Here is a 57,671-nt window from a genome sequence, read left to right as displayed (position 1 = left end):
ATCTGCTGGCCGCCGGCGAATGGCTCCTTGCCCCGTATCCCATCGGCGGCGACCCGGGGCAAGGCAACCCCGACATGCGCCCCCACGTGATCAACAGCGGTTGGGGCGGTCCCGGCGGCAACACCTGGTATCAAGGCATGGTGCAGGCATGGCGTGCGGCCAACATCTTCCCCACCTTCGCGGTTGGCGGCGGCGGTCCCGGCGCGGGCACAATCGGCTCCCCCGCCGACTACGCGGAGAGCTTCGGCACGGGCGCAACGGACATGAACGACATGCTGGCTCCCTTCAGCGCCCGCGGCCCCTCCTCGCTCACAGACGACATCAAGCCGGACGCCGTCGCGCCGGGCGTCAACATCCGCTCCACCGTCCTCAACAATGGCTACGCCACCTACTCCGGCACATCCATGGCGACCTCTTTCAGCGCCGGCTGCGCCGCCCTGGTTTACGCCGCCGGGCCGGCCCTGGACAGCTACGACGTGGAAAACCTGATCCAGAATACAGCCGTAGACCTGGGCGATCCGGGACCGGATTACGATTATGGATACGGGCGCATTGACTGCTACGCGGCGGTGTCACAGTTGAATCTGCCCGACTGCTGGCTCGACGTCACGCCCGGCTACCAGAACAATATCCTCAGCCTGACCTATGACCTGCACACCAACGTGAATGCGACCTGGCGCAACTTCTTGATCGTGCAGGGCAATCCATATCCCTTGTGGAACCGGACCGTCCCGGCCGGATTTACCTACCAAAACACCGTTTCCTGGGGCTTCCCGCATGTGGGATGGGTCGTCATCGTTTCCGCCCTGACCACCCCAACCGACGGCATCATTTGCCTGGATTACGGGGCCGTGAATACGGCGCAGCCATAATCAGCAAGGCAGCGCCAGCGGAGCTTGCGTGCATTTGGCGGATAGGGGGCGCTGCAATACAATGCGGCCTCACCCATTCGACCACCCCTTCCTGGAAGCTGTTGTTGAGCTTCCAGGAAGGTTTATGTTGCCACAAGGAACCTGCATGGATCGTCGTCGCCTCATCGCCATCTTCATGATCGTCTTCACCAACGTCCTCGGCGGGGGCGTTATCTTGCCCATTCTGCCCCTCCTGGCCGAGGGGCAAATGGGAGCCACGGCTTTTCAAGCCACGGCCTTGAACACCGCTTACTGGGCGGCCTCATTCCTGGCCGCGCCCGTTCTGGGTCGTCTCTCCGACATATTCGGACGCCGCCCCGTTCTCATCATCAGCCAGATCGGCACGGTACTCTCCTTTGTCATGTTCATTTTTGCCGGCCAGATGGGGGCGGGATTGGAGAACGCGGGGCTGCGCCTGGGCATCAGCGGCGCGCTCTTCGTCGCCTACCTGGCGCGCACCCTCGATGGTCTCACCGGGGGCAATATCACAACCGCGCAGGCGTATATCACGGACATCAGCACGCCAGAGACGCGGGCGCAGGCGCTGGGCACACTCAGCGCCGGTTTTGGCCTCGGCTTCATCTTTGGCCCGGTGTTTGGCGGCTTTCTGGCAACGATCAACGTGACGGCTCCCTTTGTGGGCGCGGCCCTGATCACGTTGGGCAGCGTCACCCTGACAACCCTCATTCTGCCCGAATCATTACCGCCGGAAATGCGGGCGTCCGCCCGTCAAAAAGACAGAACGACAACCATCTCCACGGGACAGCTTTTGCGAGAGCGAGGCGTGACGATCGTGTTGGTGACGAATTTCATGATCGTGCTGGCTTTCGCGGCGCTGCAAAGCACGTTTGCCCTGTTTGCGGACCGCGTCTTGTTTCCAGAATTGGGCGGATCGCAACTCGTCGCCCGCAACGTGGGGCTGCTGCTTACGCTCGTGGGCATCGTCAGCGTCCTCACGCAGTTGTTTCTCATTCGCCCGCTGATTAAGCGGTTAGGGGAGCGTCGCCTGGTTATTGTGGGCATCAGCGCGCTGGCGCTTGGCTTTCTGGCCACGGGGTTGGCGCAAAGTGTACTCGTGGTGGCAATCAGCATCATCCCCATTTCCTTCGGACAGGGCGTGATCCAACCGAGTCTGCAATCCGTTATCACGCGCTTTGGTACGGACCAGATGCGCGGGCGGCTGCTGGGTATTTATCAGTCGGCTAGCAGTCTGGCGTTGATTGCGGGGCCGCTGTGGGGGGGGTATGTGTTTGAGCAGGTGAACCCACACGCCCCCTATTTGTTGTCGGTTCCGCTGTTGCTGCTGGCGGCGGGATGCGCGTTTTTGCTGCTGCGCGACCCATCGGCGGGGCGGGCGCTGCAACGGAGTTCGTCATGACGGCACGGTTTGAGTCGCGCGTGGGTTGGTGGGGCACGTGGAAACGGGCGGAGGCGGCGGAAACGCCGGCCGAGGCGCGGCGGAATTCGCGCGTGGGGTGGCTGGTGATTGCCGGCATTTCCCTCCTGCAAATCACCTGGTTAATCTACCACTATCTGGGGCAGCCCGCGTGGCTGGGCATGTTGCCGGCATGGTTGCGTGAGGGGATGGGGTTGGTGGAAAGTGCCGGCATTTTCACCCTGGCCGTCATCTGGGGCGGATTGTGGTGGCGGCATCGCTGGCAGCGGCAACAAGAAGAAGCACCCCCGCCCATTGCCGGCAATCATGTCACCGTGGCCGAAATTTATGCGTTAAGTCCGGGGGCGTTTGAGCGGTACGTTGCCGGCATCTTCCGTCGCAAAGGGTATCGCGTCAAAATACGCGGCGGCAGCGGCGACCTCGGCGTCGATCTGGAAGTCACCAACCAACACGGCAAACGAGCCATCGTGCAATGCAAACGGTATCAACACACCGTCGGCGCGGAAGTCGTGCGCGAACTGTACGGAACCCTCATCCACGAACGCGCCGCCCACGCCTTCCTCGTCACCACCGCCGACATCTCCACCGCCGCCCGTGACTGGTCACAAGGCAAACCCATCACCCTCATCGACGGCGAAACCCTGGTCCACATCGCGTACACACTCACAACGTAACTTCCGTACCAATCCACGTCATTGTCGTTATGCTTCCTCAAATTAAGGGGAGGAAACATCCTGTTAAGGGCGCATCCGACAAGGAGTGACGATGAAATTACGTACGGAATCGCATCGTCCGTTTGAAGGAACGGTAATGAGACAACTTCGTTGTCTCATCTGATTTCCGTTCCTAATAGGGGCTTCGCTCAAGAATTGACGGATGCGCGAGAAGGATTCTTGCTTGTTGGATTCGCCAAAGTCAGTTTTGCACGAACCGCAACTACGAACGCTCTCTGGAGATGGGACCCATTTCGCGCGCCCAATGACCATTTTCACCAGAGAAAATGGGGGCAATCGGGCTTCGTCGTCACCTTCCAGAAAGGTTTGGCATCAATCAGTAGGCCAGCAGCCATTCCATACGCTCGCGGATTTGGCTGACGGTGGGGATCATGCCGTCCATGAGGGCGGTGTTGAAGGGGACGGGCACTTGCGGCGGGGCCAGCCGCTGCACGGGGGCGTCCAGGTCCATGAAGACCTGGTCCACAATGGTGGCCGCGATTTCCGCGCCGAAGCCGCCAAACTGCATGTCTTCGTGGACGATGAGGCATTTTGCGGTGTGGCGCACCGATTCCAGCACCATCTCCTGGTCCCAGGGCTGAATGGTGCGCAGGTCAATGACGGCCACGTCCAACCCTTGCGCCGCCGCCGCGCACCGCTCCACCATCGCGCCCCAGGTGACGACGGTGAGCGCGTCACCGTGGGTGATGACTTTGCCGCGGCCAAAGGGGAGCATGAAGTCGTCGCCGGGATAGGGGCGGCGGGACCAGCCGGCGTCCAACACGGCGCGGTGCTCGAAAAAGATGACGGGATCGTCGCCGCGCAGGGCGGTGCGCAGCAGTCCCACGCCGTCCTCGGCGTTGGAGGGGAAGGCGACTTTCCAGCCGACGGCGTGGGCGAAGTCGATTTCGCTGGTGACGCTGTGCCAGGGGTCGCCGATTTTGCGGAAGCCGCCGGGGATACGCACGACGAGGGGGGCGGCGAAGCGGTTGTTGGTGCGCCAGCGGAGCGTGCCGGCATTATGCAACTGCTCCGTAGCGGGATCGGCATACTTACGAAACTGGATTTCCGGCACCGGCAGCAACCCCGCCAGGGCCATCCCCGTGGACCGGCCAATGATCCCCTCCTCCGACAGACTCGTATCAAACACCCGCGCCGCGCCAAACTCCTTTTGCAGCCCCAACGTGGCCGCATGAACGCCCCCTTTCTCCCCCACATCCTCGCCGAAAACAAGGCAGCGCGGATTGAGCGCCAGCTCCGCGGCCAGCGCGCGACGGATCGCTTCCACAAAGTTGATGCGGCGGGGATCGGTGGCATGGGGTTGGTCGGTTCCTGCCGGCATTTTCCACCCATCCGCCGCCAATCCCCCACCCTGCGCCACCTGGCCCGGTTCCGCGAACACAAACCGCGCCACCGTCGCCGGATCGGGCACGCGCTGCCGCGCCGCATTGTCCCGCGCCGCCAGCACCGCCTGCCGCGCTTCCTCCTCCAATTCCTCCCAATCCGCTGCGTTGAGTAATGCCGGCACAAGATAACCCCGCAGCGCCGCAATCGGATCGCGCGTCCACTCCTCCTGCCGCACCGCCTCCGGTTTGTACGCCTGATTATCCACGCTGGAGTGCCCGGAGAGGCGCGGCACAGTCAGCCGCAGCAAACCCGGCCCCCGCCCCCCACGCACATACTGCACCGCCTCATGCACCAACCGCGCCGTTTCCGCCGGCTGCGTGCCACTACCATCCCAGACCTGTAACTGAGCAAAAGAAGCCAGATTAGCAGCAATGTTGCCCCCAGGCGTCTGCATGGGACCCGTCACGGAAATGGCGTAGGCGTTATCCTCAATCACAAACAGCAACGGCAGCTTCAACGTCGTGGAAATAGTCAGCGCCGACCAAAAACCGTTGGTAGCCACGGATCCATCTCCGCCAAAAACGACGGCGACGCTGTCCGCGGCCTCTTTCTCGCCCAACTGCCGCGCGCGATACTGAATCGCCTGCGCCCACCCCGCCGCGGGCGTATACTGCGAGCCGACATCGCCGCCTGCCGGCAAAACCAGCGCCCGCCCCCGTCGCGGCAAATTAAACACCACCCCCACGTCTCGCCCCCCACTCACGCTGCCCACGCGCGCCATATCCGAAGCCAGCGCCTCCTCCGCCGTCAGGCCAGAACCCAACATAAACGGGCGCGAGCGATAATACACGCCGGCGGCGTCAAACGGGCGCGTCAATAATTGAGCCACCAAAAGCTGCCCCAACTCATGCCCGCGCGCGGAAAACTGGTACGTCACCAGCCCTTGCGGGTGCAGTTCCGCCTCCTCCAACTCATCCATCAAACGGGAAACGAGGGCCAGCCGGGCAATCTCGTGCCAATCGAAAGCAGGGTGTAACTCGGTCACAATAATACCTTCCTTTGTCCCAAAAGTGCGCGGCGGTGATTGTAATGCGAAACAGGCATGACGCAAAACGACCGACACCTTCCCCCATGACTATTGCGCTATCACGATACGCGCGGCGAATCGCTATAATGTGAGCAGTATTCGGCAATTCTCGGCTAACTACGGTTCGCAGTGCCACAATATGGAAATATCACGCTGTCGTTGGACAACCGCGCGGATCACATCCGCCGCGGATGTATTATTTCTGCGTCCCGCGCGCCGCAAAAACAGTCAACACTCAACAATCGACGAAAAATCTACCAGCCACCGCTCCGAGTTTTGCGGGTGGCGCACCGGTAATTATCTACTAACAACTGTTTTTCGATGGAGGACCATCTATGGCTCACAATTCCTTTTCTATCCGTCGCCTGACCCGCCACATGCGGCTATGGTGGGCGCTCGTGCTGGCGCTGGCACTGGGGGTGACGGCACTGGTACAGGCGCAGAATAGTGCCACACCCGGCGGCACGCCCCCCTTCTTTTCCGCCGATGGCACGCTCGCCGGCGGCCAAAGCATCGCGCCCGTTATTCCCTTGTTCAGTGGCACGCGCGGTTTCAATTTTTCGCTCACCGTCTCCGGTGACGAACCCCTCTCGCTGAACATCACGGATGGTGCGGGCGAGGCGGTCTGGAGTGGGGAGGCGCAGCCGGGTGAAACGCTGTGGGGCAGCGGCACGCTGACCACGGGCAACAACACATTCAATCTGAGCAATAACGGCAGTGGCAGTTCCGACTTCCTGTTGAATGTCTTCGACCTGCCCACCGCCGCCTACACCTGGACGGGCACGGCAAATGGCAGCGGACTGTTCAGCAGCGCGCGCGTCCATTTTCCCGCTTCCGGGCTGTACACGTTTGACCTGGGCGTTGCCGCCGGGCGGTATCAGTTCTGGCTGGATGACGAGTATATCCAGAAGACGGCGGAAGCGGATACGAGCGTGAGCTATTTTGTTTCCGCCGGCATTCACACCCTCACCATCACCCAGGATAGCGGCAGCGGCGCCGCCTGGAGTGTGGACATCTCCAACCCCGGCGCGGTCGGCGACAGTCTGCCCTATTCCAAGAGCGGCGGGGACATTGGCGGCAACGGCAACGACTTCGATAGCGAATGGCTCCCCCTTCACCTCGGCAGCGCCACCCAGGTGAACATCGCCGTCACCCTGGCAGGCAGCGCCGGCGACAACCTTACTCTGGACGTGTACGACCCGGACGGCCTGACCCTCAGCGCCATCATCTACGCCGACGAAACCCGTTGGGTGAGCGTGGACCTGCCTGCCGGTAACAGCCGCCTGCACTTCAGCGCCAACCCCGCCAACGGCGATCCCCTCGGCTACGATTTCGTCGCCGACGTGCTACCCGCGCCCGACTACACCTGGAGCGGGGTGAGCGATGACGCCGGCGAACAGAGTCATGCCCGCGTTGATTTCGCCACAGCCGGCCTGTACACTTTCGACCTGGGCGTCGCCGCCGGGCGGTATCAATTCTGGCTGGACGACGAGTATATTCTGAAAACGGCAGAAGCGGACACGAGCGTGACATATTATGTACCTGCCGGCATTCACGACTTCATGTTGTGGCAAGATACAGGCAGCGGAGCCACCTGGAGCGTTTCCGTCACCCTGGCTGCCGCGGCCAATGACACCTTGCCCTACAACCAGGTCGGCGGCGACATTGGCGGCAGTGGTAACGACTTCTACGAGGAGTGGTTGCCCATCTCCCTGGATGCCGCGGCCACCGTCAACCTGCGCCTGGAGGCAACCGGGGATGGGGCAGATGCGCTACAAGTGGATGTCTATCAGGCAGGCAGCAGCGAACCGGATGCCGTGGTGAGCCAGGTGCTGGGCGGGGAGATTTTGTGGGCGAATTTTGCGTTGAGTGCCGGCATTAATCGCCTGCACATCACCACCGCCGACAACACCACCCCCCTGCAATACGACCTCACCCTCAGCGCCATGCCCACCGACGGCATCGCCGATTGGGCCGGCAGCTCCCGCGACGCCGGCCTCAACTCCGCCGTCATCGTCAACTTCCCCGCCGACGGCATCTACCGCTTCGACGTCAGCAGCGACCCCGGCTTCGTCAATCTGGCCCTCGACGACTTCCTGCCCGCCGCCCCCCGACAACGAAACAGCACCAGCACCGGCTACGAGCGCCCCGTCACCGCCGGCGCGCACGTCATCACCGTGCTGCAAGACAGCAACTTCCCCGTCTCCACCTGGAGCGCATCCGTCACCCCCGTCACCCCCACCACGCCCGCCAACTTCTTCACCTTCCAGGGCGACATTGCGCCCGGCGACACCATCGTTCCCACCTACCCGCTGGTGGACGACAGTCTCGCCTTCAACTTCGCCTTCACCGTGCTCAACAGCGGCCCCGTTGACCTCACCATGCGCAACGGCGCGGACATTATCTGGAGCGGGCAGGCGGAAGCGGGCGAAACCCTCTGGGGCACGGCCGACCTGCTCAACGGCATCAACCAACTGCTGTTGACAAATAATGGCGACGCCGCCGCGGCGGTCACGCTCAACTTCTACGAACTGCCCACCGCTCCCTATACCTGGTCTGGCGAGGCGGACGCCAGTGGCCTGAACAGCCACATTCGCGTTATCTTCCCCACCGATGGCCTCTACGACTTCGATCTGGGCGTGAACACGGGACGCTATCAGCTTCTGGTAAACGACGAGTACATCCAGAAGACGGCGGAAGCAAGCACCGGCGCCGCCTACCGCGTGATGGCCGGCGTGCAGGACGTCTACGTGGTGCAGGACAGCGGTGAGGGGGCAAGCTGGCAGGCGGCCATCACCCCCACGGGGGCGCTGCACGATGATTTGCCCTACATGAAAGAGGGCGGCGACCTGGGTGGCCTGGCGAATGATTTCGATACGGAATGGATGCCCGTCAGCCTGGCGGCGGCGACGCAGGTGAATGTGGCACTGACGTTGAGCGGGATTGCCGGCAACAACGCCACCCTCACCGTCTACAATGAAGCGGGAGAGGCCGTGGCCGATGCCGGCATCACCGTCTGGACCGGAGAGACACAATGGTTCAGCGTGGACCTGCCCGCCGGAACCAGTCGCCTGCAACTCATGGCAGACGAGGGCAACCGTGATCCCCTCACTTATGACCTGACCATTGACACCCTGCCCACGCCCGCCTACACCTGGGACGGCCTGGCCGTCTCCGGCGGGGCCAGCAGCCAGGCGCGGGTCTCCTTCGCCAATGATGGTCTCTACGCCTTCGACCTGGGCGTGGACAGCGGGCGTTACCAGTTCTTGCTGGACGATGCCTACATGCAGAAGACGGCGGAGGCGGATACGAGCGTGGTCTACTTTGTGAGTGCCGGCATTCACAACCTCACCCTCATCCCCGACAGCGGCACCGGCGCGGACTGGGACGTCGCCATCAGCGACACCGGCATCCCCCTGGACACCCTCCCCTACCAGAAAGAAGGTGGACTCCTCGGCGGCGCGGAAAACGAGTTCAGCCAGGAATGGCTGCCCCTCAATCTCGATGGCAGCGGCACGACACCCGCTAACCTGGAAATCAGCGTCAGCGGCGACAACGGTGACGCCCTCAAGCTAGAAGTGTACGACGCCCTTAGCGAAGCCGTCATCCTCACCCTCGACCCCATCTACGGCGGCGAGACCCTCTGGGCGACCGTTGACATCCCCACGGCGGCGGCGGGCGGCGCACGCCTGCGCCTGGCGGCCAGCGCCGCCAACAGCGCCGACCTCGCCTACGACCTCACCATCCACGCCCAACCCCAACTGATCACGGCCAACGACAGCTACCATTGGAGCGGCCTCTCGCTGGCAGACGGCCTCAACGCCGCGCTGCGCCTGAATACCGTCATCAGCGGCGTCTACCAGATTCAGGTGGCGCTGCCCACCGGCTTCGCCGCCATCTATGTGGACAGCAGTCCCACCAACCACCGACTCGCCGCGCCCACCGGCTTCTACTACGAGTTTGATGCCCCCTTCGCGCCGGGCGAACACACTTTCATCACCGACCAGGACACCAACTTCGCGGAAACAGCCTGGACCATCACGGCCACGCTGATGATGGCCGACGCACCCGCCCTCTACACCACCAGCGCCGACAGCGGCAGCGATATGCAAGCCACGCCCCTTACCCTCACCGGCTTCAATATCATGCCCGGCGCCATGATCGAACTCGTCAAGGATGATATGGTCTTCGCGCTCATGGATGTCACCTATGGCAGCGCCACGTCTATTGATGGTGTCGTGCCCGCCAGCCTCCCCGCCGGCGTCTACGACATTGTCCTCACCAACCCCGATGGGCAGCAGGCCACACTCTCCCAGGCCTACGAGGTTTTCCATCCCATCGACTACCTCTTCCTGCCCACGGTTTTTGGCAGCGGCGGTTGACGCGCGGCGTCACTGCGCCGTGTGATTTCCTCTCTTTGTTGGGCGAGTATGCCGGCCGGCATACTCGCCCCTCACTTTTCTACCCAATTAGATTAAACCGGCCCGCAAGCTACGTATCCACCCGCACCTATACATAACCGCGAACGACAACTGCCGCGCATTTGCGCATTTGCTCATGCCGGCACTAGGCAGCGCCCGTCAAATTGCTATAATGACAATGTCGTTTCTAAATTCCAACGTGCTGGACTCTCACTCTCCATGAACAGACGCCATCTTGCTTCGTTAGCTGTGCTACTGCTGCCGGCGTTTCTTCTTCTCGCCCTCAAGCTGCTCCCCATCGCCGCCGCGGAAACCCCGGAAGTCAACGAGTATAACAAACTGGACGCCTCCCTCGCGGAGGCTATTGCCGGACGCCCCCCGGACGCCCTCGTGGACGTGATCATCCACTTGCGTGACGAGGTGGACCTGCGCCCAATCCGTCACCTGCCACAACCGCTTGCCCGTCGCCAGGCGCTCATCGCCACCTTACAAGCGACCGCCGCGGCGGCCCAGACCAGCCTCCTCGCCGACCTGTCCGCGCGCCCCGACGCGGAAAACGTGCGGTCGCTCTGGATCACCAACGCCGTAGCCGCGCGCGTCAGCGTCGCAACCCTGGCGGCGCTGTCTGCCCGCCCCGACATTGCGCAAATCACCGACAACACCCCCCGTCAATACATCCAACCCAACGACTGGCTGCCCAGGCAAAGCAATATCACGACGACGCCGGAAGGGGGCAGTTGGGGCATCAATAAGGTGCGCGCCCCGCTGGCATGGTATGGCCTGGGCGTTGATGGCAGCGGCATCACGGTAGCCATCATGGACAGCGGAGTCGATGCCGCGCACCCGGCTCTCAGCGCCAACTACCGCGGGCGCGACGGCAACGATACCACCAGTTGGTACGATGTCATTGACGGCAGCGCCACGCCGTTCGACCCCTTCGGGCATGGCACGCACGTGGCGGGCACGGCGGTGGGCGGCGAAGGGCTGGGTGTGGCTCCGGGCGCGGAGTGGATCGCGGTGCGCGTTTTCAACGAGTTCGGTTTTGCCTCCGACAGCGACATTCACATGGGATTTCAATGGCTGCTGGCTCCCAACGGCGACCCGGCGCTGGCTCCCGACGTGGTCAATAATTCCTGGGGGGGCGCGCCCACTGATTTGCAGTTTATGGTAGATGTGGAGATGTTGCGCGATGCCGGTATTCTTCCCATCTTCGCCGCCGGTAATTCTGGCTCTTTTGCCGGCACCATCAGCGCCCCCGCCAGCTACCCCGACACCCTCGCCGTCGGCGCCACCGAACCCGACGACCGCGTCGCCTGGTTCTCCTCCCGTGGCCCCTCCCCCATCACCGGCCAGACCCGGCCCGGCCTCGTCGCCCCCGGCGTCAACATCCTCTCCACCCTGCCCGATGGCAACTACGGCCTCAACCTGGGCACATCCATGGCCACCCCGCACGTCACCGGCGCGGCAGCCCTGGTCCTCTCCGCCGACCCCTCCCTCACCCCCTTTGCCCTCGCCACCGTCCTCACAGAAACCGTGCGCCCCCTGGCCGCCCCTGTCCCCGACGACAACAACGGCTACGGCCTGCTGGACGCCTACGCCGCCGTCGCCTCCCGCCTGAACGTGGGCCAGTTGGTCGGTACAGTCAAGAGCCAGGGACAGCCCTTGCCCCAAACGCCCGTCACCGTTACCACCCCCGCCGGGCAATCCCTCGTCTACATTACCGACGACGCCGGGCAGTTCCATGCACCTTTGCTTGCCGGCAACTACGACGTCTCCGTCACCGCCTACGCCCACCACGACTACCACCACACCACGCACGTCTCCGATGGACAGACGCGCACTCTACCCATTAACCTGGCCCCCTATCCCGTCGCCCATATCCAGGGCGTCATCCGCCGCGCGGACACGCAAGCGCCCATCGCCAACGCCACCATCACCGTTGCCGGCACACCCGTTTCACCGCAAAGCGAGGCGGACGGCAGCTACCAACTCGAACTCCGGCCCGGCGCGTACACGCTGACCATTTCGGCGGTCGGTTACACGCGCCAGCATATCCCCATAACGGCGAACCTGGGCGCGCCGCAGACGATAGACATGCTCCTGACCCCCGCGCCACGCCTGCTGCTGGTGGACAGCGGCCCCTGGTACTATGAGTCCGCCATCGGCTACTATGAGCAGGCGCTGGTGGATAACGACCTCAGCTACGATCTCTGGTCCGTCCACGACCCGTATCAGGACGCCCCCGGACTGGTGAATCTGCTGGCATACGATACGGTAATCTGGTCCGCGCCGTTTGACGCGCCCGGCCTGCTTGCGAATGGCAGCGTGGCCGTGTACGACTATTTGCAGCGTGGCGGCAACCTGATCATCAGCGGACAAGATGTGGCCTGGAACGATGCGGTGGGATACGACACCGAACCGTGGTTTTCTGACGGCGTTTCCGCGCGCTATGGGGGCATGACGACGCTGCCGTATCAGGTTATGGGAACGGAGGATGATGGGTTTGCCGGCATCAACCTTTCCCTCAACGGCCTGGACAGCGCCAACAACCAGGAATCGCCCGATTGGGTGCTGCCACGCACATCAGGCCGCAGCAGCACAATTATGACCTACCAGGACGGCCACACCGCCGCCGTGCGCGCCGGCTTCTGTCAGCGATACCGGCTCGTCTACCTCGGTTTCGGCTTGGAGAGCGTCAACGGGGCAGGCGCGCGCGCCGATTTGCTGCAACGGAGCCTGGACATGTTGGCGCAGCCACCCCAAGACGCCGGCGTCCGCTTCGAGACACCGCTGCTGGACGATCTGGCTCCGCCAGGCAGCACCCTCACCTACACGGTGCAGTTGCGCAATCGCAGCGAACTGATCACCGATACCTTTGACGTGACCATCAACGGCGATGGCTGGAGCACGCGCCTGATCACGCCCACGCTCTCGGCAGGTCCTTGCCAGGCGGGCAAAGTGACCTTTGCCATAGACGTGCCCGCCACGCTGCCGCCTGGGGCCACGCATACCGTGCAGCTTACCGCCGTCGCCCACGCCGATCCCGCGCAAACGGACACCTTCTATCTGGCGTTGAAAACACCGGCGCACGTTCTGTTGGTCGATGACGACCGCTGGTATGACCGGGAGATGGCCTATCGCCAGGCATTGGATGGCCTCAGCGTGCCTTATGACATCTGGGACATTGGCTGGGACAACAACGTGCGCGGCAGCCCGTCGGCAGAAGTGCTGTCCGCCTATGATATTGTCCTCTGGTTCACGGGATACGACTGGTTCCGTCCTATCACCAGCGCGGAAATGCAGGCCCTGCAGACGTACATGGCGCAGGGAGGGCGGCTGTTCCTAAGCAGCCAGGATTATGCCTACTATCACTTGCATGATCCGCTGACGCGGGATTATCTGGGGGTGATGGATTACCGCGAGTCGCTTACGCCCACGGCGGTATTTGCCGGCGGTGATCCCAATTTCCTCGGCGACCTGCCGAACGCGCCTTCGGGGTTGTGGCCGTTGGATTATGGACCGTATCAGAACTTCAGCGATGGGCTGCTGCCTATGCCGGGGGCCAGTGTGTTTTTCTGGCACGATCGGGGAATGCCCGGCGGCATTGCGAACCGGGGGGAGGATTGGCGCGCGATTTTCTGGGGGCTGCCATTTGAGACGCTGCCGGTATCCGCGCAGGGTCCGGCCATGAATCGGATTGTGGGCTGGCTTAGCGACCTGGGGGACTCCACCTTTGTGGCGGAGGGGCGCACGGCGGCGGCCGGTTCGCGGCTGGCGTATACGCTAACGCTGCGGACGATGGACCTGGGGCGGGATTATCAGGTGGCGATCACGAATACACTGCCATCCGGGGTGACGCTGGATGAGGGCAGCCTGACGCCCGGTCTGGTTTACGACGAGGAGGAAGGGATTTTGCGCTGGCAGGGGGCCGTACCGGCAGGAAGCACGCGCGAACTGCATTATGCCACCCTGATCGACACGGATCTGCCTGCCGGCACGCCGCTGGTGAATGCGGTGGCGATCCACTATGAGCAGGCGGGCGACTCGCCGGCGCATGAATTGACGTTTACGCGGGATGTGGTGACGTGGGTGGATGCGCCGAATTATGAGGGAGTGAGTATGACAACGATGCCGGCATCCCCCCGTCCCATGAAACCGGTCACCATCAACCTCACCCTGTCCGCGCCGGATCCGCCCCCCACCGGCCCCATTACCGTCACCCTGTTCGTGCCCTTCCCCCTCTACCTGCTCACGCAAACGGTGCAGAGTAGCTACTCGGTGACCATCGACCAGACGCAAATCTCCTGGGTGGGCGAGTTGACGCCCACCTCCCCCCTGGACATCAGCTTGCAGGCAGTACCCCCACCGACCATAGCGACGCTCAATGTGCCCATCCTGGCCTTGATTGACGACGGCATGACGACGCTTGTGACCCACGAAACGACCGTGAGGTACGAACCGTACCGCGTTTTCCAACCTTTATGGCTGCGACGATGATGGAGGGACGGCTGAGGGGTGTCAGTTGGCGACGGTTGGCGCGTCTTCCGGGGTGGCCACGTCCACGAGGCGGGCGGCGGTGATCTGGCGCAGGGCGGCGGTGGGAACTTTCAGGTTGATGCCCTTTTTGCCGGCACTCACATAAACGAACGGGAGTTCCGCCGCCGACGCATCCAGCAGCACCATAAAGCCTTTGTTCAGCAGCGCCAGCGGCGAAATCCCCCCCACCTGCAACCCGGTGAGCGCCTCCGCCTCCTTGTGCGCGGCCATCTTCAGCTTTTTTTCCCCCACCGCCCGCGCCAGCTTCTTCAGGTCAAGCTGGCAATCGGCGGGCACAAGCACCAGCAGCGGCTTTCCTTTGGGCCGGGGCACAACCAGCGTTTTGAAGACGTGATTTGCCGGCACGCCAAACATCCCGGCTATCATCCGCGCATCCCGCTCCGTTTCCGGGTATGTCAGCACCTCATAGGGCACTTTACGCCCCTCTAGCACCTTCATCGCCAGCGTTTTCTCCACAAATGCTCCTCGTAAGCGGCTGTCCGCCATTAAATTAGCGGAAATGCGCGGACAGCTTGTCAGTAACCATCCGTAGAAAAGTGTGAAGTTATTTTCGGACGGTTACTTAGTTTTGCAAGTACCCTAATTCTCGTAGGGCGTCCAGCAGCGGCTGGTTGGAATACACTTGCAGCGCCCCTACCAGCCATTCCCCATTGTACCCAATGAACACATATTTCGTGTCCTGGTGGCGCCCCACGATAGGGAAGAGCAACTGATTTACTCTTTCCATGCGAATAGGCAGGTTGAAGCGAATGTTCGATGGATAATACACCTCCACCACCAGCGCCTTCGTCTGATAATCCGCCAGCGTGCTATCCCCCAGCCCAACATCTATCAGCGCCGTATTGGAGAAGCGCGACAGCGATTGGTCCACGCCGGCGGCGATTTTCTCAAATGCAAGGTCGCCAGGACGCAGCTCGATTTCCTCGCCAAAGTTGTGTATGACAATGCGATTCGGCGCGTAGGAAGGCTGGATGGGAAAGAACCACAATGGATTCCCCGTTGTCAATGTGTTCAGCAACCACAAGGACACCGCGCCAAATAAGACGAAAGCCAGGATCGGTTTCCATAATTTAATTTTGGGAAGCACACTCATCCTTACTACCTTTTCCTTGTGTATTCATCTTCCTGGAAGCCGGGAATTGTGAGACGACTCTGGTCTGAAGTCGGGCTTCCAGAAAAGTTTGTCGGGAGGACACTACAATGGTGATTTGAACGGACAATCACGGCGGACGGGGACCAGGCCCGTACGTGTCGGCGTCAGCCCATGGCCACGGTATTCATCAAGGCCCCCGCGGCAATCTATGGAAATGAGGCGGCATCGCCGTTATGCCGGCATTCCACCCCAACATCCCCTGCCTCAATCTGACTACCCCATCACCGCAATTATCTATTGATCAGGAGCAGGGAGCAAATAGACTTTCCGATCTGCCGGCAATCACGTTATAATCACATCCGTCTTCTTTTCTCGCGGCTCACCGCCCTGGCCACCAGGCCGCCATGACAAAAGCACTATCTGAATCCCCAAAATGGGGCGAAATGCTCCCCGCGGCTCCTTATTCTTGTGCCATAATAGGAGTCAAGCTGCCATTAGAGCAATCTGGCGTTGCAGGCAAATACGCATTTGATGCCCTACGCCACATCCCTCTCCACCTGATATGATTCGCGGCACATGCTGGTTCGGTGCGCTTGCGAACCAGCGGCGGTGTGGGACTAGCGCAGGTATATGATGAGCGATCCGTCCGATCAAGAATCACCACCCGTCATCCTCTATGTCGAAGACAACCTGACAAATTTCCAACTCGTGCGGCGATTGCTCACCGCGGAAGGATTTGTCGTACGTGGCGCTGCTTCGCGGCAGGCGCTGTTTACCTCGCTGCGCGAACGTACGCCCGACATCATCCTCATGGATCTGAACATGCCCCACGACGACGGCTACACATTGACGGCACAAATCCGCGCTCTGGAAGCCCTGCGCTATGTACCCATCATCGCCGTGACGGCCAATGTCCTGCCCTCCGACCGCAGCCGCAGCCTCGCCGCCGGCTGCACCGACTTCATTCAAAAACCAATTGATGTTGATCTGTTCCCAGACCAGTTGCGCGCGCATTTATCCTCACGTTCCAAGCGCCGCGCCGGCCTTGCTCAGTCCGCCCGGTGATATTCACGCGCCAATTTGCCCATGATCACCTTCGTAATCTCGCGTCCAAATTCAGCTTTGCTGACGCTCAAACATAAATCATTCCGCCTATGAACGTGCCAGCTCGTCCTACCATTGACCCCAAAGATGCATATGTCCTGGTTGTCGAGGACAACGTCTCCAATTTCGTCCTCGTCGCGCGCCTCCTCGCCTTCATGGGCGTGCATCGCTGCGAATGGAAAACGACGGGCTGGGGCGTGGTTGAGTTTGCCGCCACCATGCCCCGGGTAGACCTGATCTTGATGGATTTGCGCCTGCCACACGAAGATGGGTATGAGGCACTGGCGCAACTGCGGGCGCACCCAGGGCTGCGCGACACGCTGGTCGTCGTCGTGACGGCGCAGGGAAGCACGGCGGAAATGGAAAAAGCGCGGCAAGCTGGCTTCGATGGTTTTCTTTCCAAGCCTCTGGACGCAGACCGTTTTCCGGAACAGATTCGCCAGGTTCTTGCCGGCATTCCCGTGTGGGACCTGGGTCGCTAATTGACGCGGTCCATCGCGGAGAAACGCACATGCGCCAGAGATCGTGGTGGGAACGGCTGCTGACGATATACACGGACGACCCGCAAACACAGCAAGACGGTCGCCTGCTGCAAACCCTCATCATCTTCCTGCTGCTGCCAACGACATTGGCGTTTTTCTTACGCGCCGTTGTCGCCCTGATCGAACGCCTGACGGCAGCGCGCTTCGACATGGGGCTGCCGCTGGCGACGGTTGCGCTCACGTACCTCTACAATCTCACAATCACGGTCATCTGTCTTTGGTTGATTCGTCGTGGTCGGTTAATGCCGGCACTGCACCTCTACTTCAGCGCCCTCGACCTCATCCTTTTGGCCATCCTGCTTGCCACCGGGGGACAGCAACTTCTCCCCCTTTTCTCCCTGGCCCTCCTGCCTATTTTCGGCACCAGCCTCCTCGGCGGCTTTCGCCACAGCCTTCCCTACGCCGCCTTTTCCCTCATCATCATCCCCCTCGTCCTCACCGCCGCCGGTCAATCCAGCCTGGAACACATCATCACCAACCTCGTCCTCATCCTGGCTATCTGGACCTACAGCGAGCGCCTCAACCACAACGTGCGCGACCTGCGCGAACTTACCCAAGACGTCCAAACCCTGGCCGACACCTTGCAGCAGCGCGTTGACGAACAAACCGCCAGCCTCCAGCGGCGGGCCGAACAACTCCGCCGCAGCGTCGAAGTAGGCCGCGCCGCCAGCGCGTCGCTTGACCTCGACCAACTCATGCACAGCACCACCGAACTTATCCGCAACCAGTTTGGTTTCTATCACGCCTCCCTCTTTCTCCTGGACAGCAACCGGCAGCAAGCCATCGTGCGCGAATCAACCGGGCAAATCGGCAAACAGTTAAAAGAGCGGCAACACTCCCTCCCCGTTGGCTCAAACTCACTCGTCGGCTGGGCCGCCGCCAATCGTCGCCCCCGCGTCGCCCGCGATGTCGGCACCGACCCCGTACACTTCAGCAATCCCCTCCTACCCGAAACGCGCTCCGAAGCCGTACTGCCCTTGATCGCACACGGCGAACTCCTGGGCGTGCTAGACATACAAAGCAAGGAAGTGGACGCATTTCAGCAGGAAGACCTGGCCATCATGCAGTTAATGGCCGACCAACTAGCCAGCAATATCGACAACGCTCGCCTCTATGCCGAATCCGGCAGGCGGGCCGATCTGCTGGCGCAACTTCCCGAAATCGCTTCACTAATGACGCAGCAAGCAGACCTGCGCGGCGCGCTCAACGTGCTCGTCCAACGCTGCATGACCCTGCTACAATCCGATGGCGCCACCGCCTGGATTTGGCATGAAGACATCCAGAAACTAGAACTCGCCGCCGGCTATGTTCAAGGAGAACAGATACCCGCCGGCGTCTCCCTCGATCCGGGAGAAGGTCTGCCAGGGCAGCTTTTCCAGTCTAATCAAACGCTCCGCATCGACGATTACGCGGAATGGATGGCCCAATCCACCACAGCTTCGGGAATGATACAAGACCTGGATGTGATGGCAGCTATTGCCGTACCTCTACGCCAGAGCGATCATCCACTGGGCGTACTCATTCTCACACGAGACCACGGCGCGCTACCCTACTCCGCGGAAGAATCCCAATTCCTGGAGTCACTCGCCCTGCTCAGCAGCACCACCATCCGCAACCGCCAACTCCTTGACGAAACGCGCCGCCTGGCGCAGCGGGAACAACTCGTCAACCAGATTACGGCCAGGTTGCAGCGCAATCTGGAGATTAACGCCCTGTTGGATACGGCCGCGGATGAATTGGGCGCGGTTCTGGGTAATCGCCAGGTACAAATTCACCTCTTCCAACCCGACCAGACCGCGGATTCGTCTGTTCGCCACACGTGATGCTTCCGTTTTAAGGTGACGTGGTCCCCCCACATCACTCTGTCGAATGCTTATGAGCAGCAGCCCGGTTTCCTCCAGCAATGCCTCCCCAGGTAAGCGTCTGCTCCGTTTTCCGGCCACGATTGCCTTCCGCCTGCCATTCCTGGTAATTAGCGGCTTGATGGTGACGTTGTTCGCGGCGGTGTTGGTGAGTATTTTCGTGGGGCGGGCGCAGGTGGAACGTTTGGCGCAGGAAAGTTTGGAGTCAATTGCCGGCATTCAAGCCGAGCAACTCTCCCGCCAACTAGACGAGCAACTGAACTTCCTACGCAACCTGGCCGCCTACGAAACCATTCACAACGACATCAAATACGTCAATGCCACCTACGAAACCACCCCTGGTGGCCCCGATGCTCTGCGGGAAACGCTGCGCCAGGAATGGGCGGCGGCGCAAAAAAGTCACTTCGATCCCGCCCAAATCCCCCCAACCATCAGCGCCCGAATCCAACTCGAACTCACCGACGAACTGCACGACGCTCTCCTGGCCCGCCCCAGCGAGAACAGCAGCCTCGTCATCGTTGACCGATACGGCGCCCTCGTCGGGTACAGCTACCCGCCTGCTCAGGTGTTCTTTGACGACGCCCCCTGGTGGCAGGCCCTCCAGTCAGGCCAACAAGCCTACATCGCCGGCCCACTCGTTGATCTGGGCAGCCCAACCTCCCGTGTTCTCGCCCTCGCCGTGCCCATCCTGGACCCCCAGAGCGGTGAGTTGATGGGCGCGATCTACGAAGCCTTCGACTACAACGCCATCACAGCCACCCTCCTGCGCGGCCAATTCAGTGGCTCCGGGCGCACGGCCCTCGTCGCCGCCAATGGCGACGTCATCTACGCCTCCATCCGTATTGACGACTTCGTCCAGGCCAACGTCCCTATCGCCGCCGCCGCCGCCGGTCTCACCACCTACACCGGCCAGTTTGGCCGCACCTACCTTTTTGTGGCCGCTCCCGTCGCGGGAGCCGACCCCACTATCAACAACCTTGGTTGGTACGCCGCTGCCGTACAGGGGCGCGCCGACGCCCTGGCCGCCGTTAACCGCACCGTGGCCCCCTCGTTTGGTCTGGCCGCCCTCATCGCCCTCGTCCTCATCGCTCTCCTCTACATTCAGTTCATTCGCCCGCTAACGCGCGACCTGGCGCATTTACAACAGGGGGCGGAAGCGCTGCAACAAGGGCAACAGCAGGATGTGATCATCAACCGACCCGACGAATTAGGGCTGCTGGCGACAACGTTTAACAAAATGGCGTATCGCCTGCGTCACCAGTTGGAGACGCAGGAGTCAATTATTGCCCACCGCACGGCGGAACTGAAGCAGCGGGCCACGCAGTTGCGGGCCGCCGTACAGGTGGGACAGGCGGCAAGCGCCTCGCTAGACCTGGAAACATTGATGGCGGATGTCGTCGATCTGATCCCGGATCGATTCGGCTTCTACCATGCCGCCATATTCTTGCTGGAAGCGGACGGGCAGGCTGCCATTGTACGCGCGGCGACAGGGGAAGTCGGCCAGATCATGGCAGCCCAGCCGCACCGGTTGGCGGTGGGGTCGGCGTCTATCGTCGGTTGGGCCATGGCGAATCGCCGCCCACGCATCGCCCTCAACGTGGGCGAGGATACCGTCTATTTCCAAAATCCGTTGCTGCCGGAGACTCGTGCGGAAATGGCCGTGCCCCTGGTGGGTCGTGGCGATCTGCTGGGCGCGCTCGACGTGCAAAGCCGCGAGGAAAGCGCGTTTACGGATGAGGATTTGCAGGTATTGCAGTTGATGGCGGATCAGATCGCCGCGGCGATTTTGAATGCGCGCGCTTTCCGCCAGGTGGAGGTGCAGGCCGGGCAACTCCAGTATGTTTTGACGTTGGGGCAACAACTGAATCGGTTGCATGATGACGAGGAAATGGTATGGCGCGCGTGCCGGCATATTCAGGAAGCATTCAACTATGACGCCGTACACATCGCCGCCCGCGGTGACTTCGGGTGGTCGGTGCAAGCCGCCACCGCCAGGCAACCCCGCCTTGTCGCGCCACTACATCTGACCCGCCCGCTGCGCAGTGGCCTGCTGGGGCAGGCGATGCAACAAGGCAAGCCGCTGCTGGTAGGCACGCGCACCCACCATGACGCAGGCTACTACGATCTGGACTTCCCCGTGGTGGGGGGCGAGGCGGCGGTTCCGCTTTATGCCGGCACGGAACCCTACGGGGCCATCGGCATCTACACCGAACAACCCGGCCAACTTACCACCAGCGACCTGAACCTGCTCGCCCTCTGCGCCGAAACCATCGGCGCAGCCATCGCCAACGCCCGCCTGCTCGCTCGCGTCGAACAAAACCTGGCCGAACTGAATCGCCTCTACCAACAAGCCACCCGCCTGGCCCCCGCGACCAGCCCGCCGGATGGGACGTCGATAAACAGCATCAGCGCGTTCACCACCCCCCTTGTCTCTCGCGGCCAGATCATCGGCGAACTGCGCATTGGTGGCGAAGCGGAAGACCTAAGCCCCTACGATCAAAATCTGGTCGCCGCCGTCGCCGGGCAGATTGCCCTGACCGTGGAAAACAGCCGCCTCTTCACCCAAACGCAATCCCGACTACGCGAAACAGAAGCGCTGTACCAGCTTACACATCTCCTCAGCACGACGCTAGACGTAGAAGAAATCTATCGCCGCGCCGCGCGCGCCTTCACCGAACAACTCGGCGCCAGCCGCTGCCTGATCGCCTCCTGGGAGGCAGAAGCAGACACCATTACGGTTCAGGCAGAGCACGCCGCGAATACCCTCGCCCACAACCAACAACTGCCCGCCTATTCCGCGCTGGCCCTCAACGATTTTCCCTCGGCGCGGCAGGCGCTTGCCACACAAGAACCGGTAGCGCGACGAATTGACGACCCGCGGCTTCCCGTGCCAGAAGAAGAACTGCTGCGCCGCATGGGGCAGGTAAACGTGTTGCTGGTCCCCCTCCTGTTCGCCGGAGAAGCTTCTGGCCTCGTGATTCTGTTCAATCAACAGCGCCCCTTTTCCTCCGCGGAAACGCGCCTGATCTCCGCTCTGGCGAACCAAACCACCATTGCCCTGCGCAACGCGCTGCTGGCAACGGAGACCCGCAACCGCGTGACGCAGTTGACCACGCTCTACCGCGTCGGGCAGAGGCTGGCGCAGGCCCCCACCCTGCAAGCGGTGTACGATGGCGCGCGCCGCGAAATTCTGGCGCTCACCGAAGCCACGGAGATGTCCGTTTATCTGGCGCAAGATGGAGATAGGCCGCGCCAGGCTGCTTATCATTATCAATATGGAATCGGCACGGATAGACTGGATACGCTATCAAGCAAGCCGTTCAACGACGACCTGAGCGCTTACGTCACGCGGCAAGAGGCGGTGGTCATCGTTAATGCCGGCAGCCATGCCCACCTCCGCCGCCTCATCCCCGAACACATCCCCCCGACACTCCATTCCGCCTGGGCGGGATTCCCCCTCATCGTTGCCAACCGCTGCATCGGCGTCCTGGCATTGGCGCACGATGAAAACGTCGCCGCCTTCCCCACCGATGAAGCCAGTCTGTTGGAAACCATCGCCGCCTCCCTGGCCGTCGCCATCAATAATCAGTTGCAGTTAGAGCAGACACGCCAGGCATTACAGGCGCAAACAGCCCAGGGCGTGCAATTACAGGCCGCGGCCCAGGTCGCTGCCGCCGCCAGCAGCATCCTCGACCCTGAAATCTTATTGCAAAGCGCGGTGGACCTGCTGCAAACGACCTTTGAACTCTATTACGTGGGCATTTTCCTCGTGGACGCCGCCGCCAACGAAGCCGTCCTGCGCGGAGCCACGGGAGAAGCAGGGCGCAACCAGTTGCAGGAAGCGTATCGTTTACCGCTTGGTCCGGGATCGCTCATCGGCAACGCCAGTGCCGACGGGCGCGCCCGCGTTGTCCCCGATGTGCGTCAGAATCCCGAATGGCGTCCTAATCCCTTCTTGCCATTGACCCGCTCCGAGTTGGCTCTGCCGCTGCGGGTGCGGGAACGAGTCATTGGCGCGCTCACCGTGCAGAGCGAGCACGTAAACCACTTCACGACGCAGCTTGTGCAAACGCTGCAAACCATCGCCGACCAATTAGCCATCGCCATTGACAATGGCCGCCTGCTGCAAGACAGCATCCTCTACTCAACCCAGTTGCAGTTAGCGGCGGAGATATCACGGGCGGCGAGTACCATTCTGGATCGGGATCAGTTGATTGGTTCAGTGGTGAATCTGATCCAGGAACAGTTCGATCTGTATTATGTGGGGTTGTTCCTGGTAGATAAGCAGGGAATGGCCGTGCTGCAAGGTGGCACGGGTTCCGCCGGGGCCGAACACTTGCGCCAGGGCCTGCGCTTCCCCGTGTTGGAAGACCCACCCCCCGAACTGGCGTCCCTGGTGGGCGTATCCATTGCGCGGGGCACAACCCTGGTGGAGGAGGACGTGCGCCAGGCCCGCTATTGGACCGCCGATCCCTTGCTGCCCCGGACACGGTCTGAGTTGTCGCTACAGTTGCACGCGCGCGGACGCATCATCGGAGCCATATCCGCACAGAGCGATCAACTGGGAGGGTTCAGCGCGGAAAGTATATCCGTCCTCCAATCCCTCGCCGATCAGATTGCCATTACGATTGAAAATGCGGACCTCTTTGCGCAAACGGAACGCAGTCTGCTTATGAGTACAGCCCTGTATGAAACAGGGAGGCAGGTTACAGAAGCCACGGACGCGCTCACGATTTATCAGTCCCTGGTGGATTTTGCCGCTACCGCAGAGATATGTGACGCTGTGCTGGTGATCGCGCCCGACCCACTGTCGCCGGAACAACTCCTGGTCGCCGCCTCGTGGAATCGCGCGGCTATCGCCACGGATGACGAGACGCGGCTTCAGCGCGAGCATTTTCCGCATGGTAACGACGGTTGGGGAACGCGGATCATTCATGTGACAAACGGGCAGGAAGATGAGCGGCTGGACGCTTCCCTACACCAGCTTTTCCAACGTCTTCAGGTGCGTGGGGCGGACATGATCCCTATTCTGGTGGAGGCGGAATGGCTGGCTACGCTGATCCTGGCGCGCGCCATCGCCGCAAGTCTGCCTGACCGCAATTTGCAGCCGTTTTTGACCCTGGCGGACCAGACGGCGACGCATTTGGCTAACCAACGGCTGCTGGCGGAAACAAATGCGCTGTACCGCATCAGCGGTGAATTAAACCAGGCATTGACGCAGGAGGACGCGCTGGACATGACGGTGTCCGCCGTGGCGGCTTACACGGGCGTGCCGCAGTGCCGTTTTGTCCTGTACGACGAGCAGAGCGGCACGGGGTCGGTGGCGGCGGAGTTTACACGGGGGCAGGAGGAAGGGCCGCATCTGGGTATGACGGTGGTGGAAGCGGGTTTCTTTGCCGAACTGGCCCGGCGGCGGGAGTTGATGATATTTGAGGACACGGGGGAGGAAAGCGCGGCGGTCGTTGCGCATTTGCGTCCTTTTGCGGCGCGTGCCGGCATTTTCATCCCCGCATTCAGCCAACAACAATTCATCGGCTACCTGGCCCTGGACCTCCCCGGCAATCCGCAATCCGTCAATCGCTCCAGCTATAACTACACCCAGGCCGTCATCGGGCAGCTCACCACCTTCCTGGAAAACCTGCGCCTGCTGGACGACACCATGCGCAGCGCCCACGAACTGGTGACCCTGAACCAAATCGGCACACACATCTCCGGCATCCTCAACCTGCCCCAGTTGGCGGAAACCGTCAACGCCCAGCTTGGCCGGCTGCTGCCCAACGACGCCTTCCTCATGGCCCTTTATCGCGCCAACACGCAAACCGTGCAAACCCTCCTCTGCCACTATCAGGGCGAGACCGTGCCGCTGCCACCGCGAACGCTCCGCGCCGAGGAGCCGCTGTACACCTTCCTGCATGGGCTGGAGCCAATCATCATCGCCGGCCAGATGCCGTTGGCCCGCGCCGAAAGTGAGCATTGGGGTCGCCCCTCCCTTCCCTCCTCCATCTGGTCCCCCCTGCTGCGCGAAGGCGTGCCCATCGGCTACATATCCGTCCATTCGCGTCGTCCGCGGGCCTATCTGCCCAACCACATGCAGTTACTGCGCACCATCGCCACGCAAACCAGCCTGGCCGTCTCCAATGCCCAGTTGTTTCAACAGACGCAGCAAAACGTGGCCGAACTGCGGAAGCTGTTGCGCGTTTCGCAAGCGGCGGCCTCCAGCGTGGAGGCCGACGAACGCATCCGCAACACCGTCAGCGCCCTGCATGACAGCCTGAACAAGGCCAGTGTGGCAATTTACATCCTGGACGAATCGCGGCAAGAGCTTCACCAGATCGCCGCCCGTGGCAGCCACACCTTCTCCGCCATGCTGTCGGCGGAGCATGGGCTGCCGCGCCAGGTGCTATCCTGGGGCGAACCGATTATCGTCAATGACGCGCGTGCGTCCGGCGGAGGAACCGGTCCGCGCGACGATTCATTTTCCCAACTGCTCATCCCCCTGGCTCTGGGGCGACGCATGATTGGCATCATCTACGTACAGAGCCAGCAATCACCCGCATTTAGCGATGACGACGTGCGCCTGTTGCAGACGTTGAGCGGCAACCTGGCGACGACGATTGAGAGCGGGCGACTCTTCCAGGAGATTCAGGCGGCCAATGAGCGGCTGCGCGAGGTAGACCGTCTGAAAACGCAGTTCCTGGCAAATATGTCGCACGAACTGCGCACGCCGCTTAATTCGATTATTGGCTTCTCACGCTTGATGTTGAAGGGCATTGATGGTCCAATCACGCCGGAGCAAGAGGAAGACCTGAGTTCCATCCACACCAGCGGGCAGCACTTGCTGCGCCTGATTAACGACATTCTGGACATGTCGAAGATTGAGGCGGGGAAGATGGTCCTCATTCTTGAACAGGTGGACCTGGTGGAAGTCGCCCGGAATGTACTCGCATCCATTTCCGCGCTGTTGGCGGGGAAACCGGTAACGCTGCAAACCGTTTTCGCGCCCGACCTGCCCACCATTGAGGCGGACCCGATTCGGATGCGCCAGATTTTGCTGAATTTGCTCTCGAACGCGGCGAAATTTACGGATGCCGGCACAATCCAACTGCACATACAGCGCGAAAATGACACTGTTCACCTGCAAGTGGCCGACACCGGCAAGGGCATCGCCGAAAAAGATTTCGACAAACTCTTCCGCGAATTTGAGCAAGTAGACGCCTCGCCCACGCGCGAAGTGGGCGGCACGGGGCTGGGGCTGCCCATTACCAAGAATCTTGTAACCATGCACGGCGGTGAAATCTGGGTGGAAAGCGTGTTGGAACGTGGCTCCACGTTCCATGTCCGCCTGCCCATACGTCAGTCCAATACCTGACGCCGCGCGTTGCCTGGCGCATGGCGCGTCTCTTCGCAAAAGGACCAACTTGAACGATAGCCCCCATCCCTCTCATTTCCAGGTCGTATGCCGCGCCTGCGGGTACGCCATGCCCTCACTCAAGCCAAAACCCGCCTGCACCCACTGTGGGCAAAAATGGCTTGACGCCGTCTACGATCTGGCGCGCATCGGTCCCGGCTGGCCGCAACGACTGCGCCAGTACGGTGCGTCGATGTGGCGTTACCGCGAACTGCTGCCGGTGAAAGAGGACGCGCATATTGTCACATTGGGCGAAGGTTGGACGCCGCTTTTGCCGGCACTCAACCTCGGCCTTATGCTGGGTCATCCTCGCCTCTACATCAAGGACGAGCGCCAGGGGCCGACCGGCTCCTTCAAAGACCGGCAGGCGGCGATTGCCGTCTCCGCCATGAAGGCGGCGGGCTGCCGTGAAGCGGTCGTCGCTTCCACGGGCAATGTGGCTATTGCGTACTCGGCTTTCTGCGCCCGTGCCGGCATCAAACTGTGGGCATTCGTTCCCAGCTCCGTCCCCGCCGAAAAAATGCGCGAAGTCGCCCTCTACGGCACCGAAGTGATCAAAGTCACCGGCACCTATGATCAGACCAAGCAAGTCGCCGCCCGTTTCGCCGCTACGAAGAACCTCTTTCTGGACGAAGGCATCAAAGGCATTGCCGCCAAAGAAGGGATGAAAACACTCGGCTTTGAAATCGCGGAGCAGTTGGGCGCGCTGGCCGTTGGTCTCGACCCCTACCGCCCCGGCGGCAGCGTCCCCGCCTGGCGCACGCCCGACTGGTACGTGCAGGCCGTCAGCGGTGGATTAGGCCCCGTGGGCGTGATGAAAGGGTTCGCCGAATTGCGCGAAATGGGGCTGGTAGAGCGGCTGCCCAAACTGGCCTGCATCCAGGTGGCCGGTTGCGCGCCCATGGCCCAGGCGTTCCGGCGCGGGCAGCGCCAACCACTGGAGGTACCACACCCACACACGGACATCAACGTGTTGGCCACGGGGCTGCCTGGTCAGGCTTATGAAGTGCTATTCGATTTAATGACCGAGAATGGGGGTGTTTTTGAAACCGTCAGCGACGCGGACGCTTTTCGCGCCATGCACGCGCTGGCAAAAATCGAAGGGCTTTCCGTGGAACCGGCGACGGCGGTCGCGTTCGCGGGCGTCATTGAAATGGTGCGCGCGGGCGTCATTGATCCCGGCGAGACCGTCGTTATTAACTGCTCCGGGCACACTTTCCCCGTGGAAAAGCACATCCTGGGTGAACAGATCGGGCGCGATATGCAGTTAGACGATACAATGAACCTGGGACGCGAGGAGGGGCTGCTGACGGCGCTGGAAGAGCTGGACGCGCGCGTGCAGCGGATCGCCATTCTGGAGGACAATCCTGACGCCAGCCGCCTGATTCGCCGCATTCTGCAGGCGCAGGGGGAGTTCCTGATTGAGGAGGCGCAGGATGGTCTGGAAGGGCTGGCGTTGATTAAGACAACGCGACCCAATCTGGTAATCATGGACCTGATGATGCCCGGTTTGGACGGGTTCGACGTGATTGAGGCCATGAAGGCGGATAATGCGCTGAAGGAAATCCCCGTGATTGTGGTCACGGCAAAGGATCTGACGGCGGATGAGCGTCTGCGCCTCAGCGGCAAGATTGCCCGCCTGCGTCCAAAAGGATCGTTCCTGGACGTGGATTTGATCGAAGACATTCGTGAAATTTTGGTCTAGCAGTTTATTTCGATTGTCGTATGGAAGATGCACCACCCATCAACCGCCACGGGCAAAGGGTTTGCCTCCGCCTTATTGTCGCCGCTTTTTCTGGGCGTCATTCCGATTCTGGCGAAACTGGCGTTTAATGCCGGCATCGACGTGATGACGTTGGTTGCCTTGCGCACCCTGATCGCCGCCGTCCTGCTGTGGGGCTTCATCTTCCTCTTTGCCCGCCGCGCCATCCTCTCTTCCACGCCCGCCGTCCTCAGCAGCCTTTTTGCCGGCAGCATCAATGGCCTCGGCTCCATCTGCTTCTACGCCAGCCTCAACCGCATCGACGCCTCCCTGGGGCAGCTCATCAACATCAGCTACCTCGTCTTTGTCACCCTCTTCCTACGACTGGCCGGGCAGCAAATCTCCTGGCTCACCCTGGGGCGGGTGTTCCTGGCCGTGGTGGCCATCTACATCCTCACCAGCGGCGGCATCGGCCAGCCCGATTGGGTTGGCGTCGGCCTCATGCTCCTGGGCGCGCTCGCCTACGCCGTGCAGTTGGTCCTCAGCCAGCGCATTCTCTACGACATCCCCGCGCAAACCTTCACCCTCTACGCCCTCACCGCCATGGCCGCCGTGGTCGGCATTGGCTGGCTGCTCACGCCCGCCGCGACCCACACCATGCCCCCGCCCGCCTGGTCGCCCGTCATCTTCATGGGATTAGCCACCCTGCTCGCCCGCCTCACGCTGTTCCTGGGCGTGAAGCACCTGGGCGGGATGCAAACGGCGCTCCTTGGGCTGCTGGAGGTGATCGTCACGCTGGCGGTTGCCTATCTCACGCTGGGCGAACGGCTTACCTGGCAGCAGTGGGCAGGGGCGGCGATGATCCTGGTCAGCGTGCTGCTGGTCGGCTACGAACGTAACGTGCCCCGTTTTATTGACTGGTGGGCCGCCATCTACACCCGCCTGCGCTGGCCGAATTGACGCCATCCAGCCACATTAACCATTCACAGATTGTAACTACTAACGCTCTCTGGAGATTGGACCAATTTCACGCGTTCAATGGCGATTTTCACCAGAGCAAATTGGTCCAATCTGGCTTAGTAGTTACCACAGATTCAGGAATTCACCCATCAATTATCGCTCTCGCGTCCCTTTATCGCCTAAACTCGCGGCGCGGCTAATACCACCAACCACTGTTGAAGGAAAACACCCCATGATCTCCCCCAACCCTCCCATCCCCAATGCCTACTGGGTGCTGCCCGGACAACTGCTGGCGGGTGCGTATCCGGGGGCACAGGACGAGGCGGTGGCACGGGACAAGTTGGAGAAATTGGGGAATGCCGGCATTTCCTACTTCCTCAACCTGACCGAACCCACCGAACTGAAACCCTACCACCCCTTCCTTCACCCCGCCATCGTCCACCACCGCCTATCTATTCCCGACTTCAGCACCCCCACCCCCGACCACATGACCGCCATCCTTGACGCCCTGGACGCCGCCCTGGCGCAAGGGCACACCGTCTACCTTCACTGCTGGGGCGGCATTGGGCGCACGGGAACCGTCGTTGGCTGCTACCTGGTGCGGCACGGTTGGGATGCCGCCGCGGCCCTGGCCCAGATTGCCCGCTGGCGACAAAATACCCCCGACGGCCACCGTCCCTCCCCGGAAACGGAAGCGCAGCAGCAAATGGTCCTCCACTGGCAAGAGAAGTCCGATCACCTTCCCGCACGCGGCTTTGATGTCCAACAACCTGGATGACAAGACGCTTTTGACCTAAAACCGGGCTTCCCGGAAGCTGATTTTTACGGCTTTCTTTCCCCCGTGTATAATCTTGTAACAAAGATCAGGTACAAGCGGAGGTAACGGTGAGTACGCTATTGCTCAAGAACAAAGTGTTGCAGGAAATCGATCTCATTCCAGAGGAGCGACTTCACTGAAAAAACCGGGTTTTTCGAGTGCCCGGCCAAAATTACCAGAGTGGTTCATGTGTAAAAACCCGGTTTTTGGCCTTTTTTCAGTAGAGTCATTCATTCTTTCAGGCGAGACCTGGAAAAATCAGAGACAGTCCCCGCCACGCCCCTTCAATCCTTTGCCGGCTGCTGGAAAGACATGCCAGACGAGATTTTTCTAGATTTCTTGAGAGAAATAAGCCAACGTCGAGATCAAGCCTTCGCGCGGAGAAGAAGTAATGAAGACGTCGCTGGTTGATACCGACATCCTGTCGCTACTCTTTCGTGGATACCCTCACGTTGTAGCTCAATTTGAAGCATACTTCAAAGAACATAACATAATCAGTTTCAGCGTCATTACTGACTCTACTGAAAAAAGGCCAAAAACCGGGTTTTTACGCATGAACCACTCTGGTAATTTCGGCCGGACACTCGAAAAACCCGGTTTTTTCAGAGACACCGCGATGCCCATAATCAGTTAGTAACCGCCCAAAAATAACTTCACATTTCTTCGGACGGTTACTGACAAGCTGTCCGCACATTTCCGCTAATTTAATTGCGGACAGCCATTAGCGACGTTTCTTGAATTTGCCGCGCAAAACATCATTTACCCATTTACGCAAAGCGTCGCCGACGTTGCGGCTGAGATTTATGCGGAAACCAGGAAAGGCAGACAACCAGTTGATGACATTGATTTGTTGATAGCGGCGACAGCAATAGCTAATGGATTGACATTGGTTACCAATAATCGCAAACATTTCGACCGAATCGCCGCGCTGGAAGTCGAGAATTGGGTTGAAGACACGGGCAACTGAGATCGTTCTATCAGGGAATGAGACGGACAGGCGATCCCAGCGGGGTCAGGGTGGGGAGGTCGTAAAAGCCGGTTTCCAGGGCGACCGTCGCGGGGGTGTCGGGGGGCAAGTCAATGACGAAGGTGTCTAGCACGATTTCGCCGGGCTGCCAGTCGGTGGTGGGGTAGCCGGCGGGGGGACGGTCTTGCTGCGCCAGGAGTTGCCCCGCGCTATCCAGGGCGTGTACATAAGCAGTGTACGCCTTTTCCGGGCGGGTGTGCGCCTGCCAGACGAGGGTGACGGCAAGGCGACCGTCCTGGCGCGCCTGGGACCAGCCGCGCAGGTGAATCTGGTCGGCGAAGTTGGCGGGGGAGGCCAGGGATGCCGGCATACGCGCCACCCCCCCCCCCACCGTAAAAGGCACAAACCCGTCCCGCTCCGCCCCCATCACGCCAGCGGGAAAGGCCGCCTGTAGCTGCGCCAGCGTCACCGTGCTGTCGGGACGGATGAGATAGAGCGCGGGTTGGTCGGGAATGCCGGCAGGAACCGCCCCCCCATTCCCCGTAAAACTGCGCAACGCCCCCCGCCTCTCGCCCAAAGCATAATAAATCGTCGCCATCTCCTCCTGCGTCGGCGAGAGATACAACGCCCCCGGCGTGGGAAACGCCGCCGCATATTGCCCCAATGCCCAATCCGGGGCGTAAAAATCCGCCTCTAACGCTGGCTGCCCCGCGTAACGCACAAAATAGTCGTAACCGGTGAGGCAGGCGCTGCCCAGCAGCAGCAACGCCAGCGCGCCCGCGGCCACGCGCGGCGACCGGCGCTGCGCCAGCCAACGCCACGCGCCCACCACGCCCCCGGCCGCCAGCAACGCCAGCGGCGGCGCGGCTCCCGCCAGGCGGCCAAAATGGGGCGCGTCTCCGCTGAGGATGGACGGCAGCAGCATCACCGCCAGCCAGATGAGGAGAAACTGGTCGGCGCGCGCGCGGCGGCGCACCACACGCACCAACCCCAAAGCCAGGAAGCCGGACTGGATGGCGTCGAGGAAGGGGCGACCGGGGAGGTTGTGGCGCAGGTGGGTTTCCCCTTGCCACACCAGCCCGCGCAGCACGCGCCCCACGTTCAGCAGCCAGGTGAGCCAGGGGCGGTCGGCGATGGTTCCTTTGCCCTTGTTGGCGACGTAGGCGATGCGGAAGACGAAGAAGTAAGGGTAGCGGAGGAAGAAGAGCAGCAACGGCAGGGCGACGACCAGCGCCGCGCCGCCAACGAGCAGCAGGTCGGCGGCAATGGCGCGCCAGGCATTCCGCTCCTGCCCCACCCGGAGGAGGGCGTAGAGGAGAAAGACGAGGGGAAAGAGGCGGGAGGCGGCGTAGGTGTACAGCCCCAGGCCGACGAAGAAGCCGGCGGCCAGGAACCAGGGGGCGGCGCGCGCGCCGGTCCGACGCCGGGCCAGGCCGCGCCAGTAGCAGGCGACGGCCAGGGTGGTCATGGGCAGGAAGAGAATGACGCGCAGGCCAAAACGGCTGAAGTGGACGCTGGGAAAGAAGATGGCGATGAAGAAGGCGGCCAGGAGGGGGAACCAGGCGGGGGCGCGTTTTTCGTCGTTGGCGTAGAGGGCGGCGGCGGCGAGATAGGTGGTGTAGGTGGCGAGGATGCCGGCAAATGCCGGCACAATTCGCACGGCCACCGGCGTCGCCCCCAACAACCACACCGCCACCGCCATCAAGTAAATGTGCAGCGGCTCCCGCCCATAATTCCCCTCAAAAAAGACCGGCCGGCGCGTCGGCGCGGGCGGATGGTCCCCATGCGCCTCCGCCGCGTACAGCTCCCATCCCTCATAAAACTGGGGAAACGTGGCCCCCTCGGTCAAGGCCAGCGCATCCAGCCCATTGTACGCCTCATCGTGGTACAGACCCGGCGGCATCTCTCCCAATCGCCACAGGCGCAGGAAGGCGGCCAGCAAAATCACGCCTAACAGAGCCAAACGCGACCACCCCGGCCTCATGGCACAATCACCGTCCCCAGGTTCAGCGTATCCGCGCCGGCAGGGGTGCGCCAGCGCGCGCCATCGGCGGGACGATAGAGGCCGGCGACCACGGCATACGTGCCGGGCGCGAATGACGGCTCCAGGTGGATGGCGTGCGTCTGCATCAACAGATCGCCCCGCTGCCAGCCGGCGGCGACGATGCCCAGGCCATCCCACTGCGTGGCGATTTGCCCATCGGCGGCGATGAGGTGAAGAAAAATCTTCACGGGGGTCGGTTCTCCGTCCTGCCGCCAGACCGTGCGCCAGACAAGATCGGTTCCGGGCGCGATGGTGATGGTCTGGGGCGCATCCGGGTAGGCCGAAATCTGGCCGTCATCCAGGCGCAGGGTGACGGCGGGGACGGGCGGGGACGCGACAGCGGCGGGGTCGGCGCGGTAGAGGGTGTAGGCGGCGTTGGTGGCGATTGGCTCCAGGCTGGCGGCGAAAGCGGGCGGCGGCGGGGTGGCGAGGGCATAGTATGCAGGGGCGTCGGCGGGTTGCAGCCATGCCTGGTAGGGGAACTGCCAGCGCAGGCGCAGGTCGTTGCCGGCGAGGAGGGCGTGATCGGCGGGAGCGATTTCGTCGAGTTGCACACCGCTGAGGATGAGGTTGATGGGGGGCGTGGATGCCGGCACTTCATACAAAAAAATGCTGTACCCAATCTTCGCTATCGGCTGGCGTTGGCGGAACCAGGCGTACAAATCGTGGTCCGCGAAAAGCACCCCCTGCAAATTCGTCACGCTGATCGCGTACACCCCCGGCGCGGGGTCCGACGGGTAGAAAATACGCGCCCCCGCGTCCATCAAGCGCGGCGGGAAACTCGCCAATCCGCGATAGGCGATGCCGTAGTAATCGGGGCGCGCTTCGCCGAAGTAGCTCAGGTACACCCAGGGCACGCCATTTTCCGCCATCCACGGCGGCAATCCGGCCAGGTCTTGCCCCCAATCGATGTTGCTGTCCACCAGGTAGCGCCAGCCGCCATCCGGCCCGCCCGCCAGGATATTGAAGAAGGAAAGATGATGCGGCGCGATCAGCAGCGAAGCCGCGCCCAACCAGCCCGCCAATCCCACGGCGGCCCAACGCGGCTTACCATCCAGGCGAGAAAGGGCGACGGCGACAAAGACGGCAAGGAAAGGAAGCAGCGGCAGCAGATGGCGATACCCCAGGTTGATGTCGCTGGTGAGGGCAATGGCGAAGTAACCCAGCGGGGGAATGAGCAGGACGGCGGCGTCTATGCCGGCAAACGGCAACGTACGACCGCGCCACCACCGCCAGGCGGCATATCCCGCGCCCCAGGCGAGCAAGAGCAGGCTGGGCAGGGGCGTCTTGAGCAGGAAAGCGACGGGGAAGTAGGTCCACCAGCCGCTATCGCTGTAGTGGCCGAGGAGGAAAGCGGGGGTGACTTTTTGCAGCCGCCCGCCGATGTCCAGCAGTTGCTCCAGGTGGTGGGAAAGGGGCAGCGTGAGGCCGGATAGTTGGGGCAGGGTGGGCAGGTTGGTGGGCATCGTGCCCACCTGGAAGCCATAGGCGGCCCAGAGGGCGAGCAGGGCGCTGAGGGGAAAGCCGATGAGGAGTTGACGCAGCATGGCGGGGCGCGCGGCGCGCGGCTGTCGCCAGAGGCCAACGAGGATGACGAGGGCGAAGAGGGGGACGAAAAGGCCAGCGGTGAATTTGGTGTCCTGAAGTAGGGCAAAAGCCACGCCCGCGATGATGACGCGCAGCCACCCTGGCCAGCGCAAATAGCGCCACAGCGCGTATCCGGCCAGCGCCGCGCCCGCCGCCAGCCCCAGGTCAGTGGTTGCCAACTGCGTGTGCGCCAGGATGTTGGGGTCGAGGGCGATGAGGGCCAGCGCCAGCAGTCCCGCATGGCGACGGCGACTGATGCGCCACGCCCAGCGTCCCACCAGGGCCGCCAGCAGCATCCCCAGCCAGACGGTCGGCAGCCGTCCTTCCAGCATGATGCGGCTGACGTCGTTGCCAATCTCCCACATGAACAACTCGGAAGGACGATGGAAGTTCGTCCCGACCCAGGCGGGATCGTCCGTGGGCAGGCGCACGGCGTCGTCCGCGGCCAGGAAAGCGGCGTTGAGCGCGTTCAGCCCCAGGGGATGGCCGACGCGGATGGCGCGGTTGGCGTCGCGCAGATAGGCAACGCCCCGGGTGAGGAAGCCTTGCTCGTCGAAGGTGGGGGATTGCCGCACCAGGCTGGTGACGGCGAGGGCGTACATGAGGAGGAGCAGCGCCGCCGCCGGCCAGATTGTCCACGGGTTTGGTTTAGGGTGCGTGGGGAAAAGTGTTTTGGACACGGTGGGTATGTTTTTGCCAACAACTTCCGGGAAGGTAGTCGTGAACCGAAGTACATGTACCAACAAACTTTCCCGGAAGTTCACCAACCGCTTGCGGGAAGGAGGTCATGAACAGCCACCTCACGGCCTCTCCACCCAGTCAAACGTGCGGGTGACGGCTTTTTTCCAACCGGCGTAGAGGCGATGGCGGCGGTCGGCGTCCATTTGCGGTATCCAGCGTTTGTCTTCGCGCCAGTTTTGGCGCAGTTCGTTCAGGTCTTGCCAAAAACCAACGGCTAATCCCGCCGCGTAAGCCGCGCCGAGGGCGGTGGTTTCCGCCACGCGGGGGCGGATGACGGGCACGCCCAGGAGGTCGGCCTGGAACTGCATGAGGAGATCGTTGTGGACCATGCCGCCGTCTACTTTGAGGGCGGTGAGGGTGATGCCGGCATCTTCCAGCATCGCCGCCAACAGTTCACGGGTCTGGTAGGCGGTGGCTTCCAGCGCGGCGCGCGCCAGGTGACCGCGGTTGGCGTAGCGGGTGAGGCCGACGATGACGCCGCGAGCGTCGGGCTGAAGGTAAGGCGCGTGTAGGCCGGAAAATGCCGGCACAAAATAGACCCCTCCATTGTCCGCCACCGTATCCGCCAGCGCCTCCACCTCCGCCGCGGAGGCAATCAGGCCCAGGTTATCGCGCAGCCATTGCACCAAAGCCCCCGCGATGGGGACCGCGCCTTCCAGGGCGTAGACCGGGTCGGCGTGCCCCAGGCGGTAGCCGACCGTTGTCAGTAATCCGCCGCCGGAGGGCACGGGATCGCCCCCCGTGTGCAGGAGCAGGGAGCAGGCCGCGCCATAAGCGGCCCTGGCCTCGCCCGGATTGAAGCAGGCCTGCCCTAACAAGGCGGCCTGTTGATCCCCTAACGCGCCGCAGACGGGAATCATGCCGGCAAAAGGACCATTGCGCAGCGTCGTGCCCCAGGTGTTGGGGTCGCTGGAGGGAACGATGAGGGGCAGCATGGGGCGGGGGATGCCAAAAATCTCCAGTATCTCCTCGTCCCAATCCAGCGCGCGCAGGTCCATGAGCATGGTACGGCTGGCATTGGTGACGTCGGTGACGTGCGCCCCCCGGCTGACGCCGCCGGTGAGATTCCAGATGAGCCAGGTGTCCATGGTGCCGAAGATGGCTGTGCCGGCATTGGCCGCCTGACGCAAACCGGGCACATTGTCCAACAGCCACTTCAACTTCGGGCCGGAAAAGGACGACGCGAGCGGCAGCCCTACGCGCGTGCGAAAGCGATCTTGCCCCCCCCGCACCGCCAGTTCCTGGCAAATCGGGTCCGTGCGCCTATCCCGCCACACCAGTGCATTGTAATACGGCTTACCCGTGTCCCGATCCCACGCCAGCGTTGTCTCCCGCTGGTTGGCGACGCCCACGGCGGCAATTTGCTCTGGCGAGATGCTGGCCTGCGCCAGCGCCTGCTCCACCGCCTGCTCCGTCCGCTCCCAGATTTCCAGCGGGTCGTGTTCCACCCAACCCGCGCGCGGGAAAATCTGCTGGTGTTCCCGCCACGCCTGGCTAATAATCCGTCCCGCCCGATCAAAGAGGATACAGCGCGTGCTGGTCGTTCCCTGATCAATGGCCGCAACAAATTCGTGCATAGTTGCCTCTATGGTGACGGAACGTCCGCGGCGGCAAGCGTGAGGAGCAGCAGTTGGCCCAATCCCCGCGGCAAGGTGTAGGGGTCGAGGTATTCATCCAGGCGATGGGTGTTGCCGGAGCGAGCCAGGCCAATGCAGACGGCAGGCCAGCCTCGGCTGAGGGGGATGTTGGCGTCGGTGCTGCCGCTTTCGTAGGTGGAATGCCGGCATCCAACCGCCCGTAGCGCCCCCATGGCCCATTGTACCAGCGGCGCATCCGCCGCTATCCCGCCGGCGGGTCGGTTCCCCACCTGCGTCATGCCCACCGTCACCCCCGGCTGCCGAATGACCGACGACGTCAACCCCCTTACCGTCTCCACCAGATTCGCCAGCGCATTCGCGTCCTCGGAACGCAAATCCAGCAGCAGGCTGGCCGACTGGGCAATACTGTTCACGGACAGGCCCCCCTCAATCACGCCCACGTTGTACGTCGTCTTGGGACGTTGGGGAACCGGAATCTCATCAATAGCCGCGATCAGCCGCCCCAGCACATGGATGGCGCTGGGCGTGCCAAAAGCCCCCCATGAGTGCCCGCCTGGTGCTTCCACCTCTATGCGAAAACGATTGACGCCAATCGCCTGGTGAAAAACCTGTCCGTACAGCCCACCTTCGACCACAATATAACGCGCCTGGCCGCCAAACCGGTCCGCCACGGCGCGCATACCGCGCAAATCGCCCAACCCCTCCTCGCCCACGTTCGCCACAAACCAGATGTCGCGGCGCGGCAGCGGGTCGAACGCGCGCAGCGTCTGCGCCAGCATCAGCAGCCCCGCCACGCCCATGCTGTTGTCCGCAATGCCCGGACCATACACAAATCTGCCTCTGCGCCGTACGGTCAGGTCTGTATCGGGCGCAAATACCGTGTCCAGATGCGCGGAGACCACCACGGCCTGCTCCCCGCCACGACCCGGCAAACGGCCATAAACGTTGTGTAAATCATCCTGGTCTACGTCGCGCAAACCGGCGGCAGCAAACTGCTCTTGCACGTAGGCCGCCCGCGCCGCTTCCGCAAACGTGGGAGCGGCGATCTGCTGAATGGCGATGGCTTCGGCAATCGCAGACGCGCCCCGCGCCTGCAATGCGGACAGGGCAGCCTGTACAGAGGGTATTTGCATCAATTCAGAGATTCGGTCCGTCATGTCGTGCGTGATCCGGCGCGGCGCGCCTTTGGCGAAGCGCGACGCATGGCAAAGGTGCGTCGCCCCCGTGAATTATCCCAACGGTTTGATGAGCAACAGCCCCAACAGCGCCACAATCAGGCCAAGATGCAAGAAAAAGTTGCTGTCCACGAGCCAATAATCCGTACCCACGAAAATTTGCAGCAGCCAGTTCAGCAGGATCAGGCCAATGCCGACCAGGGGCAGCAAACCGGGGCGAGCAGCAAGGAAGTTACTCGTCTTGTCCAGCATCTCGTTGATCAAGCGATTGAAATCTCTTCCCTGTCCGTTTCCGTTTCCCATCGTACTTGTATCCAATCATGCCCAAGATTGGTTCATTCGCCGCGAATGAACCAATCTGAAAAGCCTGTATTATGGATTACCGCTCACTTCATACGCGGCAAAAGCGGGCCGCAAGCGACGCGGCAAACGACCAAAAATGTCGATGCCGTCGGGACCATGCTCCTCATTTTCTACCTGGCCGCGCTCGTGGAAAAGGGAGAGCAGGTCGCCACGTGTGTAAGGCAGGTGCACGCGCAGAGGCATCATGTATTTTTCCGCCGCGGCTTCCACGGCGATGAGCAGTTCCTCCATCCCTTCCCCGGTAAGCGCGGAAACGGGGACGGCAGGCGCGGCATAGTCGCCCGACCGCAACGCTTCTCGCGCCAGCTCCGATAGCCTGTCAATTTTGTTGAGGGCAATGACCACGGGAAGCTGCTCAACTTCCAGTTCGGCCAGTGTGTCTTCCACCGCCTCCATTTGCGCGCGCGCCTGGGGGTGCGTGGCGTCCACGACGTGCAGGAGAACGTGCGCGTCGTTGATTTCTTCCAATGTGGCGCGGAACGCGGCGACGATCTGCGTGGGAAGTTTCTGAATGAAGCCGACGGTGTCCGTGAAGAGCATTTCGCGGCCTCCGGGGAGGTGGACGCGGCGAGTGGTGGGGTCGAGGGTGGCAAAGAGCATGTCCGCTGTGAGGATGTCCGCGCCGCTGAGTTTGTTGAGGAGGGTGGATTTGCCGGCATTCGTGTATCCCACCAACGCCACCACCCGCAACGCCGTCTGCCGCCGTTTGGCCCGCTGCTGACTACGCCGCTGCCGCACCGTCTCCAACTCCTGCTTGATCTTGCTGATGCGCCGCTGAATCTCGCGCCGGTCCGACTCAATCTGCTTCTCACCCGGACCACGCACGCCGACGCCGCCCGTGGCTCCGCCGGCGCGACCGCCCGCCTGCCGCGCCAGATGCGTCCACATCTTCGTCAAGCGCGGGAGGCGATACTCCAATTGCGCCAGCTCCACCTGAAGCTGTCCCTCGGCGGTTTGCGCATGTTGCGCGAAAATGTCCAGGATCAGCGCCGTGCGATCCAACACCTTCACGTTTTCGCCAAACACCTTCTCCAGTTCCCGTTGGTGGCGCGGGTTCAGTTCATCATCAAACAAGACCACACCCGCGTCCAGTTCCTCGACCAGGCTGTGAATCTCCTCCAACTTGCCGGAGCCAATGTACGTGGCACTGTCCGGCTGCACCAGCCGCTGCATGGCCTCGCCCACCACCTCCAGACCCGCCGTATCCGCCAGCCGCGCCAGTTCTTGCAGGCTCTCTTCCACGGGCAAAAGCGCCCGTCCTTGCTTAAATTCCACCCCCACGAGAAACGCTTTCTCCAGAGGACGATCTGTTGTTCTTGTTTCTTCCATAAGTTTACTCTTTGCGAGTTTGCGAGTGCGCGAGTTTGCGAGTCTGCGAGTGCGCGCGTCTGTGAGCTAGCACGTCACCTGCCCCTCGCCACTCGCCACTTGCCCCTCACACATTCAGGCCGGAGAGCGTGAGGGCGCGGGGGTGTTCGACGGAGAACTCGTACTGCACAGTCTGCTTCTGGCCCGGCGGCAGGGTAAAGCGCCAGGTGAATAGATTCAAGTCGCTCTTTTCCGCGGGTTCGGGCGTGATGCGTTCGGCGCGCACTTTGATGTTTTCGTGGCGGGAGATGGGCATCTGATCCTGCAATTCTACCACCGCTTCCGTGGGCAGCAGGTTTTGCAGCTCAATTTCATAGCCAAAGCGAAGCTGACGATTGTCCCGCAGCAGTCGCTTGTCTACATCCCGTCTCACCAGTTCCCGCTTCACGGTGAGGCGATCTTCCACGCCCAGGAGGAATTCGATCTCCTCATTGCGCGGCGCGTACTCAATGCGGCTGCCACCGATGAACTCGTCGTTGACAAACAGATTGACCGGGCCAGCAAGCAGCGGGCCAGGGCTGGTGTTGCGCACGGTGAGGCGGCGAAAAACGGCGTCGGTATGCAGGGGAATGGCCAGATAGTCGAGCCGGGGGTCCAAATTGAACCGGGCAATCACAGTCTTGTGGGGGGAGCCATCGCTGGGGATGTCGGCGGGCGTGGGCGTCGTGAACTGCACGGACATTCCTGTGTCTTGCACGTCCGCCACGACCACCTCCGCTTCCTCCGGCACCGACGCGGGGGCCGGCGCAGCAGCCAACATCCGTGGCTGCATCTTGGCGGCGCGCACCATTTCCGCCTGGGGCGCGGGCGTGGGAGGCGTGTACACGTCCACATACCACGGCTGCAATTCCGGCAGGCGTTGGTTCAGAGCCGGACGCGCCGTGGAGAGCGAGAGCGTCACGCCGGACCAGTCCTGGCCGGTGCGCTGCCGCACCTGCGCCAGGTACATGATCTCCAGGCGGCGGCCTTGTTCGTTGTCGGCGAGGCGCAGGTCGTACAACGGCTGCCAGCCGGCGCCGCGCGCGACGTAGCTTAATTCCAGGCTGAATGCGCCCTCGGTGAGTACTTCGACTTCTATTCGCGCCTGGTAACGTTGCAAGGGGCGCTGGGATTGCATTTGGGCGATGTCCTGGCGCAGTTTCTTCAGGTCGCGCTCCAATACGCGCTGCCGCGCTTCCAGGTCACGCACGGCGGCGCGAATCTGGGTGTCTTTTTCCAGCCAGAACTGGACGAGACGATCCTGGTCGGCGACGGTGGTGCGCCCATAGGCGAGACCTTTGGCGTATTCGAGGGTGGCCGAGCGCATGCCGGCAATAAACTTTGCCTGCTCCACTTGTCCGGTTTTCTCATCATGGATCACGCGCAGGTCTTCCTCCATGCGCTCCGCTGCTTCCTCCAGGTCACGCACGGCGGCGGCGGGCGTTTGCGCGTAGTTGCGCTGGCGCAGGTCCACGCCCAACAGGCGCACCCGGGCCTCGCCCGCGCCACCGACACGAACGGATTCCGGTTCCAGCAACAGGGGGAGTTCATCCACGACCAGGGTGTGCGCGCCGGGTTCGAGGGGAGCCTCGCCACGGCACAGGACGCGCGCCCGGTCAGGGTAAACGGTCACTGCGCTGGCGGTGACGGTGACGGTAATATCCATTTCTTCATCCTTCGTAACGACTAACGCTCTCTGGAGATTGGACCAATCTGGCTTGACGCCATCCTTCCGAAGTTCGGAAGTCGGCGCTACGGCTGCTCCAGCCATGTTTGCACAGTGCGGCCTACGCGCTCCAGGCTGTCCGGGCTGATTTTATCCAGCGTGTCGTCCACGGTGTGCCAGTAGGGATAATCGAAGTCGATGATGTCCACTGCCGCCCAGCCCCGCTGCGCGAAGGGGAGATGGTCGTCTATCATTGTATGCCGAACGGCGGGAATAAAAAAGTCGCCATAATCCAGGTCGGCGGCGATGGCCCAAATTTCGGCGCGGAGGGCGTCGTCGGAGTTGCCTTCGTAGTAGAGTTGTTGGTCGGCGTCGCCAATCATGTCCAGGACGATAATGCCGGCAGGCGACACCGTCAGATTATCAGCCATATAGCGGGAACCGGCAATCCAATCCCAGCCGGCAATACCGCCATGCCCATTGTCCTCCACGTCAAAGAAGGCCAGCCACACTTCGTAGGGAACCTGGGGCAAATTGAGCGCCTGCGCCAGTTCCAGGAGGACGGCCACGCCGCTGGCCCCATCGACCGCACCGGGCACGGGGGCACTGCTCCCTGGGGTCTGGTCCGCGATGCGGCGCGTGTCGTAGTGCGCGCCAATGATGACCACGGGACCATGCCCGACGTTGGCGCGGGCAATGATGTTTTGCGCGGCGAAGCCCTGGTAGTCGAAATCCTGTGTTTCGACCTGCCAGTTGGCCTGCGTGAGCGTATCGACGAGCAGGGCACGGACCTGGCGGTGGCCGTCGGAGCCGGGCCAGCGGGGTCCGAGCGACAGTTGCGCGGCGGCGAATTGATGGGCGCGGCGGCCGTCGAACAGGCGCGGGGCGGGGGTGGGAGCGGGGGTGAGGGTGGCGGATGCCGGCATTTGCGCTAACTGACCGGCAACAGGCTCGGCGGGCAGCGCGGTCTCCGGCGCGCGGCTACACCCCGTCAACCAGAGCCAAAACGTCAACAGCAACAGCAGAGAGGCAAAATGGGACGTGTATCGGCGCATAGCTGGCTCAACCTGGAGGGGCGGAAGCGGCCACGACGCGCTCGGCGGCGGCCTGGTCGAAGGCCAGTCGGCGTTCGCGGGCGAAACGGCGCAGCGCGGTGAGCGCCCGTTTGCTGTAGTAGGCGTAGCGATCCGCTTTCTTCATGCGGCTCTCTGGGGGCGGCAGGAGGCCGAAGTTGGCCTTCATCGGCTGGAAGCTCCGGGCTTCGGCGTGGGTGACGTAGTGGCAGAGCGCGCCCAGCATGGTCTGGGTGGGCAGGATGAGGGGCAGGTCGCCGGTGAGGAGGCGGGCAGCGTTGATGCCGGCAAGGAGTCCCGTGCCGGCATTTCCCACATACCCCTCCACCCCCGTCAACTGACCCGCGAAAAACAGATCGGCGCGCCCGCGATACTGCATCGTCGGCAGCAGCCATTCCGGCGCGTTAATGTACGTGTTGCGGTGCATCATGCCATAGCGGAAAAACTCCGCTTCCTCCAGGCCGGGGATGAGGCGCAGCACTTGCCGCTGTTCGCCCCAGCGCAGATTGGTCTGGAAGCCCACCAGATTGTAGAGCGAACCGGCCGCGTTATCCTGGCGCAGTTGCACCACCGCGTACGGCTGCCGCCCCGTGCGCGGGTCCGTCAATCCCACGGGACGCATGGGGCCAAAGGCCAGCGCCTCGCGCCCACGCTTGGCCAGCACTTCCACGGGCAGGCAGCCCTCAAAAAAGCGGGGGTCGTCCAGTTCGAACTGGCGCAGTTGGATCGTCTCGGCGGCGACGAGGGCGTCATAGAAGCGGTTGTACTCCGCCTCCGTCATGGGGCAGTTGATGTAGTCGCCTTCTTCTTGCTCCCCTTTCTCCCAGCGGGAGGCACGGAAGGCGACGTTCATGTTGATGGTTTCGGCGTTGACGATGGGGGAGAGGGCGTCGAAGAAGTAGAGGTACTCCTGGCTGCCGAGGGATTGCAGGGCGGTGGTGAGGGCGGGGGAGGTGAGGGGGCCGCTGGCGATGATGCAGGGGGCGGCGGGAATGTGGGTGACTTCTTCGTGGATAAGTTGGATGCGGGGGTGGTTTTGGATGCGTTCGGTGACGAGTTGGGCGAATTGGTCGCGGTCTACGGCAAGGGAAATGCCGGCAGGAATGGCCGCCTCCTCCGCGCATTGCAAAATCAAGGAACCGAGGCCGCGCATTTCCGCTTTGAGCAGGCCGGGGGCTTTGTCGATGAGGACGGAGCCGAGGGAGTTGCTGCAAACGAGTTCCGCGAGGCGGTCGGAGACATGGGCGGGGGTGGGCGTGTGCGGGCGCATTTCGTAGAGGCGCACGGAGACGCCGTGCTGCGCGGCTTGCCAGGCGGCTTCCGCGCCCGCCAGCCCGCCGCCGATGATGATGAGTTCGGAGGGTTTTGGAATCATGCCGGCATTTTAACACAAAACGCGCCCCTGTCCGCAATGGACCATAGACGCGCGTGCCGATCAGGATAAAATACCGTCGTGATTCACCAGGTGACTTGTTCGATGATGGAGGCACGCTATGACCACACAGACTGAGTTGACCGAGAGAGATATTATGGCCCTGGCCAGCGACGCATCCTTTACCAGAGGGATGAAATACTACAGAGACGAGCTGGTTTCGCATGTGGTGCGACGCGGAAATTTTGTCACCGCGCGCGTGGCGGGAAGCGGGTATGAACCGTATGACGTGGCGATCACGTTGGATGAATCGGGTATCGCGGATTCGTCCTGTACCTGTCCTTATGATTGGGGCGGCATCTGCAAGCATATCGTAGCCGTCTTGCTGACGCTGATTAACGACAAGAAAGAGGTAGTGGAGAAGCCGGCGCTGGAAACGCTGCTGGCGAATCTGACGGCGGACGATCTGCGGCGGGTGCTGCTGGGGGCGGCGGCGCAGGGCGTGGGGATTCTGGCGGCGATTGAACAAGAGATTGGGTGGTTGAAGGCAATGCCGGCATCCGCCACCCCCATCACGTCTGCTTCCATCGACCTCAACGCCATCCACCGCGAAATCCGCGCCGATTTCCGCCAATCATCCGCGCGGGATGCGCACTATGGCAGATATTACGACGAATACGACGGCCTGGAGATGAACCCCGACCTCATTCTCGACCCCTATCTGACAAAGGTGAGGGCCTTGCTGGATGTGGAAGATGTCGCCGCCGCCGCGGCCATGATCACAACCATCGTCGATGCATACATCAATGAAGTAACTAACCTGGATGAGCATATCTACGATTACAACATCGACATTTTTGACGAGGCCACGCTGATGCTGGGCGAGGCTCTCGCCGAGGTCTTGCTCAGCCACGACCTATCGCCGGCGGAGATCAAAGCCTGGAGCAAGAAGGTAGCTGCCTGGGAGGAAGACTTGCTGCTGGAGATAGCCACGACGGCGCTGGAGCAGGGCTGGACCTATCCGCCGCTGGTGGCGGCCATGCAGGGCCATATCACGGAACGGGGAGCCTGGGAAGGAGAAGCCCCTGATTTCGCGAATGAGTTGGCGCAGGCGCGCCTGCGCATTCTGGCACGGCAAGGGAGAACGGCGGCGTACATCAATCTGGCGGAAGCGGAAGGAGAGACGCAGATGGCTATCCTGATGCGCCTGCAAGTGGGCGATTATGCGACGGCGGTCGCCGATGCCAAAGCCTATCTGGCACTACCGCGAGACGCGCACGCCGTCGCCACCGTTCTCGTGGAAAAAGGCAAAATCGCGGAGGCGCTGGAGGTTGCCGCGCAAGGGCTAGCGTTGGAAGCCCGGGAGGGAAAGGTCGAACTGGCGCGCTGGACCCGCGACCAGGCTACGGCAACACGGCAGCGAGATCTGGCCCTACAGGCGGCGCAGGCGGCTTTTACGGCAAGCCTTACTTTCGACGATTACACCGCGACGCAGGCGATTGCCGGGGATGAATGGTCGGCGATCCGGCCCGCCATGCTGCAAGCTGTGCGGGGTGGTTGGGACACAACGAGCAAGGTAGACGTCTATCTGCACGAGAATATGCTGCGAGAGGCCATGGAACTGTTCGACAAAGTGAATTATGGCAGCGACCAGGCCCTCATGCGGGTGGTTGACGCCGTCTCGGCCACGTACCCGGACTGGTGTATACGGCAGTATCAGAAAAGGGGAGAGGTGATTATGGATGCCGGCAAAGCACAAGCCTACTACAATGCCGCTATCTGGCTGCGCCGCGCCCGCGACATTTATCAACAGCACAATCGTTTGCCCGAATGGCAACAGTACCTCAACCACATTCTGAGTAAACATGGCCGCAAATACAAGCTGGTTCCCTTGCTGCGCGACCTCCGCTAAATCCAACATATGACGCTCCCGCGCGACCTCTCCCTGCCCGCCGACCTGAGCGCCCGCGTCGCCGACTGCGCCTGGCAAATGGCCACCATGAGTTGGTCGGGCGCGCGGGTCTTTCGCCTGCGCCGACCGGATAACGTCATCTGGTATTTGAAGGTGGCAGCCGGTTGGTTGGCCGGTGAACTGCAACACGAAGCCGCGGTGATGAGGTGGCTGGCGGGAAAACTGCCCGCGCCACGTTGTCTCTACTTCGCGCGGCAAGAAGAAGACGCCTACTTGCTGATGACGGCGCTGGCGGGCGCGGATGTCACGCATTTTAATGACCAGTCCGATGCGGCGAAAGAAACGGCGGTGCGTTTGCTGGCGTCCGGGTTGCGCCAATTGCACAGCGTGCCTGTCGCCGATTGCCCTTTTGATCAACGTCTGGCGATGAAGATGCCGGCAGCCCAAAGCCGATTGCTGGCGGGTCTGGTGGATGAATCGGATTTTGACGTGGAAATGCCGGCATCTCACGCCTACCAGGAACTCCTACGCACACGCCCCCCGGATGAAGACCTCGTCTTCACGCATGGCGATTACTGCCTGCCAAACATCATGGTTTGGGATGAACAGGTCTCCGGTTTCATCGACCTGGGGCGGGCGGGCATCGCCGACCGCTACCAGGACCTGGCGCTCTGTACCCGCAGCCTGGGACACAACTTTGGTCCCGGCTGGGATACCCGTTTTCTTACGCACTATGGCCTGCCCGAACCGGATGCGGCCAAAGTCGCTTTCTACCGCCTGCTGGACGAGTTCTTTTAAGTAGATCCCTGATAGCTTGCAAAAAAACGTCTCAGGCAGGCGTCTAATTGAGAACAGGCCATCCGCAAATGCTTCCCTGGCCTCACAAGAACGGGAACGCATTCACGACTGGTCCATTATACGCCAACGAGATGCCCTTCTCCCGAAGAAGTGGGCAATGAGACGATTGGGGTCTGAAATGGCGCTTCCGGGAAGGTTTGTTGGACCATGTACCCCGGAGTCTGAACAGCTACATTTGAAAGAGCGTCCTATTTATGCTTGTATCCAATGCGCCCATCGTGCACCTTGAAACCTGTGGAATCACGACAAAGGCCCTGTTTGGGGCTGTAAGGCAACTTTTCCCTCAGTTGACACACGAAGATAGTTCGCTTATCATATGCAACTGTCTTATCTTGATCGCCGTTCCACAAACCAATAAGGGTAGAATTTTTGCCCATGTTATGCAAGGATGTGTAAACTCCTTGTCTTCAAATAACTGTAGCGTAACTATTCACGTCTCCGAGAGATTGGACCAATTTTGTAGACATCAATAAGATTCAACCAGAGCAAATTGGTCCAATCTGGGCAGATGACCTGTATAGTCACACTGTAGCTGCTAAGCCAGATTGGACCAGTCTGTAGAGAGCGTTGCAGTTACAAACAACTGAAGTACTGGTTAGTGTACAGTACGTAGTTGTCAGCCATCAGTGGACCTCGGGCGGGAAGATGCAAAGCCAATCCTCACAAGGCATCTAACCGTCCCAATTGGGCAGCATAAAACAACACAATAACGCACTTCCACCCTGGATCAGAAGACAGGCTGGGTAGAAATGTGGCGTATTCAAATGCCATCTGTTATGTAAATCACATTGCGGACACAAGGCTGTTTTTTGTTTGCTGCCAAGACAAATCAGAGACTAAACTGAAGAAAACGGTCTTCTTTTCGTTTCCAATCTCGCGCAGACCGCCTGTTTCATGACGTGCGCTTGGGCTAGTGGCTTCCACTGCGCAGGTGTTTTCATGCCTATTTTTGCTATTCCCCAAGACCATCAAGAATAATGACCAACATGCAAATTCAAGTTTCGGCACGAAATGTTCGAAAAACATATGGGAAAACAGAAGCCCTGAAAAATGCGACCCTGGATATATACAAGGGAGAGATTCTGGCATTGCTAGGGCCTAATGGGGCGGGGAAAACCACCCTTATCAAGATATTGGCAACATTGATCGCCAAGGACAGTGGGCAGGTAGAGGTCCTTGGCCTCGATCTTGACAAGCACGAAAGGGATATACGGTATCTTTTCGGATATGTCGGACAAGATTCTGAACGTTCTGCCTATGCCCGCTTAACGGCAATAGAGAACTTGCGCTTTTTTGGTTTTCTGCGTGGTTTGAGCAGAACAAGAATCGAGAACCAAATCGAGAAATTGGCAACCGATCTTGATTTTCAGCCCAACTTGAACAAACAGTTCATGCACCTTTCGGGAGGGCAGAAGCAAGCCGTCGTCATTATGCGCGCGCTGCTGCATGATCCACCCGTTGTTTATCTGGACGAACCGACGAAGGGGCTGGACCCTATCATCGCCAAAAAGACGCGCGCCTTCCTCAAACAATACGCCCACGAGGAAGGCAAAACGCTGCTATTAACGACTCACATCCTTTCCGAAGTAGAGCAACTGGCAGATCGTGTCGCGCTTATCAATACCGGCGAGATCGAGATTGTGGCCTCTCCACAAAGTCTGAAAGCGGCTGTAGGAGCAAGAGAGTTTGTAGAAGTCCAAGGGGACGCTTTACCCCAGTCTACCATAGACAAGATCTTAGCATCGGAAAGTGTACTGTTCAGTATGACCCATGAGTCCAATTGGGTTTCTTTTGGGGTCACTGACTTGCTAAGTGGGACGGAGGCTATCATTAACGTGCTGAAACAAGATGACGTGTACGCCATGCTTCGCCAACGAACTGTATCTCTAGAGGACGCCTTCTTGCACCATATTGGCAGGCTTGAAGACAGTTTTGATCGGTAGAGATGTCCCGTTGGGAGTTGACTGTTGTATTGGAAGTCTATGAAGGAGTAGACACTGTGCAAACAAAAGTGATGAGCGAGCGGGCAGCAACTATACGGGCCGATGTGAAATCCCCAACAACTGTTTCCGCATGGGTTGTGCTGCGAGAAACCATTATTAAAGATCTGCGAACAGCAGTGCGTTACCGGGCTGGTCTGGTAGGCGGCGTGATTGAGCTGCTGGTCAGAATGGTATTCTTCGTGTTTTTTGCCAATGTCATTACGTTTGAGGCAAGCCAGATTGGCCGGGAAATGACGACAACTGATGTCTTTGTGTTTTTCCAGGCATCTCTGATCTTGTGGATTTTTCGCGGTATTGCTGTTTCCGGCCCATTGGAAGCTGTGTACCGCGATTTATATTATGGAACGCTAGAATTCCTTTATACCAACCCCAGCTCCCGGTACGCCTATTATGTAGGTTCCGTACTGAGCCAGGTGTTAATTGCGCAGATTGTCTTTCTTCCCTTGTACGTGATTTTGATTGTCGTGTCGGGGGCGCAACCAATCAATATGTTAATGGTCCTCGTCGTATGCCTGGCTGTATTCCTAACACTCACGGCCATGGGGGTGATGATCGCCGGGTTGGGACTATTGTGGCGCAATATCGACTCGGTAGCCGGGCTAACGAACCTGGCTTTTGAGTTCCTGGCGGGGGCCTTCTTCCCGATTACTGTATTCCCTAAAGTGCTGCAATATATCGCTTACTTGCTGCCTTTTACATGGGGCTATGATTTGGTTCGCTACTACAGCTTTAATGGGGATTGGGTCACTATCCTTCCTGTATGGCAGGAATGGACCATCTTGATCGTGTACGCCGTCATTTTCCTGGCCTTATCCTACTTCTTCCTACGGAAGGTGGAACGCATGGCCAAGAGGCAGGGTCTGAATATCATTTAGAACTCTGTCCCCTCCCCGTTTCATTAGCACACACCTGACATACCAGACAGCGTGCTGTCTCTTGTTCGATGCACCCACCGCATTCAAGCACCTGGTATCCTGGAAAAATCGCGTCAGCGGAAGCTAATGACATCTTGGATCATCCAAAAACAACATCCCATTTCCCACAGACCTGGGTCACTTAGGAACGGAATTTAATAGGACAACAAAGTTGCTTCCTTACCGTTCCTTCAAATTGACGATGCAATTCCGTGCTTTTTTTCATCGTCAGTCCTTATCAGCCCATCAGAAAATGCTCACGCGGATCAAAAAAAGGGGACTTATTGGCGGATGGGACCGAAGGGTTCGCGTAAAACTGACTTTGGATTATGCGATAAGCAAAAACCCTGCCAGCGCATTCGTTATTTCCAGTCTGGCATACGGACGCGCCCTAAGCAAACGTCACGTTCCACACCAATCATGATGCCCCATGCTTAATCTCTTGACATAGCAAGGTCAAAATTCCAACAGTGACTCTACTGAAAAAAGGCCAAAAACCGGGTTTTTACACATGAACCACTCTGGTAATTTCGGCCGGACACTCGAAAAACCCGGTTTTTTCAGTGACTCAACAGTAAGAGGTTCTTTATTCGAGAGTTTCCATTCATGGATAGCTATCAGACAGACCTTGTGACTATCAGCGGGCTGCCAGGTGGTGTACCTGTTTCTAACCACGACCGAGACAGACGGGATTTGCGGGCAGTCTCCGTAATCAATGAGAGAACAACCATGTATCCATCTCTTCCCCCTGAGAACGGCGCTATATCCGAACCAGTTGCCATTATTGGCATTGGTTGTCGTTTACCGGGCAATGTCAATTCGCCAGACGCTTTCTGGCAATTCCTACTAGACAAAAAAATTGGCATTGGAGATATCACGCCGGAACGGCTGCGCACGAACTATGCGTTTTTTCCGGGCGCGTTGGAAGAAGTGACGACTCGTCGGGGGGGCTTCCTAGAAAATATCGATCGGTTTGACGCGGAATTTTTCGGTATTTCCCCACGCGAGGCCCGGCGCATGGACCCGCAACAGCGGTTGCTCTTGGAAACAACCTGGGAAGCGCTGGAGGATGCCGGGCAGGTTCCTGAAGCATTAGTCGGCAGTCGTACAGGTGTCTTCATCGGTTTGTGGCTCAGCGATTATGAAACGCATGTGTTTCGCGATCTGAGCAAACTCGATTTTCATATGACGACAGGGAGCGGTCGCTATGCCGCATCCGGGCGGCTTTCCTTCTTCCTGGGGTTGCAGGGGCCAAGTATGACGATTGATACGGCCTGTTCTTCGTCTCTGGTCGCGGTGCATCTTGGTTGTCAAAGTATAAGAAATGGGGAGTGCAATCTGGCCGTTGTGGGTGGCGCCAACCTTATTCTGCAACCTCACATCAGTGTTGCATATTCTCGCTCGAACATGATTGCGCCTGATGGGTTGTGCAAATTTGGCGATGCGGCGGCTGATGGTTACGTGCGCAGCGAAGGCGTGGGGGTGATCATCCTCAAACGGCTTTCTCAGGCTATCGAAGATAATGACTCAATTTACGCTGTGATTGGCGGCAGCGCTGTTAACAATGATGGTCACCGAAATGGCTATTTGGGCACGCCAAGCCAGGCCGGGCAGGAGGCGTTACTGCGTTTTGTTTATGAAAGTGCCGGCATTGATCCCCACCACGTCCATTACGTCGAAGCGCACGGCAGCGGTACGCGGGTCGGGGATCCTGTCGAATTAGGCGCCCTGTCCGCTGTTCTTGGCAATGGGCGTTCCGCGGACAAGCCCTGCTTTGTCGGTTCCGCCAAAACGAATTTTGGACACACTGAAGGCGCGGCAGGAATTACCGGCTTGATCAAAGCCGCGCTGATTCTAAAGCATCGCCTGATCCCGCCCAGCCTCCATTTACACAACGCCAACGGGCAAGTAGCCTGGGAAACAGGGAGGATACATCTCGTCACCGAAACCAGGCCCTTACCGGCAAAGAAAGGACAAGGCATTGCTGGCGTCAATTCGTTTGGTATTACAGGCACGAATGCGCACGCCATCCTGATGGAAAGCCCTCTGACTTTGGGAGAAGGCAAATCACCCGAAACTGACGACAAAGCTTACTTGCTTCCCTTGTCCGCGCATACGTCCGCTGCCCTGAGAGAAACGGTACGCGCCTTCCAGACGTGGCTGACGACAACAGAAAATGCTTCTTTGTCTGACATCTGTTACACCGCCAGTTGTCGCCGCATGCACCATAGAAAACGGGCGGGCTTTGTGGGCCGAAACAAAGAAGAAATATCGGCGCGGTTGAGCGCATTTCTGCATGAAAAGCGGTCTGCAACGGTCATGGATGACACAGCGTCTGCTGTTGCCGCGCCCAAAATCGCCTTTGTGTTTCCAGGGCAAGGCTCACAGTGGTTGGGAATGGGGCGGGAATTGATGATTCGCGAACCCGTCTTTCGGCAAACGTTGGCCCAATGCGAAGAAGCGATGCGACCGTTTGTAACCTGGTCATTGCAAACGCAACTTGTAACGGATCCCGAATCTCCTGGCTACCTTCTTGGCGAGATTGATGTGTTACAACCTACATTGTTGTCCATCGAAATTGCCCTGGCGGCACTTTGGCGTTGGTGGGGGATTGAACCCAATGCCGTGATTGGACATAGCATGGGAGAAGTCGCGGCTGCTTTTGTGGCTGGCGCTTTGAGTTTGACGGATGCCATGAGGATTATTTGCCGGCGCAGTCAACTGCTGCGTCGCGTGGCCGGGCAAGGGGCCATGATCGTTGTGGAATTGTCTCTGGAAGAAGCACGAGAATTGTTAGCGGCGGAAAGTGCCGATTCCGTTTGTTTGGCCGTTAATAACAGTCCACAAATGTGCGTACTCGCTGGAGAACCGTTCGCCCTTGAGCGTATTGAGCAAAGATTGCAGGCTCAGGATGTGTATTGTCGGCGCGTAAAGGTTGACGTTGCTTCGCACAGTCCACAAATGGACTCTTTGATTCCGGAATTGCTGGTTGAATTGGCCGACCTCCAACCTTGTTCGGGGTCTGTTCCCATTTACTCTACCACGCTAGGGGCGGTCATTGAGGGCGACGAATGTGACAGGACATATTGGGCGAAGAATCTGCGCCAGCCTGTGCTTTTCTCCGCCATGACGCAGCAACTGATAGCAAGTGGTCACACTATTTTTATTGAGATGAGTCCGCATCCCATTTTGTTGCCCGCCGTGCAACAGGGGCTGCAATATGCAAACCAGGCGGGAACTACGCTCTCGTCGCTACGGCGAGATGAACCAGAACAGGTCAATTTGCTGACATCATTAGAACGTGTTTTTGCCCTGGCGTATCCGGTGCGATGGGCGTCATTTTATGCACGGCCCGGGAACTTTGTACGGCTGCCCTTGTATCCCTGGCAGCGTGAATCTTATTGGGTCACGACTCAAAGCCCGGCTGAATCAAACCATACACCACGCGCCTCCGGTATCACCTCGCTGCCGGACACGTATACCCTCACCGCTGAGGGCAATCATCTCTGGCAAGGAACGTTATCCTTAGCTCACTTTTCTTATCTGCGCGATCATCGGGTGCAAGAGTTGACCATTGTGCCGGCATCTTTCTATCTGGACACCATTTTTGCCGCCGCCACCCAAATCCTCCCCAAAACAGATTTTCAATTGGCACAGGTTGTTTTTCAAGAAGCGCTCACTCTGGATGATGCACAAACACATGTCATACAGCTTACAATCACCCCCGACACACCAGGTACATTTACTTTTCGCCTTTACAGTCGGCCGCACACATCTACCCAGACAAAATCCTGGTCACTACATACTTATGGAACTATTCAAGAAATAGAGCCAGAAGCACGTTCCCGTGGAAACAACCCACCTCAACCGTTCGCCGCCCTCTCTCAGCCCTCCTCCGCCGCGGACGTCGTCTCCGGCTCCACGCACTACACTTCCATGCGTCAACGCGGACTGCATTATGGCCCGCATTTCCAGGGTGTCATTGAATGGTGGGCCGGAGAATCAGAGGACGTCATCGGCAAATTGCGGCCTGTGGCGTTGCCTTCAGCGGGCAACAACGGGCAAAAGCTGCATCCTGCCTTGTTGGATGCCTGTTTCCAACTCCTATTCGCTACTTTGCCCAGGCACGACGACAAGACACGCCTCTACCTGCCAAAACATCTGAACAGTTTGCGGATATACGCTCAGCCAGAGGATGGTGAGGTCCTTTATGCCCAGGCAAAAGGCCATTCCCTAACGCCAGACGGCATTACAGGGGATGTGCTGCTAGTAGATGGGGCCGGCCAGCTATTGGCAGCCGCCTACGGGCTGCATTTGCAGCATATTCCCCGGCCGAAAACCCCTATCCTACCCAACTGGTTCTATAAGGTTCAATGGCAGCGGCAACCGCACGCTGCCCGCAACGGACTTGTTCTAACAACATCAACCAACTGGCTGATCTTTGCCGATACGACTGGCCTGGCTCGTCAATTGGTGGATCGCCTGCGGGAAGCCGGGGCAACTTGCATCGTTGTCTGGCCCGGCGCGGATGACCAACAGCTTTCTGCCGGCGAATACCAGTTCAATCCGCTTTCGGTCGCGTCATGGCAGCAAGGAATCGGTACGATCTTCGCGGAGACAGAACAGATTGATCATATTGTTTACCTGTGGGGTTTAACATCCTCGTTTTCTGACGAGACAACGGCCGACAATTTGATGGCAGCGCGGATGGCGTGCGTGGGCATTGCCTATCTGATCCGGGCGATGCGCAAAACGCCGCGATATCCTTCTCCCCGATTGTGGCTAATTACCCGCGGGTCACAGGCAGCAGGCGAAACACCTGATGTCGTCGCGGCCGACCAGGCAGCCCTGTGGGGACTGGGAGCAGGCGTTATCAACGAACGACCCGAACTGCGCTGCACCCGTATTGACTTGAGCCAACAGCCATTTGCCGGGGAAACCGAGGCCTTGCTGGCTGAGTTACAGTATGATGCCCCTGTGGAGCAGATCGCGTTGCGGATTGATGGACGGTATGTGGCCAGATTGGCGCGCTATGTACCCGAAATAGAAACGCCCGTCACGCCGCTCGATCAAACAAATGGGGTCGGGAGTCTCCCTGATCAGGCTTATCGTCTTAAAATCAACCAACCTGGAATCCTGGACCAATTGAGCTTGGAAGCCGCGACGCGAACGGCTCCAGGGCCAGACCAGGTAGAGATAGCCGTTCAAACAGCCGGGTTGAATTTCATGGATGTTATGAAGGCGATGGCTATTTACCCGGCCGTTGATCCGCGAATGCCGGCATTCCTAGGCGGTGAGTGCAGCGGGATAATCACGGCTATCGGGGAAGAAGTGGTTGGTTTGCATGTCGGAGACGAGGTATTGGCACTTGCCCCAGACTTCGACACCACCAGCCTGCTGGCCTCGCACGTCATTGTCCCGGCTGCACTGGTAGTGCCCAAACCATCTCATCTGACGCACGAACAGGCAGCCACTATTCCCATCACGTTTCTGACAGCCTATTACGCTCTGTATTACCTGGGACGTTTGCAAACGGAAGAGCGGGTATTGATTCACGCTGCTTCTGGCGGCGTAGGGCTGGCGGCAGTGCAGCTAGCCCAATTGGTCGGCGCTGAAGTTTTAGCCACCGCCGGCTCGGCGGAAAAACGCGCCTATCTGCAAACGCTGGGCATCCAAAAGGTAATGGACTCTCGCACATTGGATTTTGCGCGTGAGGTAATGACGCATACGGATGGAAAGGGCGTTGATGTCGTCTTGAACTCCCTTACCGGGGAAGCAATGGAGCAAAGTCTGTCCGTTTTAGGGTCATATGGCCGCTTCCTGGAGATTGGTAAACAGGACATCTATCAAAACAAGCCCCTGGCTATGCGTCCTTTCAAGAACAACCTGTCATTTTTCGCTATTGACCTGGCTCGTCTTATCAAGGAAAAGCGTTCTTTCGTCATGGAACGCCTGCGAGAGATAATGTCCTTGTTTGCGGCGGGGAAGCTCACGCCCCTCCCCTGCAAAACCTTTGCCATAACCGAAGCGGAGAACGCCTTGCGGCATATGGCCCAGGGCAAACACATCGGCAAGATTGTGATAACGATTCCCGCCCAATCAGTCACAGTGACCGGCACGAAAAGACCCGCGACACGTATCCAACCTGATGGTAGTTACCTGATTACCGGCGGGTTGGGCGGATTGGGATTAAAAACCGCCCGATGGTTAGCGACGCAAGGAGCGGGCACGATCATTTTAATGAGCCGCGGCCAACCCTCAAGCGATAAGCAAAAGAGCATAGATGAATTGGTTTGTGCCGGCATAAACGTTGTCACAGTAGCCGCGGATGTTTCCCAGGCTGACGAAGTGGCCTCCGTCCTTCGACAAATCGAAGAGACATCACCACCCTTGCGCGGCATTATCCACGCTGCCGGCATCCTGGATGATGCCCTTCTGCACCAGCTTGACCAGGCGCAATTTGAACGTGTATTCGCGCCGAAGATAAAAGGCGCCTGGAATCTACACACGCTCACACGCCACAAACCCCTGGACTTCTTCGTCCTATTTTCCTCCTCCGCCACCATTCTCGGCTTACCCGGACAGGGCAACTATCTGGCTGCCAACGCTTTTTTGGACGCCCTGGCGCACTACCGCCACGCGCAAGGGCTGCCCGCCACAAGCATCAATTGGGGCGTATGGGCAGAAGTTGGCCTGGCCGCGATGGACGAGGCCCAGAGCCAGCTTTTGACATTGCGTGGCTTGGGCGCATTAACACCCGCGCAAGGGATAGCCGCCTTCGATTGGCTAATGAAACGGCAACACGAAACGCAAATAAGCGTGATGGCTTTTGACTGCCGGCAGTGGGCCGTGTCCATGCCAGAAGCTACCACATTGCCATTCTTCCATGAGCTAATGCCAGAGCTGACCCATGATCCCCGCGAACAAGACAACAAATCAATGCGGGAACTATTGACAAACCAACCCCAGCAGGCCAGAAACGCCACCCTGGAAGCCTACCTGCGCGATCAAGTCGGTCAGGTACTGCATCTACCCACAGAAACCATATCGGCCAACCAATCCTTCAAAGGATTGGGAATTGACTCCCTAATGGCTCTGGAGCTGAAAAATCGCCTGGAGAAAAACCTGCAAATGCAGTTGTCAACAACCCTTATCTTCAACTATCCCACTATCCATTCATTGGCCGCGCATTTGTCAGGAAAATTCATGGCCGACGAGCACGCACCGCCCCCTAAAACCCTGTCTGTCCAAGCAACCCTCCCAGCCCATTCACCAGCCTCTCCCGCGGACGTTTCTACGGACTCCCTCGACCAGTTATCAGATAGCGAACTGGAAGCCCTGCTGGCGGAAGAGATAGCGGCGCTGGACGATCTATTGAAGAGTGTGTAGATGAGCGTTTCCCCAGACACAAGCAGGAATACATCGCAGCAACTCAAACACGCCCTGCTGGCACTCAAGGAGGCACGCGCCAGACTAGAAGCGGCCAATCAGACGCAGCGGGAACCAATTGCCATCGTGGGAATGGCCTGCCGTTTTCCAGGCAGCGCCAACACCCTCCAAGCGTTCTGGAATATGTTGCGACAGGGAGAAGATGGGATTGGCGAAATCCCTCCCGACCGTTGGGCAAGCGACACCTATTATGATCCGGACCCTGCCGCACCTGGCAAGATGTACACCAGACGCGGCGGCTTTGTGGCCGAGGCAACATCGTTTGATGCCGCCTTCTTTGGCATATCTCCCCGTGAAGCCCGGCGCATGGACCCGCAGCAGCGATTGCTATTGGAAGTAGCGTGGGAAGCGCTGGAGCAGGCAGGACAAGACCCCAATCGCCTGACCGACCGCAACATAGGTGTGTTTATTGGTGTTTCCGACAACCAATATACACAGCATCAAATCAGAAGTGAGGGGGATGTCTGCGTTGACGACCCAAACTTTCTGCTCGGCAGTTCGTGCAGCGCGGCAGCAGGACGGCTTTCGTACCTTTTCGACTTTCGCGGACCAACGTTAGCTGTTGACACCGCCTGCTCATCTTCGCTGGTGGCCGTCCATCTAGCCTGCCAGAGCTTACGCACCCAGGAGTGCGGCCTGGCGCTCGTTGGCGGTGTCCATGTCATTTCCTCGCCAGAGACAT

31 protein-coding genes (2 of these 31 running past the window's edge) are annotated in these 57,671 nt (G+C 60.2%); 19 read left to right on the top strand and 12 right to left on the bottom strand.

Annotation, left to right across the window (positions count from 1 at the left end; translation table 11 throughout):
• The 3 genes from H6650_20145 to H6650_20135 all read left to right on the top strand — a co-directional run.
• Nucleotides 1-872: the 3' portion of a S8 family serine peptidase gene (locus H6650_20145; protein ID MCB8954324.1), read on the top strand. 817 nt of this gene lie to the left of the window's left edge; only the last 872 of its 1,689 coding nucleotides appear in the window; the start codon falls outside the window, past its left edge; its stop codon occupies nt 870-872.
• A 124-nt stretch (nt 873-996) separates the two neighbouring features.
• A complete protein-coding gene (locus tag H6650_20140; protein MCB8954323.1) occupies nt 997-2,289 on the top strand; it encodes an MFS transporter in 1,293 nt (430 codons plus the stop codon).
• Entirely contained in the window at nt 2,286-2,981 is a 696-nt protein-coding gene (locus H6650_20135; protein MCB8954322.1) for a restriction endonuclease, read from the top strand. The genes H6650_20140 and H6650_20135 overlap by 4 nt, the downstream gene beginning before the upstream one ends.
• A 376-nt stretch (nt 2,982-3,357) precedes the next feature.
• Here H6650_20135 and H6650_20130 read toward each other — a convergent pair whose 3' ends face one another.
• A complete protein-coding gene (locus H6650_20130) occupies nt 3,358-5,346 on the bottom strand; it encodes a pyruvate dehydrogenase (protein ID MCB8954321.1) in 1,989 nt (662 codons plus the stop codon).
• Between the two features lie 443 nt (nt 5,347-5,789).
• On the opposite strand from H6650_20130, the gene H6650_20125 reads away from it, so the two are divergent.
• Complete coding sequence (locus tag H6650_20125; GenBank protein ID MCB8954320.1) at nt 5,790-9,836, top strand: hypothetical protein; 4,047 nt, start codon at nt 5,790-5,792, stop codon at nt 9,834-9,836.
• A 258-nt stretch (nt 9,837-10,094) separates the two neighbouring features.
• Nucleotides 10,095-14,372, top strand: coding sequence for a S8 family serine peptidase (locus H6650_20120; protein ID MCB8954319.1), 4,278 nt, complete (start codon nt 10,095-10,097; stop codon nt 14,370-14,372).
• Between the two features lie 21 nt (nt 14,373-14,393).
• Here the strand turns inward: H6650_20120 and H6650_20115 are convergent, their stop codons facing one another.
• Both H6650_20115 and H6650_20110 read right to left on the bottom strand, forming a co-directional pair.
• Nucleotides 14,394-14,888 carry an aminoacyl-tRNA deacylase gene (locus H6650_20115; GenBank protein ID MCB8954318.1) on the bottom strand — a complete coding sequence of 165 codons (495 nt, stop codon included), beginning with the start codon at nt 14,886-14,888 and terminating at the stop codon, nt 14,394-14,396.
• Nucleotides 14,889-14,994: 106 nt separating this feature from the next.
• Nucleotides 14,995-15,525: a hypothetical protein gene (locus tag H6650_20110; protein ID MCB8954317.1), complete on the bottom strand. Its 531-nt coding sequence runs from the start codon at nt 15,523-15,525 to the stop codon at nt 14,995-14,997.
• A 633-nt stretch (nt 15,526-16,158) separates the two neighbouring features.
• Here H6650_20110 and H6650_20105 point away from each other — a divergent pair.
• The 8 genes from H6650_20105 to H6650_20070 all read left to right on the top strand — a co-directional run bounded on the left by H6650_20105 (nt 16,159) and on the right by H6650_20070 (nt 30,887).
• On the top strand, nt 16,159-16,590 hold the full coding sequence (locus H6650_20105) for a response regulator (GenBank protein MCB8954316.1): 432 nt from the start codon (nt 16,159-16,161) through the stop codon (nt 16,588-16,590).
• Between the two features lie 89 nt (nt 16,591-16,679).
• Complete coding sequence (locus tag H6650_20100) at nt 16,680-17,111, top strand: response regulator (protein ID MCB8954315.1); 432 nt, start codon at nt 16,680-16,682, stop codon at nt 17,109-17,111.
• A gap of 29 nt (nt 17,112-17,140) precedes the next feature.
• Nucleotides 17,141-18,994: a GAF domain-containing protein gene (locus tag H6650_20095; GenBank protein MCB8954314.1), complete on the top strand. Its 1,854-nt coding sequence runs from the start codon at nt 17,141-17,143 to the stop codon at nt 18,992-18,994.
• A gap of 52 nt (nt 18,995-19,046) precedes the next feature.
• On the top strand, nt 19,047-26,402 hold the full coding sequence (locus H6650_20090) for a GAF domain-containing protein (protein MCB8954313.1): 7,356 nt from the start codon (nt 19,047-19,049) through the stop codon (nt 26,400-26,402).
• Nucleotides 26,403-26,451: 49 nt separating this feature from the next.
• Entirely contained in the window at nt 26,452-28,146 is a 1,695-nt protein-coding gene (locus tag H6650_20085; GenBank protein ID MCB8954312.1) for a pyridoxal-phosphate dependent enzyme, read from the top strand.
• 27 nt (nt 28,147-28,173) lie between these two features.
• Nucleotides 28,174-29,103 (top strand): DMT family transporter, encoded by a 930-nt coding sequence (locus H6650_20080; protein ID MCB8954311.1) that lies wholly within the window; start codon nt 28,174-28,176, stop codon nt 29,101-29,103.
• Nucleotides 29,104-29,335: 232 nt separating this feature from the next.
• A complete protein-coding gene (locus H6650_20075) occupies nt 29,336-29,881 on the top strand; it encodes a dual specificity protein phosphatase family protein (GenBank protein ID MCB8954310.1) in 546 nt (181 codons plus the stop codon).
• Nucleotides 29,882-30,674: 793 nt separating this feature from the next.
• The gene (locus H6650_20070) at nt 30,675-30,887 is read left to right on the top strand and encodes a PIN domain-containing protein (GenBank protein MCB8954309.1); all 213 of its coding nucleotides are present in this window, start codon (nt 30,675-30,677) and stop codon (nt 30,885-30,887) included.
• 10 nt (nt 30,888-30,897) lie between these two features.
• Here the strand turns inward: H6650_20070 and H6650_20065 are convergent, their stop codons facing one another.
• From H6650_20065 to trmFO, 9 genes are all read right to left on the bottom strand, one after another.
• Nucleotides 30,898-32,850, bottom strand: coding sequence for a phospholipid carrier-dependent glycosyltransferase (locus tag H6650_20065; GenBank protein MCB8954308.1), 1,953 nt, complete (start codon nt 32,848-32,850; stop codon nt 30,898-30,900).
• A gap of 17 nt (nt 32,851-32,867) precedes the next feature.
• Nucleotides 32,868-35,198, bottom strand: a complete 2,331-nt coding sequence (locus H6650_20060; protein MCB8954307.1) for a phospholipid carrier-dependent glycosyltransferase — start codon at nt 35,196-35,198, stop codon at nt 32,868-32,870.
• Nucleotides 35,199-35,318: 120 nt separating this feature from the next.
• Nucleotides 35,319-36,836: a glycerol kinase GlpK gene (gene glpK, locus H6650_20055; protein ID MCB8954306.1), complete on the bottom strand. Its 1,518-nt coding sequence runs from the start codon at nt 36,834-36,836 to the stop codon at nt 35,319-35,321.
• A gap of 8 nt (nt 36,837-36,844) precedes the next feature.
• Nucleotides 36,845-38,014, bottom strand: coding sequence for a M20/M25/M40 family metallo-hydrolase (locus tag H6650_20050; GenBank protein MCB8954305.1), 1,170 nt, complete (start codon nt 38,012-38,014; stop codon nt 36,845-36,847).
• A gap of 72 nt (nt 38,015-38,086) precedes the next feature.
• The gene (locus H6650_20045; GenBank protein ID MCB8954304.1) at nt 38,087-38,335 is read right to left on the bottom strand and encodes a hypothetical protein; all 249 of its coding nucleotides are present in this window, start codon (nt 38,333-38,335) and stop codon (nt 38,087-38,089) included.
• Nucleotides 38,336-38,404: 69 nt separating this feature from the next.
• Nucleotides 38,405-39,724 carry a GTPase HflX gene (gene hflX, locus H6650_20040; GenBank protein MCB8954303.1) on the bottom strand — a complete coding sequence of 440 codons (1,320 nt, stop codon included), beginning with the start codon at nt 39,722-39,724 and terminating at the stop codon, nt 38,405-38,407.
• 106 nt (nt 39,725-39,830) lie between these two features.
• Nucleotides 39,831-41,408 carry a mucoidy inhibitor MuiA family protein gene (locus H6650_20035; protein MCB8954302.1) on the bottom strand — a complete coding sequence of 526 codons (1,578 nt, stop codon included), beginning with the start codon at nt 41,406-41,408 and terminating at the stop codon, nt 39,831-39,833.
• Nucleotides 41,409-41,494: 86 nt separating this feature from the next.
• Nucleotides 41,495-42,463 (bottom strand): M28 family peptidase, encoded by a 969-nt coding sequence (locus H6650_20030; GenBank protein ID MCB8954301.1) that lies wholly within the window; start codon nt 42,461-42,463, stop codon nt 41,495-41,497.
• 7 nt (nt 42,464-42,470) lie between these two features.
• Entirely contained in the window at nt 42,471-43,856 is a 1,386-nt protein-coding gene (trmFO, locus tag H6650_20025; GenBank protein MCB8954300.1) for a methylenetetrahydrofolate--tRNA-(uracil(54)-C(5))-methyltransferase (FADH(2)-oxidizing) TrmFO, read from the bottom strand.
• Between the two features lie 118 nt (nt 43,857-43,974).
• Between trmFO and H6650_20020 the strand changes: the two genes are divergently transcribed.
• The 6 genes from H6650_20020 to H6650_19995 form a co-directional block, all read left to right on the top strand.
• Nucleotides 43,975-45,765, top strand: coding sequence for an SWIM zinc finger domain-containing protein (locus H6650_20020; GenBank protein ID MCB8954299.1), 1,791 nt, complete (start codon nt 43,975-43,977; stop codon nt 45,763-45,765).
• Between the two features lie 9 nt (nt 45,766-45,774).
• Complete coding sequence (locus H6650_20015) at nt 45,775-46,563, top strand: aminoglycoside 3'-phosphotransferase (protein MCB8954298.1); 789 nt, start codon at nt 45,775-45,777, stop codon at nt 46,561-46,563.
• Between the two features lie 1,046 nt (nt 46,564-47,609).
• Entirely contained in the window at nt 47,610-48,566 is a 957-nt protein-coding gene (locus tag H6650_20010) for an ABC transporter ATP-binding protein (GenBank protein MCB8954297.1), read from the top strand.
• 56 nt (nt 48,567-48,622) lie between these two features.
• A complete protein-coding gene (locus H6650_20005; protein MCB8954296.1) occupies nt 48,623-49,501 on the top strand; it encodes an ABC transporter permease in 879 nt (292 codons plus the stop codon).
• 768 nt (nt 49,502-50,269) lie between these two features.
• The gene (locus H6650_20000; protein ID MCB8954295.1) at nt 50,270-56,929 is read left to right on the top strand and encodes a type I polyketide synthase; all 6,660 of its coding nucleotides are present in this window, start codon (nt 50,270-50,272) and stop codon (nt 56,927-56,929) included.
• Nucleotides 56,930-57,671 carry the start of an SDR family NAD(P)-dependent oxidoreductase gene (locus H6650_19995; GenBank protein MCB8954294.1) on the top strand. The gene runs 4,079 nt beyond the window's last position, so the window shows 742 of its 4,821 coding nt (coding positions 1-742); the start codon lies at nt 56,930-56,932; its stop codon lies beyond the right edge, outside the window.

It is taken from the genome of Ardenticatenales bacterium (genome assembly GCA_020634515.1).
Classification (GTDB): Bacteria; Chloroflexota; Anaerolineae; order Promineifilales; family Promineifilaceae; genus JAGVTM01.
This window is presented reverse-complemented; position numbering and strand designations above follow the sequence as displayed.

Excerpts from the sequence above, each read along its gene's own strand:
- H6650_20140 (MCB8954323.1), top strand. The coding sequence starts at position 997 with ATGTTGCCACAAGGAACCTGCATGGATCGTCGTCGCCTCATCGCCATC.
- H6650_20135 (MCB8954322.1), top strand. The coding sequence starts at position 2,286 with ATGACGGCACGGTTTGAGTCGCGCGTGGGTTGGTGGGGCACGTGGAAA.
- H6650_20130 (MCB8954321.1), bottom strand. The coding sequence starts at position 5,346 with ATGGATGAGTTGGAGGAGGCGGAACTGCACCCGCAAGGGCTGGTGACG.
- H6650_20125 (MCB8954320.1), top strand. The coding sequence starts at position 5,790 with ATGGCTCACAATTCCTTTTCTATCCGTCGCCTGACCCGCCACATGCGG.
- H6650_20120 (MCB8954319.1), top strand. The coding sequence starts at position 10,095 with ATGAACAGACGCCATCTTGCTTCGTTAGCTGTGCTACTGCTGCCGGCG.
- H6650_20110 (MCB8954317.1), bottom strand. The coding sequence starts at position 15,525 with ATGAGTGTGCTTCCCAAAATTAAATTATGGAAACCGATCCTGGCTTTC.
- H6650_20105 (MCB8954316.1), top strand. The coding sequence starts at position 16,159 with ATGAGCGATCCGTCCGATCAAGAATCACCACCCGTCATCCTCTATGTC.
- H6650_20100 (MCB8954315.1), top strand. The coding sequence starts at position 16,680 with ATGAACGTGCCAGCTCGTCCTACCATTGACCCCAAAGATGCATATGTC.
- H6650_20095 (MCB8954314.1), top strand. The coding sequence starts at position 17,141 with ATGCGCCAGAGATCGTGGTGGGAACGGCTGCTGACGATATACACGGAC.
- H6650_20090 (MCB8954313.1), top strand. The coding sequence starts at position 19,047 with ATGAGCAGCAGCCCGGTTTCCTCCAGCAATGCCTCCCCAGGTAAGCGT.
- H6650_20080 (MCB8954311.1), top strand. The coding sequence starts at position 28,174 with ATGCACCACCCATCAACCGCCACGGGCAAAGGGTTTGCCTCCGCCTTA.
- H6650_20075 (MCB8954310.1), top strand. The coding sequence starts at position 29,336 with ATGATCTCCCCCAACCCTCCCATCCCCAATGCCTACTGGGTGCTGCCC.
- glpK (MCB8954306.1), bottom strand. The coding sequence starts at position 36,836 with ATGCACGAATTTGTTGCGGCCATTGATCAGGGAACGACCAGCACGCGC.
- H6650_20050 (MCB8954305.1), bottom strand. The coding sequence starts at position 38,014 with ATGACGGACCGAATCTCTGAATTGATGCAAATACCCTCTGTACAGGCT.
- H6650_20045 (MCB8954304.1), bottom strand. The coding sequence starts at position 38,335 with ATGGGAAACGGAAACGGACAGGGAAGAGATTTCAATCGCTTGATCAAC.
- hflX (MCB8954303.1), bottom strand. The coding sequence starts at position 39,724 with ATGGAAGAAACAAGAACAACAGATCGTCCTCTGGAGAAAGCGTTTCTC.
- H6650_20035 (MCB8954302.1), bottom strand. The coding sequence starts at position 41,408 with ATGGATATTACCGTCACCGTCACCGCCAGCGCAGTGACCGTTTACCCT.
- H6650_20030 (MCB8954301.1), bottom strand. The coding sequence starts at position 42,463 with ATGCGCCGATACACGTCCCATTTTGCCTCTCTGCTGTTGCTGTTGACG.
- trmFO (MCB8954300.1), bottom strand. The coding sequence starts at position 43,856 with ATGATTCCAAAACCCTCCGAACTCATCATCATCGGCGGCGGGCTGGCG.
- H6650_20020 (MCB8954299.1), top strand. The coding sequence starts at position 43,975 with ATGACCACACAGACTGAGTTGACCGAGAGAGATATTATGGCCCTGGCC.
- H6650_20015 (MCB8954298.1), top strand. The coding sequence starts at position 45,775 with ATGACGCTCCCGCGCGACCTCTCCCTGCCCGCCGACCTGAGCGCCCGC.
- H6650_20010 (MCB8954297.1), top strand. The coding sequence starts at position 47,610 with ATGCAAATTCAAGTTTCGGCACGAAATGTTCGAAAAACATATGGGAAA.
- H6650_20000 (MCB8954295.1), top strand. The coding sequence starts at position 50,270 with ATGTATCCATCTCTTCCCCCTGAGAACGGCGCTATATCCGAACCAGTT.